This window comes from Micromonospora endolithica, from assembly GCF_003626595.1.
Taxonomy (GTDB): Bacteria; Actinomycetota; Actinomycetes; order Mycobacteriales; family Micromonosporaceae; genus Micromonospora; species Micromonospora endolithica.
In genome coordinates this window covers 57,672-113,272 of the sequence record NZ_RBAK01000015.1, presented here as the reverse complement: position 1 = coordinate 113,272, position 55,601 = coordinate 57,672, and the positions used below count along the sequence as shown (strand labels likewise).

At 73.6% G+C, this 55,601-nt stretch carries 55 protein-coding genes, 2 tRNA genes and 2 pseudogenes (2 of these 59 cut by a window edge); 28 read left to right on the top strand and 31 right to left on the bottom strand.

Annotated features, from left to right (window positions below):
- Window positions 1-319 carry the beginning of a GNAT family N-acetyltransferase gene (locus D7223_RS27875; RefSeq protein ID WP_120731755.1) on the bottom strand. Its footprint begins 461 nt before the window's first position, so only the first 319 of its 780 coding nucleotides appear in the window; it begins with the start codon at window positions 317-319; its stop codon lies off the left edge, out of view.
- Window positions 320-481: 162 nt separating this feature from the next.
- Between D7223_RS27875 and D7223_RS27870 the strand changes: the two genes are divergently transcribed.
- From D7223_RS27870 to D7223_RS27845, 7 genes are all read left to right on the top strand, one after another.
- Window positions 482-1,129: a hypothetical protein gene (locus tag D7223_RS27870; protein WP_120731753.1), complete on the top strand. Its 648-nt coding sequence runs from the start codon at window positions 482-484 to the stop codon at window positions 1,127-1,129.
- 192 nt (window positions 1,130-1,321) lie between these two features.
- Window positions 1,322-2,257 (top strand): ABC transporter ATP-binding protein, encoded by a 936-nt coding sequence (locus D7223_RS27865; RefSeq protein ID WP_120731750.1) that lies wholly within the window; start codon window positions 1,322-1,324, stop codon window positions 2,255-2,257.
- Window positions 2,254-3,078: an ABC transporter permease subunit gene (locus tag D7223_RS27860; RefSeq protein WP_120731748.1), complete on the top strand. Its 825-nt coding sequence runs from the start codon at window positions 2,254-2,256 to the stop codon at window positions 3,076-3,078. Before D7223_RS27865 ends, D7223_RS27860 begins: the two co-directional genes overlap by 4 nt.
- A 319-nt stretch (window positions 3,079-3,397) precedes the next feature.
- Complete coding sequence (locus tag D7223_RS27855; RefSeq protein WP_120731746.1) at window positions 3,398-7,186, top strand: multifunctional oxoglutarate decarboxylase/oxoglutarate dehydrogenase thiamine pyrophosphate-binding subunit/dihydrolipoyllysine-residue succinyltransferase subunit; 3,789 nt, start codon at window positions 3,398-3,400, stop codon at window positions 7,184-7,186.
- A gap of 88 nt (window positions 7,187-7,274) precedes the next feature.
- Window positions 7,275-7,451, top strand: coding sequence for a DUF6104 family protein (locus D7223_RS33115; protein ID WP_186832349.1), 177 nt, complete (start codon window positions 7,275-7,277; stop codon window positions 7,449-7,451).
- Window positions 7,452-7,622: 171 nt separating this feature from the next.
- On the top strand, window positions 7,623-9,704 hold the full coding sequence (gene pta / locus D7223_RS27850) for a phosphate acetyltransferase (protein ID WP_120731744.1): 2,082 nt from the start codon (window positions 7,623-7,625) through the stop codon (window positions 9,702-9,704).
- Entirely contained in the window at window positions 9,701-10,819 is a 1,119-nt protein-coding gene (locus D7223_RS27845; RefSeq protein ID WP_120731742.1) for an acetate/propionate family kinase, read from the top strand. The genes pta and D7223_RS27845 overlap by 4 nt, the downstream gene beginning before the upstream one ends.
- Window positions 10,820-10,841: 22 nt before the next feature.
- On the opposite strand, the gene D7223_RS33110 is transcribed toward D7223_RS27845, so the two are convergent.
- Window positions 10,842-11,012, bottom strand: coding sequence for a hypothetical protein (locus tag D7223_RS33110; RefSeq protein ID WP_186832348.1), 171 nt, complete (start codon window positions 11,010-11,012; stop codon window positions 10,842-10,844).
- A gap of 222 nt (window positions 11,013-11,234) precedes the next feature.
- On the opposite strand from D7223_RS33110, the gene D7223_RS27840 reads away from it, so the two are divergent.
- Complete coding sequence (locus D7223_RS27840; protein ID WP_120731859.1) at window positions 11,235-12,092, top strand: alpha/beta hydrolase family protein; 858 nt, start codon at window positions 11,235-11,237, stop codon at window positions 12,090-12,092.
- 74 nt (window positions 12,093-12,166) lie between these two features.
- On the top strand, window positions 12,167-13,132 hold the full coding sequence (locus D7223_RS27835) for an alpha/beta hydrolase family protein (RefSeq protein ID WP_120731740.1): 966 nt from the start codon (window positions 12,167-12,169) through the stop codon (window positions 13,130-13,132).
- A 61-nt stretch (window positions 13,133-13,193) separates the two neighbouring features.
- Here the strand turns inward: D7223_RS27835 and D7223_RS27830 are convergent, their stop codons facing one another.
- From D7223_RS27830 to D7223_RS27820, 3 genes are all read right to left on the bottom strand, one after another.
- Window positions 13,194-14,156, bottom strand: coding sequence for a zinc-binding dehydrogenase (locus D7223_RS27830; RefSeq protein WP_186832347.1), 963 nt, complete (start codon window positions 14,154-14,156; stop codon window positions 13,194-13,196).
- Between the two features lie 93 nt (window positions 14,157-14,249).
- The gene (locus tag D7223_RS27825; RefSeq protein ID WP_120731738.1) at window positions 14,250-15,425 is read right to left on the bottom strand and encodes an NAD(P)-dependent malic enzyme; all 1,176 of its coding nucleotides are present in this window, start codon (window positions 15,423-15,425) and stop codon (window positions 14,250-14,252) included.
- A 138-nt stretch (window positions 15,426-15,563) separates the two neighbouring features.
- A complete protein-coding gene (locus D7223_RS27820) occupies window positions 15,564-15,896 on the bottom strand; it encodes a S24 family peptidase (protein ID WP_120731737.1) in 333 nt (110 codons plus the stop codon).
- Window positions 15,897-15,979: 83 nt separating this feature from the next.
- Here D7223_RS27820 and sodN point away from each other — a divergent pair, with 83 nt between their 5' ends.
- The 3 genes from sodN to D7223_RS27805 all read left to right on the top strand — a co-directional run bounded on the left by sodN (window position 15,980) and on the right by D7223_RS27805 (window position 17,346).
- Window positions 15,980-16,384, top strand: a complete 405-nt coding sequence (gene sodN, locus D7223_RS27815; protein WP_120731734.1) for a superoxide dismutase, Ni — start codon at window positions 15,980-15,982, stop codon at window positions 16,382-16,384.
- Window positions 16,385-16,449: 65 nt separating this feature from the next.
- Window positions 16,450-16,914 carry a GNAT family N-acetyltransferase gene (locus tag D7223_RS27810; RefSeq protein WP_120731855.1) on the top strand — a complete coding sequence of 155 codons (465 nt, stop codon included), beginning with the start codon at window positions 16,450-16,452 and terminating at the stop codon, window positions 16,912-16,914.
- Between the two features lie 24 nt (window positions 16,915-16,938).
- On the top strand, window positions 16,939-17,346 hold the full coding sequence (locus D7223_RS27805; protein WP_120731732.1) for an ATP-binding protein: 408 nt from the start codon (window positions 16,939-16,941) through the stop codon (window positions 17,344-17,346).
- A gap of 43 nt (window positions 17,347-17,389) precedes the next feature.
- On the opposite strand, the gene D7223_RS27800 is transcribed toward D7223_RS27805, so the two are convergent.
- Complete coding sequence (locus D7223_RS27800) at window positions 17,390-17,824, bottom strand: hypothetical protein (protein ID WP_420330349.1); 435 nt, start codon at window positions 17,822-17,824, stop codon at window positions 17,390-17,392.
- On the opposite strand from D7223_RS27800, the gene D7223_RS27795 reads away from it, so the two are divergent.
- Entirely contained in the window at window positions 17,823-18,773 is a 951-nt protein-coding gene (locus D7223_RS27795) for a diacylglycerol/lipid kinase family protein (RefSeq protein ID WP_120731730.1), read from the top strand. The two genes, D7223_RS27800 and D7223_RS27795, sit on opposite strands and share 2 nt — an antisense overlap.
- Before the next feature lie 444 nt (window positions 18,774-19,217).
- Window positions 19,218-19,475, top strand: coding sequence for a WhiB family transcriptional regulator (locus D7223_RS27790; RefSeq protein ID WP_120731728.1), 258 nt, complete (start codon window positions 19,218-19,220; stop codon window positions 19,473-19,475).
- A 90-nt stretch (window positions 19,476-19,565) separates the two neighbouring features.
- On the opposite strand, the gene D7223_RS27785 is transcribed toward D7223_RS27790, so the two are convergent.
- Genes D7223_RS27785 through D7223_RS27775 form a run of 4 tightly spaced genes read right to left on the bottom strand, consistent with a single transcriptional unit; the run spans window position 19,566 to window position 22,985 of the window.
- Window positions 19,566-20,375, bottom strand: coding sequence for a sirohydrochlorin chelatase (locus tag D7223_RS27785; RefSeq protein ID WP_186832346.1), 810 nt, complete (start codon window positions 20,373-20,375; stop codon window positions 19,566-19,568).
- Window positions 20,357-21,121: a phosphoadenylyl-sulfate reductase gene (locus D7223_RS27780; protein ID WP_120731723.1), complete on the bottom strand. Its 765-nt coding sequence runs from the start codon at window positions 21,119-21,121 to the stop codon at window positions 20,357-20,359. Before D7223_RS27780 ends, D7223_RS27785 begins: the two co-directional genes overlap by 19 nt.
- Window positions 21,118-21,276, bottom strand: a complete 159-nt coding sequence (locus tag D7223_RS33105) for a hypothetical protein (protein WP_186832345.1) — start codon at window positions 21,274-21,276, stop codon at window positions 21,118-21,120. Before D7223_RS33105 ends, D7223_RS27780 begins: the two co-directional genes overlap by 4 nt.
- Complete coding sequence (locus D7223_RS27775) at window positions 21,273-22,985, bottom strand: nitrite/sulfite reductase (RefSeq protein WP_120731721.1); 1,713 nt, start codon at window positions 22,983-22,985, stop codon at window positions 21,273-21,275. Before D7223_RS27775 ends, D7223_RS33105 begins: the two co-directional genes overlap by 4 nt.
- 339 nt (window positions 22,986-23,324) lie before the next feature.
- Here D7223_RS27775 and D7223_RS27770 point away from each other — a divergent pair, with 339 nt between their 5' ends.
- Entirely contained in the window at window positions 23,325-24,749 is a 1,425-nt protein-coding gene (locus D7223_RS27770) for a glycosyltransferase family 39 protein (RefSeq protein ID WP_120731719.1), read from the top strand.
- A gap of 6 nt (window positions 24,750-24,755) precedes the next feature.
- Here the strand turns inward: D7223_RS27770 and D7223_RS27765 are convergent, their stop codons facing one another.
- Complete coding sequence (locus tag D7223_RS27765) at window positions 24,756-26,315, bottom strand: PAS domain-containing sensor histidine kinase (protein WP_120731717.1); 1,560 nt, start codon at window positions 26,313-26,315, stop codon at window positions 24,756-24,758.
- A gap of 52 nt (window positions 26,316-26,367) precedes the next feature.
- Window positions 26,368-27,399: an SIS domain-containing protein gene (locus D7223_RS27760; protein ID WP_120731715.1), complete on the bottom strand. Its 1,032-nt coding sequence runs from the start codon at window positions 27,397-27,399 to the stop codon at window positions 26,368-26,370.
- 188 nt (window positions 27,400-27,587) lie between these two features.
- Here D7223_RS27760 and D7223_RS27755 point away from each other — a divergent pair, with 188 nt between their 5' ends.
- The gene (locus tag D7223_RS27755) at window positions 27,588-29,417 is read left to right on the top strand and encodes a tetratricopeptide repeat protein (protein WP_120731712.1); all 1,830 of its coding nucleotides are present in this window, start codon (window positions 27,588-27,590) and stop codon (window positions 29,415-29,417) included.
- 58 nt (window positions 29,418-29,475) lie between these two features.
- Here D7223_RS27755 and D7223_RS27750 read toward each other — a convergent pair whose 3' ends face one another.
- Window positions 29,476-31,062 carry an MDR family MFS transporter gene (locus tag D7223_RS27750; protein ID WP_120731710.1) on the bottom strand — a complete coding sequence of 529 codons (1,587 nt, stop codon included), beginning with the start codon at window positions 31,060-31,062 and terminating at the stop codon, window positions 29,476-29,478.
- Between the two features lie 112 nt (window positions 31,063-31,174).
- On the opposite strand from D7223_RS27750, the pseudogene D7223_RS27745 reads away from it, so the two are divergent.
- A pseudogene (locus D7223_RS27745) lies at window positions 31,175-31,828 on the top strand (TetR/AcrR family transcriptional regulator); the annotation flags it as partial.
- On the opposite strand, the gene D7223_RS27740 reads toward D7223_RS27745, so the two are convergent.
- Window positions 31,782-32,291 (bottom strand): GNAT family N-acetyltransferase, encoded by a 510-nt coding sequence (locus tag D7223_RS27740; protein ID WP_120731849.1) that lies wholly within the window; start codon window positions 32,289-32,291, stop codon window positions 31,782-31,784. The pseudogene D7223_RS27745 and the gene D7223_RS27740 sit on opposite strands and share 47 nt — an antisense overlap.
- Before the next feature lie 44 nt (window positions 32,292-32,335).
- Complete coding sequence (locus tag D7223_RS27735) at window positions 32,336-32,551, bottom strand: biotin/lipoyl-binding carrier protein (protein WP_088973021.1); 216 nt, start codon at window positions 32,549-32,551, stop codon at window positions 32,336-32,338.
- A gap of 286 nt (window positions 32,552-32,837) precedes the next feature.
- Between D7223_RS27735 and D7223_RS34345 the strand changes: the two genes are divergently transcribed.
- Window positions 32,838-32,912, top strand: a complete 75-nt coding sequence (locus D7223_RS34345; RefSeq protein WP_370461611.1) for a 50S ribosomal protein bL37 — start codon at window positions 32,838-32,840, stop codon at window positions 32,910-32,912.
- A 93-nt stretch (window positions 32,913-33,005) separates the two neighbouring features.
- Here the strand turns inward: D7223_RS34345 and rsrA are convergent, their stop codons facing one another.
- The 5 genes from rsrA to D7223_RS27710 form a co-directional block, all read right to left on the bottom strand.
- The gene (rsrA, locus tag D7223_RS27730) at window positions 33,006-33,293 is read right to left on the bottom strand and encodes a mycothiol system anti-sigma-R factor (RefSeq protein ID WP_120731707.1); all 288 of its coding nucleotides are present in this window, start codon (window positions 33,291-33,293) and stop codon (window positions 33,006-33,008) included.
- Between the two features lies 1 nt (window position 33,294).
- On the bottom strand, window positions 33,295-34,137 hold the full coding sequence (locus D7223_RS27725) for a sigma-70 family RNA polymerase sigma factor (RefSeq protein WP_120731705.1): 843 nt from the start codon (window positions 34,135-34,137) through the stop codon (window positions 33,295-33,297).
- 346 nt (window positions 34,138-34,483) lie between these two features.
- Window positions 34,484-35,080 carry an alpha/beta hydrolase family protein gene (locus tag D7223_RS27720; RefSeq protein WP_120731847.1) on the bottom strand — a complete coding sequence of 199 codons (597 nt, stop codon included), beginning with the start codon at window positions 35,078-35,080 and terminating at the stop codon, window positions 34,484-34,486.
- Window positions 35,081-35,257: 177 nt separating this feature from the next.
- The gene (locus D7223_RS27715; protein WP_120731703.1) at window positions 35,258-35,653 is read right to left on the bottom strand and encodes a WhiB family transcriptional regulator; all 396 of its coding nucleotides are present in this window, start codon (window positions 35,651-35,653) and stop codon (window positions 35,258-35,260) included.
- 192 nt (window positions 35,654-35,845) lie between these two features.
- The gene (locus D7223_RS27710; RefSeq protein WP_120731701.1) at window positions 35,846-36,556 is read right to left on the bottom strand and encodes an SOS response-associated peptidase; all 711 of its coding nucleotides are present in this window, start codon (window positions 36,554-36,556) and stop codon (window positions 35,846-35,848) included.
- 102 nt (window positions 36,557-36,658) lie between these two features.
- Here D7223_RS27710 and aroA point away from each other — a divergent pair, with 102 nt between their 5' ends.
- From aroA to D7223_RS27690, 4 genes are all read left to right on the top strand, one after another.
- A complete protein-coding gene (gene aroA, locus D7223_RS27705; RefSeq protein ID WP_120731699.1) occupies window positions 36,659-37,960 on the top strand; it encodes a 3-phosphoshikimate 1-carboxyvinyltransferase in 1,302 nt (433 codons plus the stop codon).
- Between the two features lie 227 nt (window positions 37,961-38,187).
- A complete protein-coding gene (gene rsgA, locus D7223_RS27700) occupies window positions 38,188-39,087 on the top strand; it encodes a ribosome small subunit-dependent GTPase A (RefSeq protein ID WP_120731845.1) in 900 nt (299 codons plus the stop codon).
- A gap of 25 nt (window positions 39,088-39,112) precedes the next feature.
- Window positions 39,113-39,931 carry a histidinol-phosphatase gene (gene hisN / locus D7223_RS27695; protein ID WP_120731697.1) on the top strand — a complete coding sequence of 273 codons (819 nt, stop codon included), beginning with the start codon at window positions 39,113-39,115 and terminating at the stop codon, window positions 39,929-39,931.
- A 59-nt stretch (window positions 39,932-39,990) separates the two neighbouring features.
- Window positions 39,991-40,854, top strand: a complete 864-nt coding sequence (locus tag D7223_RS27690) for a hypothetical protein (RefSeq protein WP_238162261.1) — start codon at window positions 39,991-39,993, stop codon at window positions 40,852-40,854.
- Window positions 40,855-40,958: 104 nt separating this feature from the next.
- Here the strand turns inward: D7223_RS27690 and D7223_RS27685 are convergent, their stop codons facing one another.
- Window positions 40,959-42,230 carry a glycosyltransferase gene (locus tag D7223_RS27685; protein ID WP_120731691.1) on the bottom strand — a complete coding sequence of 424 codons (1,272 nt, stop codon included), beginning with the start codon at window positions 42,228-42,230 and terminating at the stop codon, window positions 40,959-40,961.
- Between the two features lie 219 nt (window positions 42,231-42,449).
- On the opposite strand from D7223_RS27685, the gene D7223_RS27680 reads away from it, so the two are divergent.
- From D7223_RS27680 to D7223_RS27670, 3 genes are all read left to right on the top strand, one after another.
- Window positions 42,450-43,445 (top strand): SDR family oxidoreductase, encoded by a 996-nt coding sequence (locus D7223_RS27680; protein WP_120731689.1) that lies wholly within the window; start codon window positions 42,450-42,452, stop codon window positions 43,443-43,445.
- Entirely contained in the window at window positions 43,445-44,221 is a 777-nt protein-coding gene (locus tag D7223_RS27675; protein WP_120731687.1) for an ATP-binding protein, read from the top strand. The genes D7223_RS27680 and D7223_RS27675 overlap by 1 nt, the downstream gene beginning before the upstream one ends.
- A 93-nt stretch (window positions 44,222-44,314) precedes the next feature.
- Window positions 44,315-44,887, top strand: coding sequence for a DUF5709 domain-containing protein (locus D7223_RS27670; protein WP_120731685.1), 573 nt, complete (start codon window positions 44,315-44,317; stop codon window positions 44,885-44,887).
- Window positions 44,888-44,924: 37 nt separating this feature from the next.
- Here the strand turns inward: D7223_RS27670 and D7223_RS27665 are convergent, their stop codons facing one another.
- Together D7223_RS27665 and macS are read right to left on the bottom strand one after the other, a co-directional pair.
- Complete coding sequence (locus tag D7223_RS27665; protein ID WP_120731683.1) at window positions 44,925-45,590, bottom strand: response regulator; 666 nt, start codon at window positions 45,588-45,590, stop codon at window positions 44,925-44,927.
- A complete protein-coding gene (gene macS / locus D7223_RS27660; RefSeq protein ID WP_238162257.1) occupies window positions 45,578-46,732 on the bottom strand; it encodes a MacS family sensor histidine kinase in 1,155 nt (384 codons plus the stop codon). The genes D7223_RS27665 and macS overlap by 13 nt, the downstream gene beginning before the upstream one ends.
- Window positions 46,733-46,853: 121 nt before the next feature.
- Between macS and D7223_RS27655 the strand changes: the two genes are divergently transcribed.
- Window positions 46,854-47,291 carry an ATP-binding protein gene (locus D7223_RS27655; protein WP_120731679.1) on the top strand — a complete coding sequence of 146 codons (438 nt, stop codon included), beginning with the start codon at window positions 46,854-46,856 and terminating at the stop codon, window positions 47,289-47,291.
- 18 nt (window positions 47,292-47,309) lie between these two features.
- Here the strand turns inward: D7223_RS27655 and D7223_RS27650 are convergent.
- Window positions 47,310-48,247: pseudogene (locus D7223_RS27650) on the bottom strand (ribose-phosphate diphosphokinase).
- A gap of 78 nt (window positions 48,248-48,325) precedes the next feature.
- Here D7223_RS27650 and glpK point away from each other — a divergent pair.
- Window positions 48,326-49,810 (top strand): glycerol kinase GlpK, encoded by a 1,485-nt coding sequence (gene glpK, locus D7223_RS27645; RefSeq protein WP_120731677.1) that lies wholly within the window; start codon window positions 48,326-48,328, stop codon window positions 49,808-49,810.
- Between the two features lie 4 nt (window positions 49,811-49,814).
- On the opposite strand, the gene D7223_RS27640 is transcribed toward glpK, so the two are convergent.
- A complete protein-coding gene (locus D7223_RS27640) occupies window positions 49,815-50,648 on the bottom strand; it encodes a phosphoribosylaminoimidazolesuccinocarboxamide synthase (protein ID WP_120731675.1) in 834 nt (277 codons plus the stop codon).
- 166 nt (window positions 50,649-50,814) lie between these two features.
- Between D7223_RS27640 and D7223_RS27635 the strand changes: the two genes are divergently transcribed.
- A complete protein-coding gene (locus tag D7223_RS27635; RefSeq protein WP_120731673.1) occupies window positions 50,815-52,137 on the top strand; it encodes an ABC transporter substrate-binding protein in 1,323 nt (440 codons plus the stop codon).
- 75 nt (window positions 52,138-52,212) lie between these two features.
- Here the strand turns inward: D7223_RS27635 and D7223_RS27630 are convergent, their stop codons facing one another.
- The 6 genes from D7223_RS27630 to D7223_RS27605 all read right to left on the bottom strand — a co-directional run.
- Window positions 52,213-52,464 carry a hypothetical protein gene (locus D7223_RS27630; protein ID WP_120731671.1) on the bottom strand — a complete coding sequence of 84 codons (252 nt, stop codon included), beginning with the start codon at window positions 52,462-52,464 and terminating at the stop codon, window positions 52,213-52,215.
- Between the two features lie 125 nt (window positions 52,465-52,589).
- Window positions 52,590-52,663: transfer RNA gene (locus D7223_RS27625), tRNA-Met, on the bottom strand.
- A 200-nt stretch (window positions 52,664-52,863) separates the two neighbouring features.
- A tRNA-Met gene (locus D7223_RS27620) sits at window positions 52,864-52,940 on the bottom strand.
- Window positions 52,941-53,037: 97 nt separating this feature from the next.
- Window positions 53,038-53,949, bottom strand: a complete 912-nt coding sequence (locus D7223_RS27615; protein WP_120731669.1) for a hypothetical protein — start codon at window positions 53,947-53,949, stop codon at window positions 53,038-53,040.
- Window positions 53,939-54,448 (bottom strand): SigE family RNA polymerase sigma factor, encoded by a 510-nt coding sequence (locus D7223_RS27610; RefSeq protein ID WP_120731667.1) that lies wholly within the window; start codon window positions 54,446-54,448, stop codon window positions 53,939-53,941. The genes D7223_RS27615 and D7223_RS27610 overlap by 11 nt, the downstream gene beginning before the upstream one ends.
- A gap of 140 nt (window positions 54,449-54,588) precedes the next feature.
- A protein-coding gene (locus D7223_RS27605; RefSeq protein ID WP_186832342.1) for a UPF0182 family membrane protein crosses the window boundary here: on the bottom strand, window positions 54,589-55,601 show its end. The gene runs 1,996 nt beyond the window's last position; the window shows 1,013 of its 3,009 coding nt (coding positions 1,997-3,009); its start codon lies off the right edge, out of view — the gene reads right to left on this strand; it ends in the stop codon at window positions 54,589-54,591.

Sequence of the window (55,601 nt, the reverse complement as noted above, 5' to 3'; positions counted from 1 at the left end):
CGTCGCGCAGGGCGTCCAGCGGGGTCAGGTCGAACTCGCCGGCCGAGTAGCGGCGCGCGGTGCGGCCCGGCGGCAGCAGCCGGTACGTGCCGACCACCTGCCCGGTGCTCTCCTGCCGCACCAGCAGGTGGTCGCAGTACGGATCGAAGTCGTCGACGTCCAGGCCGGCGGCTCCCGGCCGCAGGGTGGCGCCGAGTTCGGTGGCGAACACCTCGTGACGCAGGCGTTGCGCGGCCGCGACCTGGGTCGGGTCGTCGGCGATCAGCAGGGTGTATCCGCTGGTCGTCAGGGGTGTGCCAGCGGCGTGCAGAACGGCCATGGGATCTGTGTAGGTGCCCCGGGTTGCCGGCGGCCGGGGTGCCGGGTGTCGATCCGGTGAACGCCGGCCGGCACCCGTGGGGATCCGGTTCCGGCGGCGGCGTGCGAGGCTGCCGGCGGGCGTACCGGCGACCGGGCCGGGCGCGGCCGGCCGGAGGTAAACATGATCATCGGGTCCCGCCACAACGGGCCGCCGGGCTCGGGCAACGGCGGCTGGAGTGCGGGCGTGTTCGCCGCGGCGGCCGGCGGCACCGGCCCGGTCGAGGTGACGCTGCGCCGGCCCCCGCCGCTGGACACCCCGCTGACCCTGACCGACGGCGAGGTGCACGACCCGGACGGGGCGCTCGTCGCGCAGGTCCGCCCGGTGCCGGAGTTCCGGTCGGTGGTGCCGCCGGTGGACCCCGCCACCGCGCGGGCTGCCGCCAAGGCGTACCCCGGTCTGGTGGACCACCCGTTTCCCGGCTGCTTCGTCTGCGGACCGCTCCGGGACGACGGGTTGCGGATCTTTCCCGGGCCGCTGCCGGACGGGCGGACCGCCGCGCCGTTCGTGGTGCCGGCGCCGGTCACCGGCCCGACCGTGTGGGCCGCGCTGGACTGCCCGGGCGGCTGGGCGGTGATCGCGCCGGGCCGGCCGTACGTCCTGGGTCGGATGGCCGCGATGGTCGCGGCCCTGCCGGCGGCGGGCGACGAGTGCGTGGTGACCGGCGTCCAGGTCGGCGGCGAGGGCCGCCGGGCCGAGGTGCACACCAGCCTGTACGCGCCGGACGGCACCCTGCTGGCCTGGGCCCGCGCCACCTGGATCTCGGTGTGAGGAAGGGCCCCTTCTTATCGGAAAACGATGTGCAAGGGCCCCTTCCTAACGGAGAGTAGATCGTCCTCGGGTAGGAGAGCGTCGTGCCTGAGGTGGAGACACGCCTACGGACCGCGCCGGATTGACCGGGTTGCGGCCACCCGCCAGGCTGTCCGACGGCGCACCCCGACGCCACCCGAGAGAAGGAGAATGATGTCTGACGGGCAGCGAAGCCCCACCGACGACGGCCAGATCGTGGTCTCCGGCCTGACCAAGCAGTACCGCAACGTGCGGGCGGTGGACGACCTGTCGTTCACCGTCGCACCCGGCCGGGTCACCGGCTTCCTCGGCCCGAACGGCGCCGGCAAGACGACCACCCTGCGCATGCTGCTGAACCTGGTCACCCCGACGGCCGGCACGGCCACCATCGGTGGGCACCGGTACGCGGACCTGACCGATCCGCTGCGGCACGTGGGCGCGGTGCTGGAGGCGTCCAGCGCGCACAAGGGCCGCACCGGGATCAACCACCTGAAGGTGATCTGCGCGGCGGCCGGCCTGCCCAAGGAACGCGCCGCCGAGGCGCTGGCCCTGGTGGGTCTGACCCCGGCCGCGAAGCGCAAGTTCAAGGGTTACTCGCTCGGCATGAAGCAGCGGCTCGGCATCGCCGCGGCCATGCTCGGCGACCCCCGGGTGCTGATCCTGGACGAGCCGGCCAACGGCCTGGACCCGGAGGGCATCCGCTGGATGCGGGGCTTCCTCAAGAACCTCGCCCACGAGGGACGCACGGTGCTGGTCTCCAGCCACCTGCTCTCCGAGATGCAACTCCTCGCCGACGACGTGGTGATCATCGCCGGCGGGAAGCTGATCCGGCAGGGCCCGGTGCAGGAGGTGATGGGGTCGATGACGAAGGGCGCCCGGGTGCGGGTCCGCACCCCGCAGGCCGACCAGCTGACCGCCGCGCTGCGCGGGGCCTCGGCCACGGTGGACGTCGACGAGCAGGGGACCCTGCTGGTGGACGGCGTGGACGCGCCGGCCGTCGGCCGGGCCGCCCTGGCCGCCGGCGTGGAACTGCACGAACTCAGCACGGAACGACCCGACCTCGAAGGCGTCTTCCTGGAGCTCACGGCCGGAAAGGCGGGCATCCGATGAACCTCGTCCGATCCGAGCTGCTCAAGATCCGCAGCACCAGCATCTGGTGGATCCTGGCGCTGATCTACCTGCCGCTCTGGGGCATCACCCTGTTCTTCAACTACATCCAGTCCGACGCGCTGGTCAACGGGGACCTGGGCGAGGTGCCAGCGGACCAGGCCGACACCTTCGACGCGCTCAAGGACCCGGACGCACTGGCCGCGAACCTGTTCACCAACGGTCAGTTCTTCGGGCTGATGATGGTGATGCTGCTCGGCATCATCGTGGTGACCAGCGAGTTCTTCCACCAGACCGTGACCACCACGTTCCTCACCGTGCCGCACCGCAGCGCGGTGATGCTCGCCAAGCTGGTCGCCGCGGCCGGCCTCGGGGTGGTCTTCTGGCTGGTCACCACGGCCGCCAACCTGCTCAGCGGGGCGGCGGTGCTGGGGGCGATCGGCGTCGACGCGCGCTACACCGGCGCGGTCTGGGAGGCGGTCGGGCTCAACGGGCTGGCCTACCTGCTCTGGGCCATCCTCGGCGTCGGGCTGGGCGTGCTGATCCGCAGCCAGATCGGCGCGACCGTCACCGGCATCCTGCTCTACCTGGGCGGGTCGATCGGCGCGGTGATCCTGATCAGCACGCTGGCCGGCCGGTTCGGCGACTGGATCAACAACCTCCAGCTCCTGGTGCCGTCGCTGGCCTCGTCGCTGATGGTGAGCGGCACCGACGACCTGCCCGGCAACCCGCCCCAGTGGGCGGGCGCGGCGGTGCTCATCGGGTACGCCCTGGTGGCCGGAGTGGTCGGCACGCTCCTGGTCCGCAAGCGCGACATCTCCTGATCCACTCCGGCGGGGGCGGCGCACGGTGGGCCGCCCCCGCCGGCACGTCCGCGGACGGGCGTACGTGGCCGGCCGCCACCCCGCGGGCCGGCGGGGTGGGCAGCGGCCCCACCTCGGGCGTTACCAGCAGTTGACGGAACACGCAGCGTTTACCGAACTTCTGGCATCTTCTGTGAAACGGACCACGCGATGGAGGCGGAAATGCCGCCGGCTCCCGTACGGCGTAGCCTGGGATCCGACCCGTGCGCGCCGGCAGGTGCGGTGTCGTCCGGGGACCGCGTGACACACAAAACCCGCGTGAAAGAGGCGATTACCGGCCGTGTCGACCCAGCAGACTTCGCAGGAGAACCCACTGGCGGGTTTCGGCCCGAACGAGTGGATCGTCGAGGAGATGTACCAGCGCTACCTCGCGGATCCCACCAGCGTCGACCCGGCCTGGCACGACTTCTTCGCCGACTACCGACCGGCACCGGGCGCGGGCACACCGCGCGGCGCCGAGAAGAGCGCCGCCGAGCCGGCCGCACCCCAGCCCGACGGCCAGCCGGAGCCGACCGCCGCGGTCGCGCAGCCCGCGCCGAAGGCTGAGAAGCCCGCCGAGAAGCCCAGGGCCGCCGAGAAGAAGCCGGAGCCGAAGCCCGAGCCGACCGGCGCGAAGCCGGCCGCACCGGCCAAGGCCGCTCCCGCCAAGCCGGCGCCGGCCAAGGCGAAGGCCGCCCCGGCCAAGCAGACCGCGCAGACGGCGCCGACCGCCACCGGTCCGCAGACCACGCCCCTGCGCGGGGTCGCCGCGAAGATCGTCCAGAACATGGACGCCTCGCTCAGCGTGCCGACCGCGACCAGCGTGCGCGCCGTCCCGGCCAAGCTGCTGGTCGACAACCGCATCGTGATCAACAATCACCTCGCCCGTGGCCGTGGTGGCAAGGTCAGCTTCACCCACCTGATCGGTTACGCGCTGGTCCGGGCGCTGGTGGCGCACCGCGAGATGAACAACTCCTTCGCCGAGGTCGACGGCAAGCCGGTGATGGTCCGCCCGGAGCACGTCAACCTGGGCATCGCCATCGACCTGACCAAGCCCGACGGCTCCCGCAACCTGGTGGTCCCGTCCATCAAGGGCTGCGAGCAGATGGACTTCCGGCAGTTCTGGCAGGCGTACGAGGACGTGGTCCGGCGCGCCCGCCGTAACGAGCTGACCATGGACGACTACTCCGGCACCACCATCTCGCTGACCAACCCCGGCGGCATCGGCACCGTGCACTCGATGCCGCGCCTGATGCAGGGGCAGAGCGCGATCATCGGCGTCGGCGCGATGGAATACCCGGCCCCCTACCAGGGCATGTCCGAGGCCACCCTGGCCGACCTGGCGGTCAGCAAGGTCATCACGCTGACCAGCACGTACGACCACCGGATCATCCAGGGCGCGCAGTCCGGCGAGTTCCTGAAGGCCATGCACGAGCTGATGCTCGGCGAGCACGGCTTCTACGACCAGATCTTCACGTCGCTGCGCATCCCGTACGAGCCGGTGCGCTGGATGCGCGACGTCGCGATCAACAACGAGGGCCAGATCAACAAGACGGCCCGGGTGCACGAGCTGATCCACGCGTACCGGGTGCGCGGCCACCTGATGGCCGACACCGACCCGCTGGAGTTCAAGATCCGCAAGCACCCGGACCTGGACGTGCTCCAGCACGGGCTGACCCTGTGGGACCTGGACCGCGAGTTCCCGGTGAACGGCTTCGCCGGCAGGCAGCGGATGAAGCTGCGCGAGATCCTCGGCGTGCTGCGCGACTCGTACTGCCGCCGGGTCGGCATCGAGTACATGCACATCCAGGACCCGGAGGAGCGGCGCTGGATCCAGGAGCGGATCGAGCGCAAGTACGAGAAGCCGGCCGCCGACGAGCAGAAGCACGTGCTCAACCGGCTCAACGCCGCCGAGGCGTTCGAGACCTTCCTGCAGACCAAGTACGTCGGGCAGAAGCGGTTCTCGCTGGAGGGCGGCGAGTCGCTGATCCCGCTGCTCGGTGAGGTGCTGGAGGCCTCCGCCGAGGGCGGGCTGGACGAGGTCGTCATCGGCATGGCCCACCGGGGCCGGCTCAACGTGCTGGCCAACATCGTCGGCAAGCCGTACGAGAAGATCTTCTCCGAGTTCGAGGGGCACCTGGACCCGCGCTCCACCCAGGGCTCCGGCGACGTGAAATACCACCTCGGCCAGAACGGCAAGTTCACCACCCCGGACGGGGAGCACGCGGTCAAGGTCTCGGTGGTGGCGAACCCGTCGCACCTGGAGGCCGTCGACCCGGTGCTGGAGGGCATCGTCCGGGCCAAGCAGGACCGGATCGACCTCAAGCTGGAGGGCTACACCGTGCTGCCGCTGGCGGTGCACGGTGACGCGGCGTTCGCCGGCCAGGGCGTGGTCGCCGAGACGCTGAACCTGTCCCAGCTGCGCGGTTACCGCACCGGCGGCACCGTGCACGTGGTGGTCAACAACCAGGTCGGTTTCACCACCGCCCCGGAGTACAGCCGGTCCAGCCTCTACAGCACCGACGTGGCCCGGATGATCCAGGCCCCGATCTTCCACGTCAACGGCGACGACCCCGAGGCCGTGGTCCGGGTCGCCCGGCTGGCCTTCGAGTACCGGCAGACGTTCAACAAGGACGTCGTGATCGACATGGTCTGCTACCGCCGGCGGGGGCACAACGAGGGCGACGACCCGTCGATGTCCAACCCCCAGATGTACAAGATCATCGACTCGAAGCGCTCGGTGCGCAAGCTCTACACCGAGGAGCTGATCGGTCGCGGCGACATCACCGTGGAGGACGCGGAGGAGCTGCTGCGCGACTACCAGTCGCAACTGGAGCGGGTCTTCAAGGCCACCCGGGACGCCGCCACCACGCCGCGCCAGCTCAGCCGCCCGAAGCGGCAGGACGAGCCGGAGCCGCGGGTGGAGACCGCCACCGACGCGGCGGTGGTCAAGGCCGTCGGCGACGCGCACGTCAACCTGCCGGAGGGCTTCACGCCGCACAAGCGGATCCAGCAGTTGCTCGACCGCCGGGCGAAGATGTCCGTCGAGGGCAACATCGACTGGGGCTTCGGCGAGATCATCGCGTTGGGTTCCCTGCTGCACGACGGGGTGACCGTCCGGCTCGCCGGTCAGGACTCCCGCCGCGGCACCTTCGTGCAGCGGCACGCCTCGGTGGTGGACGCGAAGACCGGCGACGACTACCTGCCGCTGGCGTCGCTGACCGCCGACGGCGACCGGTCCCGGTTCTTCGTGCACGACTCGCTGCTCTCCGAGTACGCGGCGATGGGCTTCGAGTACGGCTACTCGGTGGAGAACATCGACGCCCTGGTCTGCTGGGAGGCGCAGTTCGGCGACTTCGTCAACGGCTCCCAGTCGGTGATCGACGAGTTCATCTCCTCCGGCGAGGTGAAGTGGGGCCAGCGCTCCGCCGTCACCCTGCTGCTGCCGCACGGCCACGAGGGCCAGGGCCCGGACCACACCTCCGGCCGCCCGGAGCGGTTCCTCCAGATGTGCGCCGAGGACAACATGCGGGTGGCCATCCCGACCACCCCGGCGAACTACTTCCACCTGCTGCGCCGCCAGGCCCTGTCGCCGAAGCGCAAGCCGCTGGTGGTGTTCACGCCGAAGTCGCTGCTGCGGCACAAGCTCTGCGTCTCCTCGGTCGAGGACTTCACCACCGGGACCTTCGCCCCGGTGCTGGGCGACTCGGCCGCTCCGGCGCCGGAGCAGGTGAAGCGGGTGCTGCTCTGCTCGGGCAAGATCTACTACGACCTGCTCCAGGCCCGCGCCGACCGCGGCATCACGGACACCGCGATCATCCGGATGGAGCAGCTCTACCCGTTGCCGGTGGAGGAGATCCGGGCCGCCCTGGCCGAGTACCCGAACGCCGAGGACTACGCCTGGGTGCAGGAGGAGCCGGCCAACCAGGGCGCCTGGTCGTTCGTCGCGCTCAACCTGCTGGAGCACCTGGACGAGGTCCGGCTGCGCCGCATCTCCCGCCCGGCGGCGGCCGCCCCGGCGGTCGGCTCGGCCAAGATGCACGAGGTGGAGCAGACCGCGCTGCTCGAGGCGGCGCTGCCCCGCCCGTGACCTGAGCACACCCGGAGTCGGGGCAGGAACCGCGAGCCGGTCCCTGCCCCGACTGCGTGCCGGCAGCCGAACCCGAGAGGACGTACGCGTGTACTTCACCGACCGTGGCATCGAGGAACTGGTCGAGCGGCGGGGTCAGGAGCAGGTCAGCATCGAGTGGCTGGCCGAGCGCCTGCGTGACTTCGTCGACCTGAACCCGGAGTTCGAGACCCCCATCGAGCGCCTCGCCGTCCACCTGGCCCGCCTCGACGACGAAGAAGACTGACCCCACCCCATTGTGTTGATCATGGGGTTGGCCGGGAGCCAACGGGCACAAAGAGGGCATCCCTCTCGGTCAACCCCATGATCAACGGGGAGGGGCGGGTGGGGTGGGGTGGGAGCTGGGTGGGGTCGGAGGACCCGGGCGGGGCGGGGCTTGATCTCCTAGGGTGGGTGGGTGGCCCGGAGTGTGTATCTGACCAGTGTGGGGTCCGGCGGGGGCAAGTCGACGATCGCCCTGGGCCTGGCGGAGCTGCTGTCCCGGCAGGTCGAGCGGATCGGAGTGTTCCGGCCGCTGGTCGCCGGACACCGCCCCGATCCGATCCTCGCCCTGCTCAGTGACCGCTACCGGATCGACCTGCCGCCGGCCGACCTGTCCGGCACGACCTACGCCGAGGCCACCGACCTCGTCGCGGACGGCCGCCGGGAGGAGCTGATCTCCGGGATCGTGGCCCGCTACCGGGAGATCGAACGGCAGTGCCCGGCGGTGGTCGTGGTGGGCAGCGACTTCGCCGACGGCGGGGACGGTGCCGGTCCCCGGGAACTGGCCTTCAACGCCCGGCTGGCCACCGAGTTCGGCAGCGTGGTGGTGCCGGTGGTCGACGGGCTCGGGCAGGAGCCGGCGGCGATCGCGGCGGCGGCGCGCGGGGCGTACCACGACCTGGAGGACCTGGGCGCGACGGTGCTGGCGGTGATCGCCAACCGGGTTCCGGGCCCGATGACGCTGCCCGACCTGCCGGTGCCCGCGTACGCCATCCCGGAGGTCCCGACCGTGTCGGCGCCGACGGTGGCCGAGGTGGCGGCGGCGCTCGGCGCCACCCTGCTGGCCGGTGACGACGCCGCCCTCGGCCGGGACGTGCTGGACTACGTGGTGGGCGCGGCGCACGTGCCCACCCTGCTCGGGCACCTCACCGAGGGGGCCCTGGTGATCACCCCGGGCGACCGGGCGGACCTGCTGGTGGCTGCCAGCGCCGCGCACGTCGCCGGCCAGGTGTCGGTGGCCGGGCTGGTGCTCACCCTCGGGGTGCAGCCCGACCCGCGGGTGATGAGCCTGGTGGAGGGGTTGAACACCGGGCTGGCGGTGCTGTCGGTGGGCAGCGACAGCTACGACACGGTGGCCGCGTCCAGCCGGATCGAGGGCCGCCCGAGCGCCGCCAACCCGCGCAAGGTGGAGGCCGCGCTGGGGGTGTTCGAACGCTGTGTGGACACCGACGACCTGGCCCGCCGGCTGCGGGTCAGCCGGTCGGAGCGGGTCACCCCGCTGATGTTCGAGTACGACCTGATCGACCGCGCCCGGGCGCAGCGCCGGCACCTGGTGCTGCCCGAGGGCGGTGACGAGCGGATCCTGCGGGCCACCGAGATCCTGCTGCGCCGCGGCGTCGCCGACCTGACCCTGCTCGGCCGGCCGGACGACATCGCCCGCCGCACCCGGGAGCTGGGCATCGACATCGGCGGGGCCCGGGTGGTCGACCCGGCCGCGAGCGAGTGGCGCGACGAGTTCGCCGGCGCGTACGCGCAACTGCGCGCCCACCGGGGCGTGACCCTCGACCTGGCGCACGACATCGTGGCGCAGCCGAACTACTTCGGCACGATGATGGTGCAGCGTGGGTACGCCGACGGGATGGTCTCCGGCGCCACGCACACCACCGCCGCCACCATCCGGCCCGCCTTCGAGATCATCCGGACGGTGCCGGAGGTCTCCATCGCCTCCAGCGTCTTCTTCATGCTGCTCGCCGACCGGGTGCTGGTGTACGGCGACTGCGCGGTCAACCCCGACCCGGACGCCGCCCAGCTCGCCGACATCGCGATCTCCTCGGCGGACACCGCCGCCCGCTTCGGGATCACGCCCCGGATCGCCATGCTGTCGTACTCGACCGGCAGCTCCGGGACCGGCGCGGACGTGGAGAAGGTCGCCGCCGCCACCCTGCTGGTGCGGGAACGCCGGCCGGAACTGCTGGTCGAGGGCCCGATCCAGTACGACGCCGCGATCGACCCGGCGGTGGCGGCCACGAAGCTGCCGGGCAGCGAGGTCGCCGGGCGGGCGACGGTCTTCATCTTTCCGGACCTGAACACCGGCAACAACACCTACAAGGCGGTGCAGCGCTCGGCCGGCGCGGTCGCCGTGGGGCCGGTGATGCAGGGCCTGCGTCGCCCGGTGAACGACCTGTCCCGGGGCGCGACGGTGCCGGACATCGTCAACACGGTGGCGATCACCGCCATCCAGTCCGCCGCGTCGGCGGAGGAGGAGGGGGACGCGTGACCGCCGAGCGGGTGCTGGTGCTCAACTGCGGGTCGTCGTCGGTGAAGTGGCGGCTCTACGACGGCGACGACGTGATGGACAAGGGCACCGTGGAACGGATCGGCGAGGCCGGCGGCGGGCCGGCGGACCACGCCACGGCGGTCCGCGAGGTGATCGGAAAGGTCGACCTGACCGGACTCACCGCCGTCGGGCACCGGGTGGTGCACGGCGGGCAGGAGTTCGGCGAGCCGGTCCTGGTCGACGACGCGGTGCTGGCCGCCATCCGTGACCTGGCGCCGTTGGCGCCGCTGCACAACCCGGCCAACCTGGCCGGCATCGAGGTCGCCCGGCAGGCACTGCCGGACGTTCCGCAGGTCGCCGTCTTCGACACGGCGTTCCACACCACGCTGCCGGAGGCCGCCGCGACCTACGCGATCGACCGGGACACCGCCCGGCGGTACGGCATCCGCCGGTACGGCTTCCACGGCACCTCGCACGCGTACGTCTCCCGGCGGACCGCCGACCTGCTCGGCCGGCCGTACGACGAGGTCAACACCATCACCCTGCACCTGGGCAACGGGGCGAGCGCCTGCGCGGTCGCCGGTGGCCGCAGCGTGGCCACCTCGATGGGCATGTCCCCGTTGGAGGGCCTGGTGATGGGCACCCGCAGCGGTGACCTGGATCCGACGATCGTCTTCCACCTGCGCCGGGAGGCCGGGATGGGCGTCGACGACATCGACGACCTGCTCAACCACCGCAGCGGACTGCTCGGGCTGACCGGGGCCAACGACATGCGCGAGGTGCTCACCCGGCGGGCCGACGGCGATCCGGCCGCGACGCTCGCCTTCGACGTCTACTGCCGGCGGATCACCGGCTACGTCGGGGCCTACTACGCGCTGCTGGGCCGGGTGGACGCGGTGACGTTCACCGCCGGGGTGGGCGAGCACGCGGCGCCGGTCCGGGCGGCGGCGCTGGCCGGCCTGGACCGGCTCGGGATCGCCGTCGACCCGGCGCGCAACGCCGGCAGCGGCGACCGGGTGATCTCACCGGACGGCGCGGAGGTCACCGTGTGCGTGGTCGGCACCGACGAGGAGCGCGAGATCGCCCGCGCGGCGCGGGCGGTGGCCACCGCCTGACGGCGTCGGGCGTCGGGCCGGCTCAGCCGAGGGCCACCCAGACGGCGAGCACGATCAGCACGGCCGCGACCACGGCCGCGCCGACGTACAGCGGGGTCCGGGACGCGGCGGCGGGGGCCGCCGGCTCGGCGGGGTTCGCGAAGGCGCGGAACGCCTCGGTGTTACCGCTCGGGTCGGTGTAGTTCTCAGGCATGCGGTGACGATAGCGAAGCTCGTCGAGGTGTGCCCCATCGTGTCCGCGGCGTGGCGTGAGGTCCGGCCGGGCGGTCGGTGGGATCCGGCCGGGTGGCGCGTACGGCCGGCCCGGAAGGCGGGCCACGGCGGCCCGGCGGAGCCCTACCGTGTACCTGTGGGGGGCGGGGGCTTTCGCGCGGGTCGTGAGCGCAGGAAACGGCTGGTGACGGCGCTGGTCACGATGCTGCTGGTGACCGGCTGCGGGCCGGCGACCGCGGCGACCGGGCAGCCGGCGCCGGCCCGGGTCGCGCCCACCGGGGCGTACGCGGTGGGCGTCCGGACGTTCACCGTTGACGCCCGTTCGGCGCGACCGCTGCCGGTGACCGTCTGGTATCCGACCCGGGGTGGTGCGGCGGTGGCGGACGGGCGGTTCCCGGTGGTCCTCTACAGCCACGGGCTGCACAGCCTGCCGGAGTCGCACGCCGGGCTGACCACCCGCTGGGCCGCCGCCGGCTTCGTGGTGGCCGCGCCGGCCTACCCGCACACCCGGCGCGGAGCGGCCCGGTTCAGCCGCGCCGACGTGCGCCACCAGCCCGCCGACGCCTGGCGGGTGATCCGGCACCTGGTCCGGCTGGACGCCCGGGGCGCGGACCCGCTGGCCGGGCACCTGGACGTCGGCCGGATGGCCGCCGCCGGGCACTCGGCCGGGGGTTTCACCACCGCCGGCATGTTCACCTCCGGGCGCTCGGCCCGGCTGCGGGCCGGCATCGTGCTGGCCGGCGGCGGGATGGCGGGCAGCTTCGCCGGGCCGGCCGCCCCGGTGCTGTTCGTGCACGGCACCGACGACCGGATCGTGCCGCCGTCCGTCGGCCGGGCCGGCTACGACCGGACCACCGGCCCGGCGGCCTTCCTCAGCGTCCTCGGGCAGGGCCACGGCGAGTACCTGATCCCCGGCCGCCGCGGCTTCGACCCGGTGCTCGCCACCACCGTCGACTTCCTCCGCTGGACCCTGTACGGCGACCCCGCCGCCGCCCGCCGCCTCCCGGACAGCGCCCGCTCCCCCGGCGTGACGCGCTACGAGTCCCGGCTGACCTCCTGACGCTCCGCACGGGGTCGCCAACGGTGCGTCGAACCCGGTCGGGTGGGCCCGGCGGGCGAGGCACAATCGGATGCATGCCCCGTCGCGTCGCCCCTGCCCTGCTCGCCGCCCTGGTCACGGCCGGTCTGGTCGGCTGCTCCACGGACCGCCCCCCGGCCGCCCGCCCGGCGGTGCCGGTCGAACCGCCGCCGGCCGCCACTCCGGCACCGCGCGTCCCCGCCGGCTCCGCCCCGGAGCGGGCCTTCGCGGTCGGCGTACGCCAGTTGAAGGTGAACCGCGGCGGCGACCGTCCCCTGCCGGTGACCCTCTGGTACCCGGCGACCGGGGAGGCGGGCGGCGAGCCGCGGCGGTCGGCGGGCGCCGCCCGGGGCGCGTTCCCGGTCGTCATGTTCAGCCACGGCCTGGGCGGGCGCCCCGCCGACTACGAGACGTTGCTGAGCCGGTGGGCGGCGGCCGGGTTCGTGGTGGCCGCGCCGACCTTCCCGCGCACCTCCTCCGGCGGCGACGGCAACGTCCTGGACGTGCTGAACCAGCCGGCCGACGTGTCGTACGCGCTGACCCAGGTGCTCGCCCTCGACACGAAGGCCGGTGACCCGCTGCGCGGCCGGCTGGCCACCGACCGGGTCGCGGCGGCCGGGCACTCGGCCGGCGGGGTGACCACGATCGGGCTGTTCACGGCCGCCCGGGACGAGCGGCTCGACGCGGGGGTGGTCTTCGCCGGCACCGCGCTGGGGGTGGGCACCGCCTTCGCCGGTGCCGCCGCGCCGCAGTTGTTCGTGCACGGCGAGGCCGACGAGGTCGTCGAGTACGCCGCCGGCCGGGCCGCGTACGACAAGGTGCCCTGGCCGAAGGCCATGCTCAGCCTGCCCGACGGTGACCACGGCCGGGCCCTGCTGCGTGACGGGGCGGCGCTGCGCGTCGTCTCGGACACGACGGTGGAGTTCCTGCGCTGGTCGCTGTACGGCGACGCGGCCGCCAAGCGCCGCATCCCCACCGACGCCGCCCGGGACGACATCGCCACCCTCGACAACCGCCTCTGAGGGGTGAGGAAGGGCCCCCGGTCAACGCCTGGCGTTGTACAAGGGTCCCTTCCTCACGCGCTCAGGCGTGGTGGTCGACCACGACCTTGCCGAAGACGTCGCCGGAGTGCAGGCGGGCGAAGGCGTCCTCGACCCGGCTGAACGGCACCACGCTGTCCACCACCGGGCGGACCCCCCGCTCGGCGCAGAACGCGAGCAGGGCGGCCAGTTCGTCCGGGGTGCCCATCGAGGTGCCCAGGATCTCCAGCTGCATCGCGAACACCCGGCGCAGGTTGACCTTCGGCTCGTGCCCGGCGGTGGCGCCGGAGACCACGATCCGGGCCATCGGCGCGGCGGACTTCAACGAGTGGTCGAAGGTGGCCGCGCCGACCGTCTCGATCACCACGTCGACCCGCTCCGGAAGCCGGGCCCCCGGCTCCACGGCGGTCGCGCCCAGCGCGGTGATCCGCTCGCGCTTGGCGGCGTCGCGGCTGGTCGCGTACACCCGCTTGCCCATCGCGGCGGCCAGGGCGACGGCCGCGGTGGCCACGCCGCCCCCGGCGCCCTGGACCAGCACCGCGTCGGCGTCGTCGACGCGACCCTTGGTGGTCAGCATCCGCCACGCGGTGAGCCAGGCCGTCGGCAGGCACGCCGCGTCCGTCGCCGCCAGGCCCGCGGGCAGGACGACCAGGTTCGACCGGGGTACGGCCACCCGCTCGGCGAGCGTGCCGGGGAAGTGCTCGGAGAGGATGGAGACGCCGCGCGGGTCGCCCGGGGTGGCGACCACCGGGTAGACGACCACCTCGTTGCCGTCCGGGTCCACCCCGGCGGCGTCGCAGCCGAGGATCATCGGCAACTGGTCCTCGCGCAGCCCGACCCCGCGCAGCGACCAGAGGTCGTGGTGGTTGAGCGAACTGGCGGTGATCTGGACGGTCACCCAGTCGTCGTCCGGGTGCACCGGCTCGGGCCGGTCGCCGACGGCGAGCGCGGCGAGTGGGTCGGCGTCGTCGAAGCGGGTGGCGAAGGCGGCACGCATGATCGGCACGGTAACAAGCTGAGCGCTCGTTAAGAAGGGCCCCTTCCTATGCGAAACGCGATAGGAAGGGGCCCTTGCAAACGTGCGAACGTGCGAACAACCTCAGCGGGTGACGCCGTCGCGGCGGGCGGCCTCGGCGACCGCCTCGGCCACCGCCGGGGCGACCCGCGGGTCCAGCGGTGACGGCACGATGGCGTCGGCGGTGAGCGACTCGGCCACCACCCCGGCGATCGCGTCGGCGGCGGCCACCTTCATGCCCTCGGTGATCCGGGTCGCCCGGGCGTCCAGCGCGCCCCGGAAGACGCCCGGGAAGGCCAGCACGTTGTTGATCTGGTTGGGGTAGTCGCTGCGGCCGGTGGCGACCACCGCGACGTGTCGGGCGGCCACCTCGGGGTGCACCTCGGGGGTGGGGTTGGCCAGCGCGAAGACGATCCCGCCGGGGGCCATGCCGGCCACCGCCGCCTCGGGGATCTGCCCGCCGGAGACGCCGACCAGGACGTCCGCGTCGCGCAGCGCCTCGGTGATGTCGCCCTGCCGGCCGTCGGCGTTGGTCAACCCGGCCAGTTCGGCCTTGGTGCCGGTCAGGCCGTCGCGGTGCCGGCCGATGATCCCCCTGGAGTCGCAGACGACCACCCGCTCGGCTGCCACCCCGCCGGCGATCAGCATCTTGGTCACCGCGACCCCGGCGGCACCCGCGCCGCTGACCGCGACCCGCAGGTCGCCGAGCTTGCGGTCGAGCAGGGTGGCCGCGTTGCGCAGCGCGGCGAGCACCACGATCGCGGTGCCGTGCTGGTCGTCGTGGAAGACCGGGATGTCCAGCGCCTCGTCGAGGCGGCGCTCCACCTCGAAGCAGCGCGGCGCGCTGATGTCCTCCAGGTTGATCCCACCGAACGACGGCGCGAGGGCCCTCACCACCGCCACGATCTCGTCCACGTCCTGGGTGTCCAGGCAGACCGGTACCGCGTCCACGCCGCCGAACTGCTTGAACAGCACGGCCTTGCCCTCCATCACCGGCAGCGCGGCGCGGGCGCCGATGTTGCCGAGCCCGAGCACGGCCGAGCCGTCGGTGACGACGGCGACGGTGTGCCCGGCCCAGGTGTAGTCGTCGGCGAGGCGAGGATCGGCGGCGATCGCCTCACAGACCCGGGCCACCCCGGGGGTGTACGCGAGGGAGAGGTCCTCCCGGCTGGTCAGCGGAACGGTCGAGGCGACGGCCATCTTGCCGCCCCGGTGCAGCCGGAAGACGGGATCAGCGGGGTCCACGGTGGACGGTGACATGGTGACTCCAGAATCTGTCGAGCAGACGGAGCGGCCGGTCGGGACGCGTGGTGAGGCGCCGAGCGGCGGCGTGGTGCGGGGGGTCACCCGGACACCTGCGAGCATAGTGTCGCCCGCCGCCATGGTATGTGAGTAGGGTCATACTCCGCGGCGACCGAAGATCCGGGGGCCCGGCCAGTAGCGGGCCACCACCCGCCCCCGCACGTCCGCCACCCCGTACGCCCGGGAGTCGTCGGTCACCAGGTCGTTGTCGCCGCGCAGCCACCAGCCGCCGTCCCGCGCCCGGACGGCGCGCTTGACCACCAGCAGGTCGGGCCGGCTGCGGAAGACCGCGACCACCAGGTCACCGGGGCGGACGGCGCGGTCGCCGCGGCGCACCAGCACCGCGTCGCCGTGCCGCAGCGTCGGGGACATCGAGGGCCCTGTCACGAGTACGGCGGTGAGTGGCCACCGGAGCCGGGGGACGGTCATCGGTTTCACCTCCAGCCGCCTCGGGGACCTCCTCCAGGAGTAATGTCGTCTTGGATCATCGCAAACTTCCCAGGAGGATCCTGATGCGACTTCCGCGCATCCTTTCGCCCCGCGTGACCGCCAGCGCCCACTGCGACCTGCCGTGCGGCGTCTACGACCCGGCGCAGGCCCGGATCGAGGCCGAGTCGGTCAAAATGATCTGCGAGAAATACCAGGCGAACACCGACCCGGAGTTCCGTACCCGCGCCATCCTGATCAAGGAGCAGCGCGCGGACCTGGTGAAGCACCACCTGTGGGTGCTGTGGACCGACTACTTCAAGCCGGCCCACTTCGAGAAGTACCCGCACCTGCACCAGCTCTTCAACGAGGCCACCAAGGCGGCCGGCGCCGCCGGCGCCAAGGGTGCGACCGACCCGGCCAAGGCCGACGAACTGCTGCAGAAGATCGACGAGATCTCGAAGATCTTCTGGGAGACCAAGAAGGCGTGACCTTCGGTCCCCCGGCACCGACGATCCGGCCGGCACGTCCTGAGGACGTGCCGGCCGTCGTCGCCATGGTGCACGAGCTGGCCGACTTCGAGCGCGCCCCGGAACGGTGCCACCTCACCACCGCCCAGCTCGACACCGCGCTGTTCGGCCCGGCACCGGCGCTGTACGGGCACGTGGCCGTCGACGCCGCCGACCGGCCGGTCGGCTTCGCGCTCTGGTTCCTCAGCTTCTCCACCTGGGAGGGCGGGCACGGGATCCACCTGGAGGATCTGTACGTCCGCCCGGAGGCGCGCGGCACCGGCGCCGGCCGGCTGCTGCTGGCCGCCCTCGCCGCGATCTGCGTGGAGCGCGGCTACCGCCGGCTGGAGTGGGTGATGCTCGACTGGAACCCGGCTGCCGCCTTCTACGCGGCGATCGGCGCCCGGACGGTGGACGACTGGCTGTCGTACCGCCTCACCGGGGACGCGCTCGCCGGTCTCGCCGGGCAGGCACGTGGCGCCGCCCACACGTCCGACCGGCCGACCGGGTAGAGTCCCCGACCGGGGGGATGAGCCGTGACTCAACTGACCGGGCAGCTCAGGACCGACGACGACATCGTGCACCTCACCGTGCCCGCCGACGGCGGTTACCTCGGCGTGCTCCGCACCGCGACCGCCGGTCTCGCCGCGCGACTGCAGTTCGCGCTCGACGAGATCGAGGATCTGCGGATCGCCGTCGACGAGGCCTGCGCGATGCTGCTCGCCATCGCCACCCGCGACGCCGAGTTGGACTGCCGCTTCGCGGTCACCGACGACGCGCTCACCGTCGAGGTCACCGTGCCGACGGTTCGCGGCGCGCAGCTGCCGGCCGAGTCGTCGTTCGCGTGGAAGGTGCTCACCGCGCTGACCACCTCCGCGTCGGCGCACGCCGCCGACGGCCGGGCCAGCATCTCCCTGCTCACCCGGCGCGGCTCCGGCTACTGACCCGTCCCGCCGGGCCAGCCACCGACCAGGGGCCGGCGCGCGGTCACTCGAAACCCAGGGCCCGGTTGGTGGGGGAACTGACCAGCAGCCCGGTCACGCCCAGCCCGAGCGCGATCAGCGGCACACCGAGCCAGCCCAGCCCGCCCTGGATCATGAACCAGCCGATCGGCAGCAGCATGAGCTGGAGCACGATCGCCGGCGCACGGGCACCGGCCCTCCGCCGGACCAGCGCGCCGCCCAGCGCCCACAGGGCCACCGCCGCACCGACGGCGAACGCGGTCACCAGCAACGCCGACGGCAGGTCGGTGGTGGTGGCGGTGAGATCGGACCAGACCAACCAGGCGGCGACGAGCCCGACGGCGACCGCCTCGGCCCGCAGGATGTGCACCGCCCAGCGGAGCGTCACGGGAATCGGGTCGGGGTCGATGGTCACGGCCGCCACGATACCGGTGCCGGCGCGCGGTACAGTGCCGCCCATGCGGGCCGTCCTGGTGGTCAATCCCAAGGCCACCACCACCAGTGAGCGCAGCCGGGACGTGCTGGTCCGGGCGCTGCGCAGCGAGGTGGACCTCTCCGTTCGGTACACCCGGCGGCGGGGCCACGCCACCGTGCTCGCCCGTGAGGCGGCCGAGGAGGGCGTCGACGTGGTCGTCACCCTGGGTGGCGACGGCACGGTCAACGAGGTGGTCAACGGCCTGATGACCGCGAAGCCCGCCACCGTCCCGCTGGGCGTCACGCCGGCCGAACGGCTGCCCGCGCTGGCCACCGTGCCGGGGGGATCCACGAACGTCTTCGCCCGCGCTCTCGGCCTGCCCCGCGAGTGGCCGGACGGGACCAGCATGATCCTGGAGGCGCTGCGGCTGGGCCGGCACCGGACGATCGGGCTGGGCCGGGCCGACGACCGTTACTTCACCTTCTGCGCCGGCTTCGGCCTGGACGCCGCGGTGATCCATCGCGTGGAGCAGGCCCGCCGGCGGGGTCGGGTCTCCACGCCCGCGCTCTACTTCCGCTCCACGGCCGCGCAGTACTTCTTCCGCTCGGACCGCCGGCATCCGGCGATCGCCCTGGAGCGGCCCGGTGAGGTGGCCGAGGAGGAACTGGCCACGGTGATCATTCAGAACACCGCCCCGTGGACGTATCTCGGGGACCGGGAGGTCAATCCCAACCCGGACGCGTCGTTCGACCTCGGGCTCGACGTGCTCGCACTACGTCAGCTCCGCGTCGCCAGTACGACACGCACAGTCACCCAGTTCTTCTCCGCGAAGCCCGACCCGCACGGCAAGCAGGTGCTCCGGCTGCACGACGTGGACGAGTTCACGCTGGTCTCCAGCCGCCCGCAGGCGTTCCAGCTGGACGGCGACTATCTGGGCGACCGGGAGAAAGTCAGATTCACCTCCATTCCGGCCGCACTGAGAGTAATCTGCTAGGTCTCGGGTACTGCCCTAGGTCGACGCGCCGGCGAGCTCGTCACGTACGCCACACGCCACGCCGAGGGACAGGTGCCGGAAATGTCAGCAATGTCACGAGGACCGTACTATATTGATCCTCGACTGTGGTACTCCGGGTAACCGGATCCCCGGCAAAAGCGGACAAAGGGGTTGTGGGCTTGCTCACCGCCCGGAGTTTTTCCCCGCGCCACCCTTGACATCACGACTGTTCGTGAAAGTATTCACAAGCGAACTTGAGTTACCGGGACATTGCCTGGATATGCTCGTCAGGTTGAGCTGTTCCAGCAGGTCCACGGGGCCGACAGCCTGCTCACGCTACGCCGAATAGTTGGACGCGAACCGTAACCTTCGGCGTGCGGATGCATATAGAAAAAGCACCACTGCAATATCTGCCACCCATCCAGAATGAGGAGTGTTGCCGCCATGGACTGGCGCCACGATGCCGTCTGCCGCGACGAGGACCCGGAGCTGTTCTTCCCGATCGGGACGTCCGGTCCGGCCCTCTTGCAGGTGGAGCAGGCGAAGGCCGTCTGCCGGCGCTGCCCCGTGACCGACCAGTGCCTCCAGTGGGCGCTCGAGTCGGGACAGGACGCCGGTGTCTGGGGCGGGATGAGCGAGGAGGAGCGCCGCGCCGTCAAGCGTCGCGGTGGCATCCGAGTGCTGCGCGCTCACTCCGCCTGATCCAACGCAGAGTCCGGAAAGCCCCGGTCGGGTCCACCCGGCCGGGGCTTTCCGCTGTCCACACTCGGTCGTGGTGATCCGGGGGCCCGGTCAGCCGGCCGCCTCGTCGACCCGCCGCCGGACCAGGTCGGCCAGTTCCGGCACGTCGGTCAACGGCGCGGACACCGCCACCGCGCCGGCCGTCCGCGCCCCGGCGGCCACCGCGTCGTGGAAGAGGCCCGGCGCCAGGAAGTACGCCGACACGGCCACCCGGCGGGCACCCCGGGACCGCAGATGCGCCACCGCGGCATCCACGCCCGGCGGGGCGGCCGACGCGTACGAGACCCGGGTCGGCACGCGCAGCGCGTCGCTCAGGGCCGCCGCGACCCGGCCCACCGAGGCCCGCGCCCGGGCGTCCCGGGTGCCCGCCGCCGCCAGTACCAGCCCGTCGAACGCCTCCGGCCCGGTCCCGCCCCGCCCCGCCCGACCGTCCGCCCGGTCCACGCCGGCCTGGTCCAGGCCGGCCTCCACCAACCTGCGCCGCAGGCCGGCCAGCAGCCCGGCGTCCACCGTGGCGCCGGTGGGGCCGAGCACGTCGGTGACCCGTACCGCGATCGTCGCGCCGGCCGCGCGGGCGGCGTCGACCGCCGCCGGGATGTCGACCCGCCGGTGGTACGCGGCGGTCAGCAGCAACGGCACCAGCACCGCCCGGGCGTGCCCGGCCTTCGCCAGCTCCCGCAGGACGGCCGTGGGCCCCGGCTCGGTGTGGTCCAACCAACTGGCCACCACGGGCGCGCCGGGCCGGACGACCGCCACCGCACGGGCCAGCGCCCGGGTCGCCTCGGCCGCCCGCGGGTCCCGGCTCCCGTGGGCGACCAGCACCACCGGATCCGGCGTCGGAGTCAGGCGTGCAGACCGCACTCGGTCTTCTCGAACATGGCCCAGCGGCCGGCCCGGGGGTCCTCCCCCGCCTTGGTGCGCCGCGTGCACGGCCAGCAGCCGATCGAGCCGTAGCCCCGCTTGAACAACTCGTTGACCGGCACGTTCCACCGGGCGATGTACGCGTCCACGTCCGACTGCTTCCAGGCCGCGATCGGGTTGACCTTCACCCGGCCACGCCCGGCGTCGAAGGTCACCACCGGGGTGTTCGCGCGGGTCGGTGACTCGTCGCGGCGCAGCCCGGCGGCCCAGGCGTCGTAGCCGGACAGGGCCCGCTCCAGCGGCTCCACCTTGCGCAGCTGGCAGCAGTCGTCCGGCGACCTGTTGAACAGCCGGGGCCCGTACTCGCCGTCCTGCTGGCCGACGGTGAGCCGGGAGCGGATCGACCGTACGTTCACCGGCAGGGTCCGGGCCACCTCGTCGCGCACCCGCAGCGTCTCCGGGAAGTGCAGGCCGGTGTCGAGGAACACCACGTCCACGCCGGGCGCCACCCGGGAGACCAGGTGGGCCAGCACCGCGTCGGCCATCGAACTGGTCACGCAGAAGCGCTCGCCGAACGTCTCGGCGGCCCAGCGGGCGATCTCCAGCGCGGGAGCGCCCTCCAGGTCGCGGCCGGCCGCCTCGGCCAGCGCGCGCAACTCCTCGGGGCCGCGCCGGCCCGGGTCGGCCGGCTTCGAGCCACCGATCCCGACCAGGCCCAGGTCGGCGACGGACCGCAGGCCGCTCATCGGGTGACCCCCCGGCCCAGCAGACCACTGAACTTCACGCTGAAGACCCGGGCGCAGCCGTGGCACTCCCACGCGCCATGGCCGCTCTCGTTCGGCCGCAGGTCCTCCTCGCCGCAGTAGGGGCAGTAGAGCGGCACGGAACGGGTCTCGCTCATCGGAGTTCCTCCTCGTCGACCCTGATCACCCAGTTGGCGAACGTCTCGCCGTCGGTGCGGCCGGCCAGGTAGCGGCGGGCCAGCCGTTCCACGTACTCCGGAAGCTCGTCGGCGGTGGTCTTCAGGCCGCGCAGCTTGCGGCCGAAACCGGCGGTCTGCCCCTGCGCCATGCCGAGGCCGCCGCCCAGGTGCACCTGGAAGCCCTCCACCTGCTGGCCGTCCGGACCGACCACCAGTTGACCCTTGAGGCCGATGTCGGCGACCTGGGTGCGGGCGCAGGCGTTCGGGCAGCCGTTGATGTGGATGGAGATGTCCGCGTCGAACTCCCGCAGCCGCTCCTCCAGCCGGGCCACCAACTCCTCGCCGCGCGCCTTGGTCTCCACGATCGCGAGCTTGCAGTACTCGATGCCGGTGCAGGCCATCGTGCCGCGCCGCCAGGCCGACGGCTGCGCCTCCAGACCGATCCGGCGCAGCGCCGCCACCAGCGAGTCGGTCCGCTCCGGCGCCACGTCCAGGACCAGCAGCTTCTGGTACGGCGTGAGCCGCACCCGGTCGCTGCCGTGCGCCTCGACGACGTCGGCCAGCTCGGCGAGCTGCCCACCGGACACCCGCCCCACCACCGGGGCGGCGCCGACGTAGTTGCGCCCGTCGCGCTGCCGGCGTACGCCGATGTGGTCGATCGGCTTCGCCGGCAGCTCCGGGGCGGGACCGTCCAGCAGGGTGCGACCCAGGTATTCCTTCTCCAGCACCTCGCGGAACTTCGCCACGCCCCAGTCGGCCACCAGGAACTTCAACCGGGCCCGGTTGCGCAGCCGCCGGTAGCCGTAGTCGCGGAAGATGCCCACCACGCCGGCCCAGACGTCCGGTACCTCGTGCAGCGGCACCCAGGCACCCAGTCGCTTGGCCAGCATCGGGTTTGTGGACAGGCCGCCGCCGACCCACAGGTCGAAGCCGGGGCCGTGCTCCGGGTGGTCGACGCCGAGGAAGGCGATGTCGTTCGCCTCGTGCGGGGTGTCCGGCAGCCAGGAGATGGTGGTCTTGAACTTGCGCGGCAGGTTGGAGTACGCCTTGTCGCCGACGTAACGGCTGACGATCTCGTCGATCGCCGGCGTCGGGTCGAGCAGCTCGTCCTCGGCCACCCCGGCGACCGGGCTGCCGAGCACGATCCGCGGGCAGTCACCGCACGCCTCGGTGGTCTGCAGACCGACCGACTCCAGGCGTCGCCAGATCTCCGGCATGTCCTCGACGCGGATCCAGTGGTACTGGATGTTCTGCCGGTCGGTGATGTCGGCGGTGTCCCGGGCGAACTCACGGGAGATGTCGGCGATCACCCGGAGCTGCGCCAGGCTGAGCTGACCGCCGTCGATCCGCACCCGGAGCATGAAGAACTCGTCCTCCAGCTCGTGCGGCTCCAGCACGGCGGTGCGACCGCCGTCGATCCCGGCCTTGCGCTGCGTGTAGAGCCCCCACCAGCGGAAACGGCCGCGAAGATCCTGCGGGTCGATGGAGGCGAAACCCCGATGGGCGTAGATGTTCTCGATCCGGGCCCGCACGTTCAGCGGGTCGTCGTCCTTCTTGATCCGCTCGTTGGGGTTGAGTGGCTCGCGGTGGCCGAGCGCCCACTGACCCTCGCCGCGCGGACGCCGGGGAGCCCGGACGGGACGTGCCGTCGGGTCCTCGGACCGAGCCGAGCTGGTGCTGACCGCCATCGCGGCGTCCTCCGTTGTCTGCGGTGCCTCGTGGAAGCGCGGAGCGCGGCGGCCGGCCCGTCAGAACGGGCGGGGGACAACGGTGTCGGAACAGCCGGCGCGGGGCGCGCCCGAGACAGATGGGTCGGGCGTCGTCAGTCGGCCGGACAGATCGCGCTGCGCACGCGGCCGTAGTCGACGTGGCGACGGGCCACGAAGCGGCGGACGACAGCGGCGGTCATGTACGCCATGCTGCCACACGCTCACAGGGCGAGCCAATATACGCGTGCGGCATCCCACATCACGGGCCGACCGCAGGGTTTCGTGTGGGACGCTCCTCAGGTGGGCGATTTGTCCAGGATGCGAGTGCGGGCGTGGCCCGTCTGGGTGGCACCGGTCCTGCTGACCCTGGCGGTCACCCTCACCGGCCTCGGCCGGGCGCAGCTCTGGCGCGACGAACTCGCCACCTGGAGCGCGGCCACCCGCCCGGTCGGCGACCTGGTCCGGCTCGCCGGGACCATCGACGCGGCGAGCGGCCCCTACTACCTGCTGGTGCACGGCTGGGTGGAGCTGGCCGGCGACTCGACGACCGCGCTGCGGCTGCCGTCCGCGCTCGCCATGACCGGGGCGGCCGGGCTGACCGCGGTCCTCGGTGCCCGCCTCGCCGGTTTCCGGGCCGGGTTGCTCGCCGGGCTGCTGTTCGCGGTGCTCCCCGGCACCTCGCGGTACGGCCAGGAGGCCCGCCCCTACGCCCTGGCCACCCTGCTCGCGGTGGCCGCGACCCTGCTGCTGGTCGCCGCGTCGCGCCGGCCGGGGGCGGCACGCTGGGTCGCGTACGCCCTCGTCGTCGCGGCCCTGGGCCTGGTCCACCTGGTCGCGCTCACGCTGCTCGCCGCGCACGCGGTGTGGGTGCTGGCGGACCGGCCCGGCGGGGCGGCCGAGCGGGCACGGCGACTGGGCCGGTGGGCGCTCGCGGTACTGCCGGCGGCACTGGTCGTGGCGCCGCTGGTGGTGCTCGCGCGCGGCCAGCGCGGCCGGCAGCTCGACTGGGTGGACGCCGCCCGGCCCGGTGACCTGGCGGCGCTGGCCGGTGGGGTCACGCAGAGCGGTGTGGTGGGCGGCCTGCTGGTCGGGCTGGCCGCGCTGGGGGCGGCACGACTGGGCCGCCGTGCGCTGCTGCCCGGCGGCGCGGTGCTGCTGCCGATGGTGATGCTGTTCGTCGCCGGTTCGCTCGTGCCGCTCTGGGTGCCCCGCTACCTGGTCTTCGTGGTGCCGTTCGGCTGCGTACTGGCCGGGGTGGCGCTGACCGTGGCGCCGCTGCCGCCCGCGGTGGCCGTGGTGGTCCTGGCCGGGTTGCTCGGCCTGCCCGACCAGGCCGCGCTGCGTCGTACGCACGAGTGGCCACGCGGTGCGACGGTCGACTACCGGGGTGCCGCGCGGATCGTGGCGGACGAGCGGCGGCCGGGGGACGCGATCGTGTACGAGCCCCGGGACAGCTGGCTCTTCCTCGATCTGGGTCTCGCCTACCACCTGGGCGACCGGCTGCCGCGCGACGTGCTGGCCAGCGAGGACCCGGTACGCCGGGGCGACCTGTGGGCCGCCGAGTGCGCCCGGCCGGCGGCGTGCCTGGCCGGGGTGGACCGGGTCTGGCTGGTGGTGGCCGGCCGGCGCGCCGATCCGGTGGCCGCCGTGCCCGGCGCGAAGGGCGACGCGCTGCGGACGTTCCGGGTGCAGCGGGTACGGCAGCCGCACGGCCTCACCGTCGCCCTGCTCAGCCGGCGGTGAGCCGGATCAGGACCCGGAACGGCCGTCCGGGGCGGTCCGGGCCAGCGGCACCACCAGGACGGCCTCGGTGCCCCCGTGGGCACCGGCGCGCAGCTCGATGGTGCCGCGCAGCTCGCCGGTGATCAGCGCCCGGACGATCTGCAGGCCGAGGTTGCCGCCCCGTTCGGCGTCGAAGTCCGGCGGCAGGCCCTGCCCGTTGTCCACCACGGAGACGTGCAGCATCTTGCGGAACCGGTGCGCGGACACCACCACCTCCGGTCGCGGTGCCTCGACGGCGGGCGCCGGCGTCCCGTCGGACGGTTCCGGCTCCCCCGGGAAACCGTGTTCGACGGCGTTGAGCAACAACTCGTTGAGGACCATCACCAGCGAGGTGGCGATCTCCGCCGGCAGGACGCCGAAGCTGCCCTTGCGGCGCATGCCCACCGTCGACTCGGTCGCCGCCACCTCGGTCGCGGCGCTGGCCACCCGGTCCACGATCCCGTCGAACTCGACCGCCTCGTCGCTGGACATGGAGAGCGTCTCGTGCACCAGGGCGATGGAGGCGACCCGGCGTACCGATTCCTCCAGGGCGATCCTCGCCTCCGGCATGGACACCCGGCGGGCCTGGAGGCGGAGCAGCGCGGCCACCGTCTGGAGGTTGTTCTTCACCCGGTGGTGGATCTCCCGGATGGTGGCGTCCTTGGTGATCAGGGCGCGGTCCCGGCGGCGTACCTCGGTGATGTCCCGGACCAGCACCAGCGCGCCGATCGGGACCCCGGCCGGCATCAGCGGCAGTGCCCGGGTCAGCATGGTCGCGCCCCGCGCGTCGATCTCGCGGCGCGGTGGCGCCTCGCCGCGCAGCGCGGCGAGGATGCCGTTCGCCGCGTCGGTGCCCTCCAGCGGGTCGGCGGCCAGCCGGCGGTGCAGCGCGGCGAGATCCTCACCCACCAGGTGGGAGGCGTAGCCCAGCCGTCGGTACGCGGACTGCGCGTTCGGGCTGGCGTAGGTGACCTTCCCGCCGGCGTCCAACCGGACCAGCCCGTCGCCGACCCGGGGCGCCGAGGTGGTCTCCCCCGGGTGCCGGGGTGGTGGGAAGGTGCCGTCGGCGATCATCTGGGCCAGGTCGTCGGCCGTGGTGAGGTAGTTCAGCTCCAGCTGGCTGGGGGTACGCGCGGTGGACAGGTTGGTGTCCCGCCCGACCACCGCGATCACCTCGCCCGCCTCCCCGTCGGCGGTCCGCAGCCGCACCGGGATGGCCTCGTGCCGGGCGGGCACGTCGCCGTACCAGACCGGGTCGCCCTCCCGCCAGATCCGGCCCTGCCGGTGGGCCACCTCCAGGTGCGCCACCTCCGGCCCGCCGACGATCCGGCCGACCTGGTCGTCCTGGTACGCGGTGGGCGCGGTCGTCGGCCGGACCTGGGCGACGCAGAGGTAGGTGCCCTCGCCGTCCACCGGAACCCAGAGCAACAGGTCGGCGAAGGACAGGTCGGAGAGCAACTGCCAGTCGCCGGCGATCCGGTGCAGGTGGTCGATGTCGGCCGGGCGGAGCTGGGTGTGCTCCTCGGCGAGGTCGCGCAGCGTGGACACGGTGAACAGCGTGCCACGCCGGGTGGCGCCCGGCGCGCCGGGCGTACCGGCGTCACATCGTCGCGGTCACCTTCTTCAGCCCGCGCGGCGCGTCCGGATCCTCGCCCCGGGCCAGCGCCAGCGCCAGCGCCAGTCGCTGCAACGGAAGGATGTCCAGCAGCGGGGCGTACCGCTCGTCGACGTCCGGCACCACCATCCGGGTCGCGCCCGGCACGTCGGCCGAGCCGACCACCACGACGTCGGCGCGGCGCTCCCCGAGGCGGGGCAGCACCTCCCCCATCGACCGGCCGCCCGGGCCGGAGCCGACCACGGCGAGGACCGGCACGTCGGGGTCGGTCATGGCGAGCGGGCCGTGCAGCAGGTCGGCGCCGGAGAAGGCCAGCGCCGGCAGGTACGACGTCTCCATCAGCTTCAGCGCGGCCTCGCGGGCCGTCGGGTACGCGTAGCCACGGCCGGTGGTGACCAGTTGGCCGGCGAACCGGTAACGCGGGGCGAGCTGGGTCGGGGTGGGGTCGTCCAGGGTGCGGGCGGCCAGCTCGGGAAGGCCGGCGAGCGCCCGGTGCTCGTCGGCCGGCAGCGCCCCGTCGCCGGCCCGGACGCCCTCGACGAGCATCAGCAGGGCCAGCAGCTCGGCGGTGTACGTCTTGGTGGCGGCGACGGCACGCTCGTGGCCGGCGGCGATGTCGATGCTCAGCTCCGCCGTGTCGACCAGCGGGGAGTCCGGCGCGTTGGTGACCGCCAGGGTGAGCGCGCCGGAGGCGCGGGCGCTGCGCAGCACCTCGGCGAGATCCGGCGAGCCACCGCTCTGGCTGACCCCGACGACCAGCGCGTCGGAGAGGTCGGGCCGGCCGCCGTAGAGGGTGACCACGCTGGGCGAGGCGAGCCCGGCGGGCAGGCCGAGCCGGATCTCGGTGAGGTACGCCCCGTAGAGCGCCGCGTGGTCGGACGTGCCCCGGGCGGTGAAGACCACGTGCCGTGGCCGGCGCTCGGCGACCACGGCGGCCACCCGGGCGATCGCGCCGGCGTGCTCGGCGGAGAGCAGCCGCTCGTAGCCGGCGGCCTGTTCGGTGATGTCGGCCGCCATGCCGGCCCCTGGACGCGTCACGGACTCTCCCTCCAGTGCGCGATAGCCGCGCGTTTCGTGCTCAGTCTTGCACCTTTGATCTGGCCTGAGCAATCCAACGATCAAGACTGCGCAGGTGATCACCTTCTCGGCCCAACATCACCTAGGCTGTCCCGACCTCACCGAGCAGCGACGAGCGAGAGGACCACGTGGCCGAGGACGACCGGGTGCCACCCGCGGCGGAAGAGCTGGCCCTGGCACGACGCGCACTCGACGCCGGCGACCTGGAACACGCCGCCGGCCACGTCGCCGCCGCGCTGGCCCAGGCCCCGACGCTGCCCGAGGTGCACGAGACCCTGGCCCGGCTCGGTGCCGCCGGCGGCGCCTCGGCGGTCGATCTCTTCCCGTTGCACCACCGCGTATTCGTCGGCACCGTGGTTGCCCGGGCCCACCTGCTCGCCGCCGCCGGGCACCCGGCCGAGGGGCTGGACCTGCTGGTCGCGGCCACTCACCACGCGCCCGGCACGGACTGGGCCGCGGTGCCCTGGGTGACCACGCCGGACCTGGCCGAACGTCTCGACCCGGAGCGGACCGCCCGGATCCTCATGCAGGTCTGCGCCGGCGCGGCGGACCCGGTGCCCCGGGCCGGCCGCGCGTCGCTGACGCCGTACCTGACGCTGGCCCGCAACGCGGTCACCGTGCACCCCGAGCACGGCCTGCTGCTGGGGGCGGCCTCCGCGCTGGCCCGGCGGCTCGGCGAGGTTCCGCTGGCCATCCGCTGGGCCGACCGGGGCGTACGGGCGGCACCGTCGAAGATCGGCGAGGTCTGGCTCGGCTACGCGTACCGCAGCGGCGGCCGCAACCGGGAGGCGCTGGCCGCCCTCCGCCGCGCCGTCGCGCACGATCCGGACGACCTGGCCGTGTACGCCGACATCGCCGGCACGCTCGCCGACGACGGCCACCTGGACGAGGCACTGGAGTGGATCGACCGGGCGCTGGCCCGGGACCCGTCCTTCGACTGCGCGGTGCACACCGCCCACCGGCTGCGCCACCAGCGCGACGGCGACGTCGCCCACCTGGTCGCCCTCGCCGACTTCGTCCGGGACCACCCGGACGACACCCACGAGCACGGTGACCTCGCCGAGTGCTGCCGGGGCCGACCGTGGCTGGGCCAGGTCACGCCGGCCGGCGGGCCGGCGGTCGACGTGATGCGGCAGGTCCTCGCCGACGACCACCACCGCCCGGGCGGGCCGGTGCGGTTGGCCGAGCCGGCGCCGCCGAGCGCGCTGCGCACCCTGGTGACCACCGCACCCGGCCTGCGGGTGGACATGGCCGAGGTGGGTGACCCGGATCCGCGCGAACCCCGCCGACCGACCACCCGGCAACTCTGGCGCTGGACCGGCACGACCGTCGAGCCGGCCGTGCCGGCGCCGTCGCCGCAGGCGTGCGAGCGGCTGCGGCAGCTCGCCCACCCGGCGTGGCCGCACCCGCCGGCGGCGTACGACGCGGCGGTCGGCCTCGCCACCGTGGACCTGACCGACCTGCTCGGCCTGCTGGTGCACCCGCCGGACGCGCCGCCCACCGCGCTGGGCCGGGTGCTCGGCGGACAGGATCCGGTGCTCTGGGTACGCAGCGTGCAGGTCTGGGCCTGCCTCGGTCTGCTGCACCACCGCACCGACGAACCGTGGGCCACCTCGACCCGCCGCCGGGTGCTGCTCGACCTGGTCTGGGGCATCGAGGACTGGATCACCGAGGCGGCCCTGTTCGCCCTGGTCACGGCCGCCTGGGTGCACCCCGCCGTACGCCCCGATGTGGCCGGTGTGATGGCCGAGCGACTGGCCGACGTGGCCGAGGTGGGCCGTCGCCGCCCGGTACCGATCGCGGTCTCGGTGGCCCACCTGGCGCTGGCCACCCCCGACCTGGCCGCCGAGAGCCGGGCCCTGGCCGCCGGGCTGGCCGGCGTACGCCCGGGTGACCCGGCCGGACGCGGCCCGCGCGCCCTCGTCCGCCGGCTGCTCCGCTTTCTGCGCCGTCGCTGAACGCCCGCGCCGCGCCTCCCCCGGCGGGGGCGGCGCGGCGCGTGGGTGGTGCGACCGGTCAGGGGGTCGGTGCCTTGGCGAGCGCGGTCTCCGCCTGCTCCTCCGGGGTCTGCGCGGGGGGTTCGTTGGCGGTACGCAGCGGGATCTCCCGGATGAACCAGGCCAGCACCGGCAGCGCGACGGTGAAGACCACCGCCCAGACGAACACGTGCGAGATCGCGTCGGCCAGACCACCGAGGACCAGTTCCCGGGCCTGCCCGGGAAGCTGCTGGAGCCGCTCCAGGTCCATCGCGGAGCCCGCCTCACCGCCGCCCCCGCCGAACGCGGCGCCGGCCGGGGAGTCGGCCAGCCGGTTGGCGAAGATCGCGCCGAACAGCGAGATGCCGAACGAACCGCCGATCGACCGGAAGAAGGTGGCGGCACCGCTGGCCGCGCCGAGGTCGCGCTGCTCCACGCTGTTCTGCGCGATGAGCATGGTGGTCTGCATCAGGAAGCCCATGCCGACGCCGAGCACGATCATGTAGAGCGAGGACTCCAGCTTGCCGGTGTGCACGTCCAGCCGGCTCAGCAACGCCATGCCGGCGGCCATGACCGCACCACCGATGATCGGAAACGCGCGGTAGCGCCCGGTCCTGGTGATCGCCCGGCCGACGACGAGGGACACCACGAGCATGCCGAACATCAGCGGGAGCAGCAGCAGGCCGGAGTTGGTGGCCGAGGCCCCCTGCACGGTCTGCTGGTAGAGCGGGAGGAAGTTCATCGCGCCGAACATGGCGAAGCCGAGCAGGAAGCCGATCACCGAGATCAGCGCGAAGTTGCGGTTGGCGAACAGGCCCAGCGGCAGGATCGGCTCGGGCACCCGGCGCTCCACCAGGGCGAACGCCACCAGGGAGAGCACGGCGAGCACGGCGAGGCCGAGGATCTGTGCGGAGATCCAGTCGTAGGAGCTCCCGCCCCAGGTGGTGATCAGCACGACCGCGGTGATCCCGATCGACAGCAGGGCCGCGCCCAGCCAGTCGATCCGGTGTTCGGTGCGGCGCCGGGGCAGGTGGAGGGTCGCGATCAGCAGGACCAGGGCCACCCCGCCGAGCGGCAGGTTGACGTAGAACGCCCAGCGCCAGGAGAGGTTGTCGGTGATGAAGCCGCCGACCAGCGGGCCGGCCACCATGGCGATCGCCATGATGCCGGCGATCATGCCCTGGTAGCGGCCCCGTTCCCGGGGCGGCACCAGGTCACCGATGATGGCCATCACGCCGACCATCAGGCCGCCGGCGCCGAGTCCCTGGACCGCCCGGAAGGCGATCAGCTCGACCATGCCGTCGTTCGGGCCACCGAGCAGGGCGGAGCCGGCCATGCCGCAGAGCGCCGAGCCGATGAGGAAGACGACCACCGAGGTCAGGAAGACCGACTTGCGCCCGTAGAGGTCGCCGAGCTTGCCCCAGATCGGGGTGGAGACCGTGGTGCCGAGCACGTACGCGGTCACCACCCAGGTGAAGTGGTCCAGCCCGCCGAACTCGCCCACGATCCGGGGGAGCGCCGTGCTGACGATCATGTTGTCGAGCATCGCCAGCATCATGGCGATCATCAGTCCGAACAGCACCAGCCGGACGTTGGGTTTGGGCACGGTCGGTGGTGCCTGTGTCATCGGTATGCTCCCCGCGAGAGTTGTCGTACTTACTTGCCGCCCGGCTAGTGACCTTACTAGCCGCACGGTAAGTTGGACACCGCAGACAGGTCAAGCGGATGGGGTGGGCGTGGTGAGAGAGAGCACAGGCGGCACGCGCGAGCGCATCCAGGCCGTCGCGTTGGAACTCTTCACCGAACAGGGGTACGAGGCGACCTCGCTACGCGAGATCGCCGAGCGGTTGAACGTGACGAAGGCCGCGCTCTACTACCACTTCAAGAGCAAGGACGAGATCGTCACCAGCCTCGTCGAGGACCGGCTGGACCGGATGGACGCGCTCATCGCCTGGGCCCGTACGCAGCCGGCCGGCCTGGACACCCGCCGCGCGGTACTCGCCCGGTACGCGGACACCATGTTCACCGGCGCGCAGCCCTCGGTGATGCGCTTCTTCGAGCAGAACCAGACGGTGCTCAAGAGCCTCGCCGCCGGCCGGGACATCCGCGACCGGATGCTCCAGCTCGCCGCCGTGCTCGCCCAGGGCGACGACTCCCCCGCCGCGCAACTGCGGGCCGCACTGGCGCTGTTCGCCGTGCACAGCAGCTGGTTCGCCGTCCGAGCGCCCGGCATCACCGACGCGGAGCGCCGGCGGCTCGCCCTGGAGGTGGCCGACGAACTGCTCGCCGCCATCGGCCGGGCACCGGCCGGGGACGCCACGGCCTGAGCGCCCGGCCGGAGGCCGCTCAGGCCGGCCCGGCCGCGCCGAGGTCCAGCCGCAGCCCGAGCAGGTCCACGCCGGGCAGCGGGGACCAGTCCTTGGCGGGTACGCGGACGAAACCGCGCCGCTCGTACAACCGCCGGGCGGGCACCGCGAACCCGTCACGGACGCAGATCACCACCGCCGCGCAGCCCAGCCCGGCGGCGCGGGCGAGGCACGCGTCGACGAGGGCGGCACCGACGCCACGCCCCTGCGCGGCCGGGTCGACGGCGAGCATCCGGAACTCGGCCTCACCCGGCCCGGACATCTCGGCGTACCGGGTGCCGGGCAGCACGAACGTCACCGAGCCGAGCACCTGACCGTGGTCGGCGTCCACCGCCACCAGCACCTCGCCGTGCGCCGCCCGGGTGGCCACGTCGGCCAGCGTGACCGCGTACCCGTTCTCGCCCTTGAGCTGCCCGTCGGCCTCGTACGCGGCCACCGTCAGCCGGGCCACCGCCGGGAAGTCGGCCGGTCCGGCCGGCCGGACCACCAGCCCGGTGGGCCGGGAGGTGCCGGCGGGCCCGGAGCGGGGGCCGGTCAATCGATCACCGCGATCAGGTCACCGTCCTGCACGACGTCGCCCTCGTTGACCGCGAGCTGCTTGACGACACCGTCGGACTCGGCGACGACCGGGATCTCCATCTTCATCGACTCCAGGATCACCAGCGTGTCCCCCTCGGACACGGTGTCCCCGGCCGACGCGACGACCTTCCAGACGTTCGCCACCATCTCGGCGCGGATCTCCTCGGCCATCTCCCGGCCCTCCCTCTCGCGACTGCCTGCCGACGTATCCAATCATGCGACCGGCCCACGTGGGCGTGGAGCGGGCACCGGAGGACGATCATCGTGCACCCGACGCCCGCGGGCCACCCGCCGTACGGCGTGTCGCCCGGTGCGGCGTACCTCCGGGCCGCCCCGGCGCACGACGTCCGGTGCCGGCGGCACTAGCATCATCGGGTCGGACCCGGGCGCCCGGAGGACCGCCGTCCCCGGCGCCGGGACCGTGTGCAGCGGATCCGACCATCACGAGGAGGTCACCATGGCGAAGAAGGCCCGCAAGAAGAAGGCCCGGAAGAAGAGCGCCGCCAACCACGGCAAGCGCCCCAACTCCTGAGTCGCCGCGCCGGCCGTGGGCCGGCCGGACGAGGACACGACGGTGGCCCGGGTCGAAGATCGACCCGGGCCACCCGTGTGTCCGGTCTCCCGCTCAGTCGGCCAGTTCGCGGGACTCGGTGCTCTCGAACACCACCAGCTCGGTCAGCCGCACCCGGAGCCGCTCGCGCAACTGGTCGGGTGCCGTCTCGTTGCCGCAGCACCGGGCGACCAGCGCCTTGACCTCCTGCTCGATGCCGTACTCACGCAGACACGGGCCACACTCGTCGAGGTGGTGCCGGATCAGCGAGCGCCGTTCCTCGGCGCACTCCAGGTCCAGGTAGAGGTAGACCTCCGCGAGCACCTCACGGCAGTCCGTCTCGTGCGGGTTCCCACAGCTCACGTCACACCTCCCGGCCGGCAGCGGCGGTCGAGCCCTTCGGCGACGACGCACCGGAGAAGCCGCGCTCGGAGGCGTAGCCCTCGAGCAGCTTGCGCAGATTACGACGGCCCCGGTGCAGGCGCGACATCACCGTGCCGATCGGCGTGCCCATGATGTCGGCGACCTCCTTGTAGGAGAAGCCCTCGACATCGGTGAGGTAGACGGCGAGGCGGAACTCCTCCGGCAACTGCTGGAGGGCGTCCTTCACGTCGCTGTCCGGCAGCCGGTCCAGCGCCTCGGTCTCGGCCGAGCGCAGACCACTGGAGGTGTGCGACTCCGCCTCGGCGAGCTGCCAGTCGGTGATCTCGTCGGTGGGCGCCTGGATGGGCTGGCGCTGCCGCTTGCGGTAGGAGTTGATGTAGGTGTTGGTCAGGATCCGGTACAGCCAGGCCTTCAGGTTCGTGCCCTGCTCGAACTGGTGGAAGGCCGCGTACGCCTTCAGGTAGGTCTCCTGGACCAGGTCCTCGGCATCCGCCGGGTTGCGCGTCATCCGCAGCCCGGCAGCGTAGAGCTGGTCGACGAAGGGCATCGCGTCCCGCTCGAAGCGGGCCCTGCGCTCGTCCGTCTTCTCCGTGGTCAACCGCACATCCCCTCGCGTCGGATGCTTTCCCGCCGAGGATACGCGTACCGACCTGGCCGCAGATTCACTTCCGCCGGGTGTGCCCGTGCTCACCACGGCCGCGCCCGCCCCGACCGTCACGCCGACCGGCGGCACCACCGCGGGCCAGTCCGGACCGTCGAGCAGTTGCCGCAGCTGCCGTGCTCCCCGTTCGTCCCGTTCCCGGGCGTGCGTCTCGGTCGGCACCGGTCTCCCCCCTCGCCAGAAATGTCGTCCGGGGGTTGTAACGCGATCGGACGGGCGGGACATTCCGCGCCGTTGCCGTAACGGCGATGAGACGACTCAAGCCCCAGCGACCTCCCGGTCCCCATCCTGGCCCCGGGTCGACCTCGGCGGAGACCGACGCTGGGACCAGGAAGGGCCTGGGAGGACCGGTACCGCCGCCCGAACCGGACGGACGGCACCATCCGATGCAACGACCCTGCGCCGCCCCCGGACACGGCCGGCCCGTCCCGCCCGGTGGTCGCCCGGCAGCCGTGCGCACCGGCCGTTCCGGCCGGATCCGGCGTCCCCCGGCGGATCGGGCCGGTGGTCAGCGCTGGGTCCAGCCCTGGCCACGCAGCCAGTCCCGCACCACCGCCGCCGTACCGGCCGGATCCCCCCGCAGGTCGTGCCGCTCGCCGGGCCGGATCGCCACCCGCACGTGCGGACCGCCCGCCGGCACCCCGAACGGGTCCCGGTCGCCGTTGACCACCAGCGTGGGCACTCCGGACGCCAGTTCCCCGGCCCGCGACCGCTCCGGACGCCCGGGCGGGTGCAGCGGGAACGCGAGCGCCACCACTCCGGCGGCCCCCACGGCGGTCGCCGTGCGGCAGGCCACCCGCGCGCCGCTGGACCGCCCGCCCACCACCAGGGGTACGTCCGGATGCCGCCCGCGGAGAACGCCGAGCACCGCCGTCCACGCCTCGTCGAGGTGTCCCGCCGGGGCGGGAGCGCGCCGGCCGGCCACCCGGTACGGCTGGGTCACCCGGACCACCACCAGCCCGGCGGCGACGGCGGCGTCCCGGAGTGCCAGCAGGTCCGGAGCGTCGACGGCACCACCGGCGCCGTGACCCAGCACCAGCAGGGCGGCCGGCGCACCGGCCGGAACGTCGGTGTCGACGCGGGCGGGGCCGCGCGGGGTCGGGATCTCGTCGTCCGGGCCGTCCCGGCCGGGGGCCCCGTCCTTCGGGCCGTCCCGGCCGGGGGCCCCGTCGTCGCTCGACACCCGCCCATTGTGCGGCCCGAACCCGGACGGCCCGGCCGGTACCACCCGACCCCGCCCCGATCGACTCGCGGAACCGACGCGGCGCACCCGGGACGGGCGTCAGCGGCCGAGTGGCACCAGGGTGAGCAGGCGGTCGCGGACCGGTGGACCCGCCTCGTCGACGGCGTCCGGATCGGGCTGCACCTCACTGCGCCAGGCGACGAGCATCGCCCGTCTCTCGCGCGGGGTCGTGCCACCCCAGACGCCGTGGCAGTCGCCGACCTCCAGCGCCCAGGCGAGGCAGGAGCCCTGCACGTCGCAGCTTCGACAGAGCGCGATGGCCGCGTCGGCCGGTTCGTTCGGCGCCGGAAAGAACGTTTCCGGGTCGACACTCTGACAGGTTCCTCTGGTCCGCCACGCATCGTCGTGTCGGCGCTCGCGCAGGGCCCGCAGTAGTCGCGGATCGCGTCGTGCGGCGGCAACCTCGTGCGGGCGGGGCATGCGTGCCCGTGTCATCCACCCACCTCCCCCGTGGGACCGGCAAGATCGGTGGACGTCGTTCGCCCCGTGCGAACGGGCCCACTGCCGGCGCTGTGTTCTATCGCATTTGGGCGCACGGAGACAAGGCTCTGCGGGGAATACGGCGGAAAGTGCGAGTGACGTTTCACCCGCAACTCTGGCAAATCACACTCGACTATGTGACGGCGGTCAGAAGAGCGGCACCTCCTCGGCCACGGCGGGACGGGGCACCGGCACCCGCGCGGTGAGGTGCGGCCCGTCGTTGCGGACATCGCCGACAGCGGGGCCCACCGGCCGGATCTCCAGACCGGCGAGCCAGTCGGGCGGCGGCGGGTCGAGCAGTGTCTCCGGGCGGTCGTTCGGCGCCAGCCACCCGGCCCAGCGCCCGGCCGGGAGCAGCAGCGGCATCCGGTCGTGCACCTCGGCCAACTCGCCGAGGGCGGCCGTGGTAAGCACGCTGACCGTGGTCACCGGGCCGGCCGGGCCCTCCCAGACCGACCAGATGCCGGCGAAGGCGAGCACCGAGCCGTCCCGCGGGGTCAGGTAGTAGGCCTGCTTGCCGCCACCGGTCGAGCGGACCCACTCGTACCAGCCGTCGGCCGGGACCAGACAGCGCCGGCGGGCGAAGGACGGCGCGTACGCCCGGCTGGTGGCGACCGTCTCGGCGCGGGCGTTGATCATGCGGGCGGCGCCGGCGGCCGACCGGGACCACGGCGGCAGCAGGCCCCAGCGCCCGAGGCAGAGCGCGCGGTGCCCCTCGGCGGAGATCCGGACCAGCGGGACGGGGTCGGTCGGCGCGACGTTGTGGTCGGCGGCGAGCCGGCCTCCGGTGTCGTCGAAGGACTCGAAGAGCGCGCTCAGGTCGCCGGCGCTCCGGGTCGTCGCGTACCTCCCGCACATGGTGCACAACCTAACGCGCCGGAGTGGGTTCGGCTGTCCCGCTCACCGGGAGTCGGGACGGCGGTTGGCGCCACCGGTCGGTGGGCACGGCAGAATGTCACCGTGGGGAACCTGACGGCGACCCGGCCGCCGCAGCCGTGGACCGCTCCGACCGCATCCGATCCGGTCAGGGCCGTGTTGCGCCTGCCCGGCTCGAAGTCGCTGACCGCGCGGGCCCTGGTGCTCAGCGCACTGGCCAGCGGCCCGTCGACACTGGCCGGGCCGCTGCGCGCCCGGGACACCGAGCTGATGGCCGCCGGCCTGCGGGCGCTGGGCGCGCACATGTCGACCAGCGACGACGAGCGGTGGCTGGTCCGACCGCACCCGCTGGTCGGTCCGGCGCACGTCGACGTCGGCCTGGCCGGCACGATCATGCGGTTCGTGCCGCCGGTGGCCGGTCTCGCCGACGGGCGGATCACCTTCGACGGCGACCCGCAGGCCCGCGTCCGGCCGCTGGGCCCGCTGATCGGGGCGCTGCGGTCGCTGGGCGTACGGGTGGACGTGCCCGGCCCGGACAGCCTGCCGCTGGCCGTGCTCGGCGCCGGCCGGGTGACCGGCGGTGAGGTGGTGATCGACGCGTCCGCCTCCAGTCAGCTCGTCTCCGGTCTGCTGCTGGCCGCGCCCCGGTTCGACCGGGGTGTCGTGGTCCGGCACGTCGGCGCGCCGGTGCCGTCCGCGCCGCACCTGCGGATGACCGTGCAGATGCTCCGGGCCGCCGGGGCGGCCGTCGACGACTCCACGCCCGACGTGTGGGCGGTCGAGCCGGGTCCGGTGACCGGACGGGGCTGGGAGATCGAGCCGGACCTGTCCGGCGCGGTGCCGTTCTTCGCCGCCGCCCTGGTCACCGGCGGCGAGGTGACCGTGGGGGGTTGGCCGCGCGGCAGCATGCAGCCGGTCGACCAGCTCCGCTCGCTGTTGACCCGGATGGGCGGCGCGGTGACCCTCTCGACGGCCGGGCTGACCGTGCGGGGCACCGGCACCGTGCACGGCCTGACCGCCGACCTGTCCGACGTCAGCGAGCTGACACCGGCGCTGACGGCGCTCGCCCTGCTCGCCGACTCGCCGTCGGTGTTCACCGGCGTCGGTCACATCCGCGGGCACGAGACCGACCGCCTGGGCGCGCTGTACCGGGAGTTCACCGCCCTCGGCGCGGACATCACCGAGCTGCCGGACGGGCTGGCGGTCCGGCCCCGGCCGCTGCGCGGCGGGATGTTCGGCACCTACCACGACCACCGGATGGCGCACGCCGCCGCGGTGGCCGGCCTGGCCGTGCCGGGCATCGAGCTGGACGACGTGTCCTGCACCTCGAAGACCATGCCGGAGTTCCCGGCACTATGGTCGGCGATGGTGACCGGCAAGAGTTGACGGCGACCGGCGAGAGCTGACGCGACGGGGGGCGGGTCCTGGCGACCAGGCGACGCGAGTACGACGAGGACGATGTCCGGGTACGACCGGGCAAGTCGTCGCGCCCCCGTACCCGGACCCGGCCCCGGCACTCCGACGCGGTGGACGGTTTCGTTATCGCCGTGGACCGGGGGCGTTACACGTGCGTACTGGTCGAGGCCGGCCCCGACGCACCCCTGGTGACCGCGATGCGGGCCCGCGAGCTGGGCCGCAAGTCGGTGGTGGTGGGTGACCGGGTGGGCCTGGTCGGCGACGTCTCCGGCGCGGACGGGGCGCTGGCCCGGATCGTCCGGATCGCCGAGCGCAGGTCGGTGCTGCGGCGGACCGCCGACGACGACGAGACCACCGCCGAGGGTCGGTTGGAGCGGGTGGTGGTGGCCAACGCCGACCAGCTCGTGATCGTCAGCGCGCTGGCCGACCCGCCGCCCCGGGCCGGGTTCGTCGACCGGTGCCTGGTGGCCGCGTACGACGCCGGCATCGAGCCGCTGCTGTGCCTGACCAAGGCCGACCTGGCCGGCCCGGAGGCGGTGCTCGACTACTACGCCGAGCTGGAGCTGCCGTACGTGCTGATCCGCCCGGACTCGGACCTGGCGGCCCTGCGCGACCTGCTCGAAGGCCGGGTGTCGGTCATGGTCGGGCACTCCGGGGTGGGCAAGTCGACGCTGGTCAACCGCCTGGTGCCGGACGCGGCGCGGGCGGTCGGCACGGTCAGCGCGATCGGCCGCGGCCGGCACACCTCCACCAGCGCGGTGGCGCTGCCACTGCCGGCCGTGCGGGGCCGCGACGAGGTGCCGGGGTGGATCGTCGACACACCCGGGGTGCGCAGCTTCGGGCTGGCCCACGTCTCCGCCGACAGCCTGCTGCACGGTTTCCCGGACCTGGTCGAGGGCACGGTGGACTGCCCGGCGAACTGCCCGCACACCGCCGACGAGGCGGACTGCGGGTTGGACGCCTGGGTGGCCGCCGGCAAGGCCGACGCGCGCCGGCTGGCCTCGTACCGTCGGCTGCTGGCCTCCCGGGCCGGCGAGGGCGACGGCCGCGCGGAGCCCGAGCAACGGAATCCGGGCGACCCGCTCGCCGGTAGCTGACCCGGCCGCGACTACCGTCGGGACCATGACCGGGTACGCCGACGACCTCACCCTCGCCCACCTGCTCGCGGACGCCGCGGACGCCATCTCGACGGCCCGGTTCCGGGCTCTCGACCTGCGCGTCGAGGCCAAGCCGGACCTCACCCCGGTCTCCGACGCGGACACCGCGGTGGAGCGGGAGATCCGTGCGCTGCTGGCGACCCACCGGCCGGGTGACGGGCTGCTCGGCGAGGAGTACGGCGAGCAGCCGGCGACCGGTCCGGACGGCCGGCGGTGGGTGGTCGACCCGATCGACGGGACCAAGAACTTCGTCCGTGGCGTGCCGGTCTGGGCCACCCTGATCGCGTTGCTGGAGGGCGACCGGCCGGTCGCCGGACTGGTGTCCGCGCCGGCGCTGGGCCGCCGCTGGTGGGCGGCGCGCGGCGCGGGGGCGTACGCGGGCCCGGACGCCGGGCACGGCACCCCGATCCGGGTCTCCGGCGTACGCGACCTGGCCGACGCGAGCTTCTGCTACTCGTCCCTGGAGGGCTGGGAGCAGGCCGGCCGGCTGGACGCGATGCTCCAGGTGATGCGGGACACCTGGCGCAGCCGGGCGTACGGCGACTTCTACGGTTACATGCTGCTGGCCGAGGGCGCACTGGACGTCATGGTGGAGCCGGAGCTGTCGCTGTGGGACGTGGCCGCGCTGGTGCCCATCGTCACCGAGGCGGGTGGCACGTTCACCACCCTCGACGGTGCTCCCGCCCCTGGTGACCCCGTTTCCGGCGACATCAGCGCCGTCGCCACGAACGGTCCGCTGCACGCCGACATCCTCGGCCGGCTGGGTCGGGCAACCGCGCGCTGACCGTCGACAGCCTCTATCCTCGCCAGGTGGTCTCCTCCGGCTGGTGCTTCCTCGCGGCGATGATCGTCGCGTACGGCGTCGCCAACCTGCTCCAGTCGGTCGCCGCCGCCCGGACGACGGTGCACCACACGTTCGACCCGGCACTGCTGCTGCGGCTGGCCGGGCACCGCACCTATCTGATCGGGCTGGGCTGCCAGGTGGCCGGTTTCGTGCTGGCGTTCCTGGCCCGTCGGGACCTGCCGCTGTTCCTCGTGCAGGCCAGCGTCGCCGCCGGCCTGGGGGTCACCGCCGTGCTCGGCGTGGTGGTGCTGAAGTGGCGACTGCCGGCCGCCGAGGTGGCGCTGCTGGTGCTGCTGTTCGCCGGGATCAGCGCCCTGGTGCTGTCCGCCCGGCCGGCACCGTCCAAACAGCTCGGTACGGCGGGACTGGTGGCGCTGGGGGCGGCGCTCGCCGTGATCGGTGTCCTGGGATTCTTCGCCGTACGCCTGCACGGCTCGCCCGGCTCGGTGGCACTCGGCTCGCTGGCGGGCATGGCGTTCTCCGCGGCGGCCGTGGCCGCCCGCCCGCTGGCGTCGGCGCCGTCGGTGGAGGCGTTCGCCCGTGATCCGTTGCTCTATCTGCTGATCGCCCACTCGCTGGTCGGCCAGTTGCTGCTCGGCCTGGCCATGCAGCGGGGGTCGACCACGGCGGCGGTGGCCGCGATGGACGCCGCCGGCGCGGTGCCCGCCGCGATCGTCGGCCTGCTCCTGCTCGACGACAAGATCTGGCCGGGCCGGGAGTGGCTGGCGGCGGCCGGCTTCCTGGTCACCCTGGCCGCCGTCATCGGCCTGACCCGGTACGCCGAGCCACAGCACCACCACAAGGTCGCGCCGGAACTGGACCGCCCGATGGTGGGCGTCGGCTCGCCGGTCCGGCCGGGCTGATCCCGGCCCCGGTCGGCCCGGTCCCGACGCGGCCGGGCGGCGGGGCGGGAAAGGCCGGGCCACGTGGCGCGGCCCGGCCCTTTCTCCGATCGGATCGATCCCGCTCAGGCGGCCTCGACCGGGGTGGTGGTGACCGTCTCCGGCACCGTGTCGGTCTCCGGCACGGTCACCGGCGCGGTGGCCTCGATCGGGTGGCGGCGCCCGATCACCCGCTCGTAGAGCCGCTCCAGGGCACCCGCCGTCCGTTCCCACGTGTAGCTGCACCGCACCCGGTCCACCGCCGCGTGCCCGTACGCGAACCGGCTGGCGTTGTCGGCGAGGAGCCGGCGCAGCGTCACGCCGAGCGAACGGACGTCACCCGGTGGTACCAGCCGCCCGGTCACCTCGTCCACCACCGCGTCGGCGATGCCGCCCATCGCGTACCCGACGACCGGCACGCCGCACGCCATCGCCTCCAGCGACACCCGGCCGGCGGTGGAGTAGTGCGGGGTGCAGGCGACCACGTCGGCCGAGCGGTACCAGGTGGCCATCTGCTCGTGCGGGACCGCGCCGACCAGCTTCACCTGCTCGGCCACCCCGTTGCGTTCGGCGACCGCTCGCAGGTGACGCGCCTCCGCGTGGTCGGCGAGCTGCTCGGCCGGCGGACCACCGGCGATGACTAGTTCGGCGTCCCCGACCAGGCGCATGGCCCGGATCAGGTCCTCCGCGCCGTGGCCGGGGGTGAGACCGCCGACGGACAGGATGCGGGGCCGCCGGTCACGCGGGGCCGCCTCCCCGTCGGGATGGAACCGGGCGGTGTCGACGCCGGGTGGGACCATCGCCACCGACGCGCGTTGCAGCCCCATCCGGGTCAGCTCGTCGACCTCGTCGTTGCTCTGCGCGACCGCGATGTCCACCGCCCGGGTCAACGCCCGCTCCAGCGGGATGCGCTCGCCCGGCCCGTCGTAGCGTCCGCCGAGGTGGCGCAGCTGTTCGACGCCGAGGGAGTGGAACGTCTGCACCACCGGGATGTCCGTGGCGCGGACCGCGTGCGCGGCGGCCAGCCCGCCGATCCAGTAGTGCCCGTGCACGACCTCCGGCGCCCAGTCGCCCGACCAGCGGTCGAGCAACCAGCGCCCGTACTCGGCGACGTACGGCACCAGCTCGCGGGTGCCGACCGGGGTGGCCGGCCCGACCGGGGCGCGTTCCACCCGGTAGCCGTCGACCGTGACGGTCTCCGGCAGGTCGGGGTCGTCCCGGCGTTCGTACACCCGGACGTCGTGGCCGCGCGCGGCCAGTTCGGCGGCGACCTTGGCGATGTGCTGGTGCGTACCGACGGCAGATCCGTCGACGCGCCTGGTCGAATCGGCGTGCGCGCAGACGAGGCCGACGCGCATGGGTCACCTCCAAGCGATCTTCTCAGCGGTGGTCCTCCCGGTCAGAGCGTCCCATTAACCTGGGGCCGGGGAGCCGAAACCTGGCAGATCGGAAAGAGGCTGACGGGTGCCGCACAAAGTTGCGGTGCGACAAGCACCGATCGGGCACCCGGACACGCCGGTGACCAATCACCACCACCGGGTCCGCATGACCCCCGCCGACGGGGGTACCGGCGAAGAATGCCTCTGACCCGCAGTCTCACCGACGCCGTCGTGGTCGTCACCGGTGCCTCCAGCGGGATCGGCACCGCCACCGCGTACGCGCTCGCCCGCCGGGGCACCGCGGTGGTGCTCGCCGCGCGCAGCGAACCGGCCCTGCACGAGGTGGCCCAGCGGTGCCGGGAACTGGGTGGGCGCGCGCTGGTGGTCCCCACCGACGTGACCGACCCGACCGCCGTGGAGCGGCTGGCCGACCGGGCGGTGGCGGAGTTCGGCCGCATCGACGCCTGGGTCAACAACGCCGCGGTCAGCGCGGTCGGGCTCTTCGACGAGATCCCGGTCGCGGAGTTCCGCCGGGTGCTGGAGGTCAACCTGCTCGGCACCGCGTACGGCACCCGGGCGGCCCTGCCACACCTCGGCGCGGCCGGCGGCGGGGTGGTGGTCAACAACGCCTCGGTGCTGGCCGAGGTGGCGATGCCGTACCAGTCGGCGTACAACGCCACCAAGCACGGCATCCGGGGCCTGTCCGACACGGTCCGTCAGGAGTTGCGGCTCACCGGTCGCGGCGCCGTGTCGATCTGCACCGTGCTGCCGGCGACCATCGACACCCCGTTCTTCCGGCACGCCGCCAACCACACCGGCCGGGAACTCGTGCCGCCGCCTCCGGTGTACCCGCCCGAGGTGGTGGCCCGGACCATCGTCCGGCTGCTGCGCCGGCCGCGCCGCGAGGCGTACGCCGGTGGCGCCGCCCGCCTGATCGGACTGCAGTGGCGGGTCGCCCCGGCGGTGGCCGAGCGGGTGCTCGGCTGGTACGTGCACCGCACCCAGTTCGGGCCCGCGGCCCGGGCGGACGCCACCGGCAACGTGTTCCACCCGGACGCGGCGGCCGAACCCGACGGTGGCTGGCACGGCCGGCGCCGGCGCATCGTCCGGGTGGGCGCCGCCTTCGGGCTGGCCGCGGCCGGCACCGCGGTCGGCACCATGGCGGCGATGACCCGACGGGCCCGGGACCGCTGATGGAACACGCCGACCGGCGGACCGCTCTCGGAGTGCCGGACCGGCGCGACAGGACGGTCCTGCCGGCTGACGTGCGGTGCCGGGTGGAGGTGGACGACTCGTCCGGCGTGGTCCGGCTGACCGGGGTGCTCGACCGCCCGGGTGCCGGGGTGGTCCGGGACGCGCTGCTGGCCCGGCTCGCCGACCGGCCGGGCCCGGTCGTGGTGGACCTCACCGGCCTGCGGGTGACCGAGCCGGCCGCCGGCGCCGTCTTCGCCGAGGTGCGGGGTGCGGTCGTCCAGTGGCCGGCGGCGGACCTGCTGGTCTGCGACCCGTCCGGAACGGTCACCGGCCTGCCGACCTGGCCGACCCTGGACGGGGCACTGGCCGCGCTGGCCCTGGCGCCGATGGCCGCGGTGTTGACCGCCGACCTGCCGCCGGAGGTGGACGCCGCGCGGCAGGCCCGGGAACTGGTCACCGACGGCTGCCGCCGGTGGGGCGTGGCCACGCTGGCCGAGCCGGCCTGCATCGCGGTCACCGAGATGGTCAACAACGTGGTGGCGCACGCGCGGACACCGATGACCGTCCGGCTGGCCCCTCGGGACAGCAGCCTGCACCTGGCCGTCCGGGACCACTCCGACCGGCAGCCGGCCTTCCGCGGCCGGGCGCCGATCGACTCGGCCGGGGGGCGGGGCCTGCTGCTCATCGACACCGTCACCCGGCTCTGGGGCAGTACGCCGTTGCCGGACGGCAAGGTGGTGTGGTGCGTGCTGCACACCGCCGACGAGGCGAGCTGATTCGACCGGTCGTGAGCCTGTTCGTCCCGCTTGCGCCCGAATGGCCACCGGCGGTACCGGTTACGCCGGGAGGGCAGTGGGTAGTGATCGGACATGCGCGACGACGAGTTCCCGACCCCCGTTTCCGATCCCGAGGCGGAGGGCCTGCCCGACACCGCCGACGACGACTCGACCGCCCACGACGACGTCCGCACCGGACGCGAGGCGGACGGTCCGGAGCCGGCCCAGTTGCCCGGCGACCGGACCCCGGTCGCGGTGGACCGCTTCGGGACCACCGCCGAGGAGCAGCTCGACGGCGAGTCGCTCGACTACAAGCTGGACCGGGAGCGGTACGAGATCCCCGCCGACGACCCGCTGGCCGGCCCGGTCGACCCGGACATCGCCGCCGAGGCGGACAGCCGCGAGCAGGCGGCCCAGGCGCAGCTCGACGCGGACGTGATCGACCCGGGGCCCACCTCGGACCCGAACTCGCCGGTCTCCCTCTACGACCACGGCCAGCTCGGCAGCGTCGCCGACGCGAAGGTCGGGCGGCTGGTGGAACCGGACGAGGGCGCGCACACCGACCAGGAGACCGACAGCGTGGCGTACGACGCCGGGTCGGCCGGCGGTGGCGCGACCGCCGAGGAACTGGCCATCCACGAGACCCGCCCGCCGCACTCGGTCTGACACCGGCCGGGGACGGTCGCCCTCCCGGCGGCCGTCCTCAGCCGTCGGCGTCCAGGCCCTGCGCGATCGCGTACCGGGTCAGCTCGACCCGGTTGTGCAGCTGGAGCTTGCCCAGCGTGTTCTGCACGTGGTTCTGCACGGTGCGGTGGGACAGCCCGAGCCGCTCGGCGATCTGCCGGTACGACATCCCCTTCGCCACCAGGCGCAGCACCTCGGTCTCCCGGTCGGTCAGCCGGGGTGTCCCGGCGGATCCCGGCGCGCCCACCCGGCCGCCCGGTTCGGCCGCCAGCCGGCGGTACTCGCCGAGCACCAGACCGGCCAGACCCGGCGTGAAGACCGGTTCCCCCGCCGCCGTCCGGCGTACCGCGTCCAGGAACTCGGCCGGGGCGGCGGACTTCAGCAGGTAGCCGGTCGCCCCGGCCTTCACCGCGTCCAGCACGTCCTGCTGCTCACCGCTGGCCGACAGCATCAGCACCCGGACCTGCGGCAACGCGGCGCGCAGCCCGTGGATCACCGTCACGCCGGACACGTCCGGCAGTTGCAGGTCCAGCACCACCACGTCCGGCCGGGCGGCGGGCGCGACGCGTACCGCCTGGCGTCCCTCACCGCTGGTGGCCACCACCAGATGACCGGCCTCGGTGAGGTCCCGGGCCACCCCCTCCCGCCACATCGGGTGGTCGTCGACCACCATCACCCGCGCCATGGCTCCTCCTCGTCCCTGGTCGCCTGCCGGGGCACGGCGAGTTCCAGTTCGGTGCCGGCGCCGGGGGTGGACGCGATGCGTACCGTGCCGCCGAGGTCGGCGAGGCGACCCCGGATCGACCGGGAGACGCCCATCCGCCCCTGCGCCGCCGCCTCGGCCAGCCGGCCCTCGGGGATCCCCGGTCCGTCGTCGCGTACCGACACGGTCACCGTGTGCCCCTCGTCCTCGACCAGCACCCAGGCCCGGCCACCGGCGTGCCGGGCCACGTTGTCCAGGGCCGCGCCGGTGGCGGCGGCCAGTTCCTGGGCGACCGGGCCGGGCAGCGGCACCGGGCCGGCCGGCGCGGACACCGAGACGACGCCGGAGGCGTACCGGGACAGCAGCTCGCCGAGGTCGACCTCGCCGGCGGCGTCGGCGGCCGGGCCGGTCGGCGCGGCGCCGATCAACGCGCGCAGCGCCGCCTCCTGTTCGCCGGCGAGCCGGGCCAGCTCGCCGGCCTCGCCGTCGAGGTGCGCGCCGCGGCGCTGCACCAGCGCGAGGACCTGGAGCACCGAGTCGTGGATTCCCCGGGCGAGCCGCTCGCGTTCCCGGGTCGCGGCCTCCAGCTCGACCGCGCGTTGCAGTCGCTCCCGGGCGGTCACGGCCAGCCGGGCCACGTGCCCCACCACCACCCCGGCGAGCAGCATCAGGATGGCGCCGTTGAACGCCGACGGGGTCACCGTCCCCCGGGTGGCCAGGTCCGCCACGGCCAGCACCAGGGCGGCGACCGTTCCCCGGCGGCGACCGCCGGAGACCGCCCACGCCAGCACCGGGCCCGCCAGCCAGGCCACCGCCAGGGTGGGGGCCCCGGCGTCCAGGGCGGCGCGCCCGACCACCCACGGGGTGGCCAGCACGATGCCGAGGACCACGCCGAGGTCGGCCAGGAGCAGCGGCCAGCGCCGCCCAGCCGGGCGGGCGTAGCCGATCACCGTGACGACGGTCCAGGTCGCCATCAGCAGGACCAGGCCGGCGGCGGCGAACGGGTGCGCGTACCGGTCGGCGTCGCGCACCGCCAGCATCACGACGTACGCGAGGGAGGCGATCCGGTAGACCGCGATGGCCCGCCAGAGCGGGACCTCGAACCCTCCGGGCGACGTCGGCACGCCTGACACCATGCCACAGCCGGGTGGGTGCGCCGGGAACCGGCGGATGCGGCCCGGGAAACCCTGACGTACGGTGGAAAAGCCGCGAATAAGCCGAGTATCCACCGCCGGGGACGGGGCCATGACGAACGCAGAGCCGGACGCACCGCGTACGGTTGTGCCCATCGAATCCGCCGTCCTGATCGCCCAGGCCTTCGACCAGGCCCAGGTGACCGAACTACGACACTCGGTCACCTCCTGCGCGTACGCCTCCGGGCTGCGGGGCCAGCGACTGGACGACTTCGTGCTGGCGGTCAACGAGTTGATCACCAATGCGGTCCGGCACGGCGGCGGCCGGGGCTCGCTGCGGCTCTGGCGGCAGCCGGGACGGCTGGTCTGCGAGGTCGCCGACCACGGGCACGGCATCAGCGCGCACCGGCTGCGCGACCGCAGCCGCCCGGCGCCGGAGACCGCCGGTGGCTGGGGTCTCTGGCTGGCCCGCGAACTCAGCGACACGATGGACGTGGACACCGGCGACGCCGGCACCCTGGTCCGCATCACCGCCACCGTCGATCGCTGACGCCCGCCCCGCCGGGCTTCAGGCGAAGAGGGCGCTGACGGACTCGCCGTCGTGGATGCGGCGCATCGCCTCGGCCAGGGCCGGCGCCACCGAGAGCACCTTCAGCTTCGGAACCCGCTTCTCCACCGGGATCGGCACCGTGTTGGTGCAGACGATCTCCAGCACCCCCTCCTGCTCGCTGAGCCGGGTCAGCGCCCCGCTGGAGAACAGGCCGTGCGTGCAGGCCAGCCGGATCGAGCGGACCTTCAGGTCACGCAGGTGCTCCATCAGCTCCACCACCGTGCTGCCCTTGGCGATCTCGTCGTCCAGCACGATCACGTCCCGGTCGGCCACGTCGCCGATCACCGCACTGATCGTGACCCGGTCGTCGCTGAAGCGCTGCTTCGCGCCGGCCGCGACCGGGTGCCGAGCCGGCGGGCGAACGCCGCGGCCTCCTTGGCGTTGCCCAGGTCGGGCGAGACCACCACGGTGTCGGACAGGTCGTACCCGGCGAAGTGGGCGGCCAGCTCGCGCAGCGCGTGCAGGTGGTCGACGGGGACGCTGAAGAAGCCGTGCACCTGCGGCGAGTGCAGGGTCATCGCGAGCACGCGGTCGGCACCGGCCGAGGTGAGCAGGTCGGCCACCAGACGCCCGCCGATCGAGATGCGCGGCGCGTCCTTCTTGTCGGAGCGGGCGTACGCGTAGTGCGGCAGCACCACCGTGATCCGCGCGGCCGACGCGCCCCGGGCGGCATCGATCATGAGCAGCAGCTCTACCAGGTTCTCCTGCACCGGAGGGACCAGCGGCTGGATCAGGAAGACGTCCCGCTCCCGGCAGTTGGCCTGCAACTGCACTTCCAGGCAGTCGTTGGCGAACCGGGACACCCGCACGGGGTGCAGCGGCACCCCGAGGTGGGCGCAGATCTCGGCGGCCAGGTCGGGATGGGCGGTTCCACTGAAGACGGCGATGTCGCGCACGTTCGCACATCGTAGGCGACGTGACCCCCCGGCGTGACGGCGGTCGCACCGCGCCGCCGTGTCGGTTACGGTGCTGCGGTGACCGGAGAGTACGTCGCCGCCATCGACCAGGGCACCACCTCCTCGCGGTGCATCCTCTTCGACCGGGCCGGGGACATCGTCTCCGTCGCCCAGCGGGAGCACCGGCAGATCTTCCCCCGGCCGGGCTGGGTGGAGCACGACGCCGAGGAGATCTGGCGCAACGTGGAGCTGGTGGTCCGGGAGGCGCTGCGGTCCGCCGGCACGGACGCCGCCGGACTGGCCGCGGTCGGGATCACCAACCAGCGGGAGACCACCCTCGTGTGGGACCGGGCCACCGGCCGGCCGGTGGCCAACGCCGTGGTCTGGCAGGACACCCGGACCGGGCCGCTGCTGCGCGAGCTGGAGCGGGCGTACGGCGAGGAGCGCTTCCGGGAACGCACCGGCCTGCCGCTGGCCACCTACTTCGCCGGCCCGAAGCTGCGCTGGCTGCTGGACGAGGTTCCCGGGCTGCGGGAGCGGGCCGCGCGGGGCGAGGTGCTGTTCGGCACGATGGACAGCTGGCTGATCTGGAAGCTGACCGGCCGGCACGTCACCGACGTGACCAACGCCAGCCGCACCATGCTGATGGACCTGACCACCCTGGACTGGGCGCCGGACCTGCTCGACGCGATGGGCGTGCCGGCCGCGATGCTGCCGGAGATCCGCTGCTCCGCCGAGGTCTACGGGGAGGCCACCGGCGTGCTGGCCGGGGTCCCGGTGGCCAGCGCGCTGGGCGACCAGCAGGCGGCCCTGTTCGGCCAGACCTGCTTCCAGCCGGGTGAGGCCAAGTGCACCTACGGCACCGGCAGCTTCCTGCTGCTCAACACCGGTGCCAGCCCGGTCCCGTCCGGGCACGGCCTGCTCACCACGGTCGCCTACCGGATCGAGGGACAACCCGCCGCGTACGCGCTGGAGGGCGCCATCGCGGTCACCGGCTCGCTGGTCCAGTGGCTGCGGGACAACCTCGGCCTGATCTCGACCGCCCCCGAGGTGGAGGAGCTGGCCCGGACCGTCGACGACAACGGCGGCTGTTACGTCGTACCGGCGTTCTCCGGGCTGTTCGCCCCGCACTGGCGCAGTGACGCCCGGGGAGTGATCGCCGGACTGACCGGCTACATCACCAAGGGGCATCTGGCGCGGGCGGTGCTGGAGGCGTCGGCGTGGCAGACCCGCGAGGTGGTCGACGCGATGAACGCCGACTCCGACGTCGCCCTGCGCCGGCTGCGGGTGGACGGCGGGATGACCGCCAACGGGCTGCTCATGCAGTTCCTCGCGGACGTCCTCGACGTGCCGGTGGTCCGCTCCCGGATCACCGAGACCACCTGCCTCGGCGCCGCGTACGCCGCCGGCCTGGCGGTCGGCTTCTGGCCGGACCTGGCCACCCTGCGGGAGCAGTGGCGCTCGGACGCGCAGTGGGAACCGGCGATGGACCCCCAGCTGCGGGAGCGGGAGCTGCGCCAGTGGCGCAAGGCCGTGCGACGCACCCTCGACTGGGTCGACTGAGCGGTCAGCCCCAGCGGTTGCCGGTCAGCTTCTCGTAGACGTCGACGTAGCGGGCCCGGGTCGCGTCGACCACCTCCGCCGGCACCTCCGGCGCGGGCGCCTGCCGGTCCCAGCCGCTCTCGGTGGCCCAGTCCCGGACGTACTGCTTGTCGTAGGAGAACTGCGCCCGCCCCGGCTGGTACGACTCGGCCGGCCAGAACCGGGACGAGTCGGAGGTGAGCAGCTCGTCGCCGATGGTCAGCGTCCCGTCCGGCGCCCAGCCCAGCTCGATCTTGGTGTCGGCGATCAGGATCCCCCGGTCGGCGGCCAGCTCGGCGCCCCGCCGGTAGACGTCCAGGGTGACCCGGCGCAGCCGCTCGGCGGTCTCCGCGCCGACCTTGTCCACCACGTCGGCGAAGGTGATCGGCTCGTCGTGCTCCCCCACCGGCGCCTTGGTCGACGGGGTGAAGATCGGCTCGGGCAGGATCGACGCCTCGACCAGGCCGCGCGGCAGCTCGACGCCGGAGACCGCGCCGGTGGCCTGGTATTCCTTGAGACCACCGCCGGTCAGGTAGCCCCGGGCCACACACTCCACCGGCACCATGTCCAGCCGCCGGCAGCGGATCGCCCGCCCGGCGAACTCCGCGGGCACCTCGGTCGCCGAGACCACGTGATGCGGAGCGATGTCCGCGAGCTGCTCGAACCACCACAGCGACAGGGCGGTGAGCAGCTTCCCCTTGTCCGGGATCGGCGTCGGCAGCACCACGTCGTAGATCGAGATCCGGTCGCTGGCGACCAGGATCAGGTCCTCGCCGTCGGCGTAGACGTCCCGGACCTTGCCCGAGTGCAGAAGTTCCACGCGCCCTAGTACACCACGCGCCCGGTGGCGGGCCTGCGGCGGTGGCGGGCGTCGATGCGTACGCCCGCCGGGTCGCGGCGCTGTGGCCGGGCGGACGTTGACACCTTCCGGCGTCGCCTGCGTGAATGGTCCGACCTTGCCCCCGCCCCGCCTGCCAGGAGTCCGCGTGCCCGTTCCCCGACCGCCGCTGCCCCGACCCGGAGCGGAACCGGGCCGCCGTCGGGTGCTCGCCGCGTTGCTCGGCGCGCCGCTGCTCGGGCTGACCGCGTGCAGCGACAGGTCCGCCGGCCCGGCCGAGGACGGGCCGGTGGAGCTGTCGGTCTTCTGGTACGGCGACGAGGGGCGGGCCGCGATCACCGAGAAGGCGCTGCGGTTGTACTCCGAGCGCAACCCCCGGGTCACCTTCCGGGTCACCTGGCAGGGTGCCGCCGGCTACCACGACCGGCTCGCCACCCAGGCCGCCGGCGGCAACGTACCGGATTTGATCCAGCTCGACGACAGCGTGCTCACCGAGTACGCGCTGCGCGACATCGTCCTGGACCTCAGCCGGCACGTCGCCGACAACCGGCTCGACCTGCGTACCCTGCCCGACGGGCTGGTCCGCTACGGCCAGGTCGACGGCCGGACCGTCGGGGTCGCCGCCGGGCAGACCGCCGCCGCGGTCGTCTTCAACCGCACCCTGCTGCGCCGGCTCGACCTGCCCGCACCGACCACCGGGATGACCTGGTCCGAGTACGTCGAGTGGGCGCGACGGGTGACCCGGGCCGGCGGCGGGCGGGTGGCCGGGACGATGGATCCCTCCGGCGACTACCGGGCGCTGTGGCTGTGGCTGCGCGGCCGGGGGTCGGAGTTCTACCAGGGACGCGGCCTGGCGTTCGACCGGGAGCGACTGCTCCAGTGGTTCGACCTGTGGCAGGAGGCCCGGCGGCGGCGGGCCACCCCCAGCGCCGCCCTGATCGAGCAGGCGGACAGCGGGGACGCCACCCGTCAACTGGTGGTCACCGGGGCGGCCGCGGCGTCCTTCGCCTGGGCGCACCAGCTGCCGACCCTGCAGAGCCTCACCGAGGACGAACTCGACCTGGCCGGCGTGCCGGGGCCACCGGCCGCCCAGTGGGCCCGTGCTTCGATGTACTGGACCGTCTTCCGGGGCACCCGCCACCCCGACGTCGCCGTCGACGTGATCAACTTCCTCACCTCGAACGGCGAGGCCGGCGTGATCCTCGGCCACGAGCGGGGCGTCAACCCCAGCCTCGCGGTCCGCCGCTACACCGAGGGCAGCATCGGCGACCCGGCGCAGCAACGCGCCGCGGTCCTCGGGAACGCCCTGGCGAACCAGCTCGGTCCGGCTCCCGCCCCGCCACCCAGGGGCCACTCCGAGGTGCGCAACCTGCTCCTCGCCGCCGCCGAGAGCGTCCGCTCCGGCGACGTGGGCACGCGGGCGGCGGTGGACCGTTTCCTCGGCCGGGCCGAGGCCGCGCTGACCGCCTGATGCCGCCCGTCGGGTCCCGTCCCGGCCGGCGGTCCCTGCCCGCGTGGGCGGGGGACCGCCCCGGCCGGGGCCGGCTCAGCGGGGCGGGCCGCCGCGACGGTTGCGCATCATCCGCAGGATGACGAAGACGATCACCCCGACCACGACCAGGCAGCACAGCAGGCCGAGGAAACCGAAGCCGCCGCCCCGCGAGCGTCGCCGCGCGGCCTCCACGACGATCTCACCGGCACCGGTCGACGCCCACGCCGCCACGGGCACGAACACCGACAGCACGACCGCACCGAGGACCGCGCTCAGGCGGCCCCACCACTTCCCGAAAGATGACATGCGCCCATCCTCGCTGAGAAGCGCAAGTCAGGCACGTCGGTTGGCACGTCGGCCCTCGTTCCGAACCGCGGCGTCGGGTCGACCACGACGAAGGCCCCGAGGAATCCTCGGGGCCTTCGGGTCAGTAGCGGGGACAGGATTTGAACCTGCGACCTCTGGGTTATGAGCCCAGCGAGCTACCGAGCTGCTCCACCCCGCGTCGGCTCCACAAGCTTAGCGCATCGCGTACGGCCATGATCGCCGGCCCCTCATCGCGCGCCCGCCGATGCCGCCACCTGCACCGATGCCGCTCCCGCGTCCCGCCGCACCGAGTCGCGAAGCGGCCGCGCCCGACGGGGTGTGCCACCGGACCGGCACCGCGAAAAGACCCCCGAGGATGTCCTCGGGGGTCTTTCGTCGTGGTAGCGGGGACAGGATTTGAACCTGCGACCTCTGGGTTATGAGCCCAGCGAGCTACCGAGCTGCTCCACCCCGCGTCGGTAGGACAACCCTAGCCCACCCGGGGCGCTCACCGCAAAACGACGCCCGGACCGGGCGGAACCCCCTGGTCAGGGGCCCGCCCGGGGCGGTCGATCAGTCCAGCCACGCCTCGACGGCGCGTTCCGCCCGCCGGCTGTAGTCGTCGAACTGGCTCCGGACGGTGCTGGTGCTCTCCCAACCGCGCTCCCACAGCACGGTCACCACGTCACCGACCCGGACCGCGCGGACCAGCCGCACCGTCTCCCCGGCGGCCGGCTCACCCGAGTCGGTGCGGGCGGGCGTCCGCATCTCGAACAGCACCGTCTCCTCGCCGTACGCGCCGCCGTCCAGGAGACGCTGGCGGGACACCACGCCCTGCCCCATGTCCTGCCGGGGGCAGTCCCGCACCAACTGGCGCAGGTCGTCCATCCAGTCGTCCGCGGTGCCGGGGCGGTGGATCGTGACGGAGTGGGTGTAGCTGCCGTCCGGCACGTACTCGTCCGGCTGGTTCGGCTTGAGGTGATACATGATCACCCGGGACCGGCGCTGGACGATCTGGTCGTCGGGCTGCTCGCCACACGGGTCCGGCAGGTGCTCACCGTCGGTGAAGGTCGGTTCGCCCTTGAGGTAGGCGGCCGGTGGGACGAAGAATGCCCGGTCCGGGATCGACGTCGGCGTCCGCGGCGGCCGGGTCGACGCCGTGGTCGCCGGGGCGGACGGCGTGCCGGAGGGAACGGACCGGGACGGCGTGGGCGTGGCCGTGGGCGGCGGGGGCGTGGACGGCGTGGGCGTCACCGCCGGGGTCGGTGTGGTGGCCGGCAGCGTCGAGGTGCGCCCACCGGGCAGGCCGAGCTGGATGCCGGCGGCCACGCCACCGACCAGCAGGGCCACGACGAGCGCGCCACCGGCCGCACGGACCCGGGCCCGGCGGTCGGCGTACCGGCGGATCGTCTCGGGCACCGCCAGGCCGCCCTCGTCGGCGTCGGCGGCGAGCGAGCGGTACAGATCGGGCAGATCACGCGACATCGGTGGCCTCCAGTCGCTCGGTCCTGAGGTCGGGCAGGAGTTCCGCGAGTCGCGCCCGGCCCCGGGAGAGCCAGGACTTGACCGTGCCGGTCGCCGTGCCGGTCTCGCGGGCGATGTCCTCCACGGACATGTCGAACAGGTAGTGCAGGGCAAGTGCCTGCCGGTGGTTGGCCGGTAGTTGACGCAGCGCGGCGACCAGCAGCACGGTGTCCTCACCGGGCGGCGGCACCGGCGCCGGCGGGCCGGTCCGGCTGAGCGCGGTCCGCCACCCGGTCAGCCGGCGCCACCGGTCGGTGGCCAGGCGGGCGATCACCAGCCGCAGCCACGCCTCCGGCGCGGGGTGGGTGGTCAGTCGCCCCCACTGCCGCCAGGCGCGGGCGTACGCCTCCTGCACCAGGTCCTGCGCCTCGGTGTAGTCGCCGGCGACCGCGTAGCCGTACCGGAGCATCCGTCGGCTGGTGCCACGGTAGAAGTCGTCGAAGCTCGTCGTGTCCCTCATGTCCCCACCGCGTGTCCCCCAGGGTTCGCTCGCTCTGTCGGAGGAAGGACGGGCCGGCCGGCCGGTGGGTTGCACCCCGGACGTCCGGAAGACGACAGTGCCCCCGTACCGGTCCGGTACGGGGGCACTGTCGTGATGGATCAGCCGCCCGGTGTCGGTGCGGCGCTGCCGCTCGCCGCCGGGGAGGCGGGTGGGCGGGCGCTGCCGGAGGGAGCGGGGGCGGTCCCCTGCGCGGCCTGAAACGCGGCCATCGCCTCGTCCAGGGCCTTGAGCGCCCGGCCGTACCGTTCGAAGTCGCCGGAGGTCTGCGCGGCCCGGACCTCCGCGATGGCGGCCTGGACCCGGTCGGCGGCCTGGGCCAGCTCCCCGGTGGGGGCGGGAGCGCTGGGGGTGGGCGACGGGGTCTGCCCCGGCGGCGGCGGGTTGTCGTCGGCCGGCGGTGGCGTGGCCGGCGCGCCGGCATTCTTGCCCTGTTCGACGAGCTGCTTGATGCCCTCGGTCAGGTTGTTGGCGAGCACCACGTACGAGCCGCCGTCGCCGTAGGACAGGAGCACCTTCTGCAGCAGCGGGTACGCGTTCTGCTGGTTGCTCTTCACGTAGACCGGCTCGACGTAGAGCATGCCGTTGCCGAACGGCAGGGACAGCAGGTTGCCGTACTGGACCTGCGCCTGGTTGGAGGAGAGCAGGTTCAGCTCGGTACGGATCGTCGCGTTGTTGGTCATCTGCTGGTGCACCTGCACCGGACCGGAGACCCGGGTCTGGTCCGGCAGTTCCAGGACCTTCAGCTCCGGCTTCCCGTCGACGTACGAGCCGGAGATCAGCGCGGCGAGGTTCTGCCGCCCGTTCGGGGTGACCGCCGCGGTGAGCTGGAAGCGCGGCTCACTCTGGCCGGGGAACTGGGTGAACAGGTAGTAAGGAGGCTGCTTCTGGCCGGTGTCCGGGGCGTCCGGAACGTTCGGCACCTCCCAGAAGTCCTGGCCGGAGTAGAAGTCGCCGGGGTCGGTGACGTGGAACCGGGTGAGCAGGTTGCGCTGCACCTTGAACAGGTCGGCCGGGTAGCGGAAGTGCTCGGCCAGCTCGGCGGGGATCTCCCGCTTCGGGGTGACCAGGTCACCGCCGAACGCCTTGTTCCACGCCTTGAGCACCGGGTCCT

What these genes read in the sequence shown, in the direction of transcription:
- D7223_RS27710 (WP_120731701.1), bottom strand. Translation starts at nt 36,556, where the DNA reads ATGTGCGGGAGGTACGCGACGACCCGGAGCGCCGGCGACCTGAGCGCG.
- D7223_RS27800 (WP_420330349.1), bottom strand. Translation starts at nt 17,824, where the DNA reads ATGGGCGGCACTGTACCGCGCGCCGGCACCGGTATCGTGGCGGCCGTG.
- D7223_RS27615 (WP_120731669.1), bottom strand. Translation starts at nt 53,949, where the DNA reads ATGTCGCGTGATCTGCCCGATCTGTACCGCTCGCTCGCCGCCGACGCC.
- D7223_RS33110 (WP_186832348.1), bottom strand. Translation starts at nt 11,012, where the DNA reads ATGCCTGAGAACTACACCGACCCGAGCGGTAACACCGAGGCGTTCCGC.
- D7223_RS27825 (WP_120731738.1), bottom strand. Translation starts at nt 15,425, where the DNA reads ATGTCACCGTCCACCGTGGACCCCGCTGATCCCGTCTTCCGGCTGCAC.
- D7223_RS27715 (WP_120731703.1), bottom strand. Translation starts at nt 35,653, where the DNA reads ATGACACGGGCACGCATGCCCCGCCCGCACGAGGTTGCCGCCGCACGA.
- D7223_RS27690 (WP_238162261.1), top strand. Translation starts at nt 39,991, where the DNA reads ATGATCGTCGCGTACGGCGTCGCCAACCTGCTCCAGTCGGTCGCCGCC.
- sodN (WP_120731734.1), top strand. Translation starts at nt 15,980, where the DNA reads ATGCGACTTCCGCGCATCCTTTCGCCCCGCGTGACCGCCAGCGCCCAC.
- D7223_RS27665 (WP_120731683.1), bottom strand. Translation starts at nt 45,590, where the DNA reads ATGGCGCGGGTGATGGTGGTCGACGACCACCCGATGTGGCGGGAGGGG.
- D7223_RS27655 (WP_120731679.1), top strand. Translation starts at nt 46,854, where the DNA reads ATGACGAACGCAGAGCCGGACGCACCGCGTACGGTTGTGCCCATCGAA.
- D7223_RS27670 (WP_120731685.1), top strand. Translation starts at nt 44,315, where the DNA reads ATGCGCGACGACGAGTTCCCGACCCCCGTTTCCGATCCCGAGGCGGAG.
- D7223_RS27870 (WP_120731753.1), top strand. Translation starts at nt 482, where the DNA reads ATGATCATCGGGTCCCGCCACAACGGGCCGCCGGGCTCGGGCAACGGC.
- hisN (WP_120731697.1), top strand. Translation starts at nt 39,113, where the DNA reads ATGACCGGGTACGCCGACGACCTCACCCTCGCCCACCTGCTCGCGGAC.
- D7223_RS27675 (WP_120731687.1), top strand. Translation starts at nt 43,445, where the DNA reads ATGGAACACGCCGACCGGCGGACCGCTCTCGGAGTGCCGGACCGGCGC.
- D7223_RS27770 (WP_120731719.1), top strand. Translation starts at nt 23,325, where the DNA reads ATGCGAGTGCGGGCGTGGCCCGTCTGGGTGGCACCGGTCCTGCTGACC.
- D7223_RS33105 (WP_186832345.1), bottom strand. Translation starts at nt 21,276, where the DNA reads ATGAGCGAGACCCGTTCCGTGCCGCTCTACTGCCCCTACTGCGGCGAG.
- D7223_RS27680 (WP_120731689.1), top strand. Translation starts at nt 42,450, where the DNA reads ATGCCTCTGACCCGCAGTCTCACCGACGCCGTCGTGGTCGTCACCGGT.
- D7223_RS27780 (WP_120731723.1), bottom strand. Translation starts at nt 21,121, where the DNA reads ATGAGCGGCCTGCGGTCCGTCGCCGACCTGGGCCTGGTCGGGATCGGT.
- D7223_RS27865 (WP_120731750.1), top strand. Translation starts at nt 1,322, where the DNA reads ATGTCTGACGGGCAGCGAAGCCCCACCGACGACGGCCAGATCGTGGTC.
- D7223_RS27685 (WP_120731691.1), bottom strand. Translation starts at nt 42,230, where the DNA reads ATGCGCGTCGGCCTCGTCTGCGCGCACGCCGATTCGACCAGGCGCGTC.
- D7223_RS27840 (WP_120731859.1), top strand. Translation starts at nt 11,235, where the DNA reads ATGCTGCTGGTGACCGGCTGCGGGCCGGCGACCGCGGCGACCGGGCAG.
- D7223_RS27790 (WP_120731728.1), top strand. Translation starts at nt 19,218, where the DNA reads ATGGACTGGCGCCACGATGCCGTCTGCCGCGACGAGGACCCGGAGCTG.
- D7223_RS27775 (WP_120731721.1), bottom strand. Translation starts at nt 22,985, where the DNA reads ATGGCGGTCAGCACCAGCTCGGCTCGGTCCGAGGACCCGACGGCACGT.
- D7223_RS27735 (WP_088973021.1), bottom strand. Translation starts at nt 32,551, where the DNA reads ATGGCCGAGGAGATCCGCGCCGAGATGGTGGCGAACGTCTGGAAGGTC.
- D7223_RS27835 (WP_120731740.1), top strand. Translation starts at nt 12,167, where the DNA reads ATGCCCCGTCGCGTCGCCCCTGCCCTGCTCGCCGCCCTGGTCACGGCC.
- D7223_RS27795 (WP_120731730.1), top strand. Translation starts at nt 17,823, where the DNA reads ATGCGGGCCGTCCTGGTGGTCAATCCCAAGGCCACCACCACCAGTGAG.
- D7223_RS27630 (WP_120731671.1), bottom strand. Translation starts at nt 52,464, where the DNA reads ATGTCATCTTTCGGGAAGTGGTGGGGCCGCCTGAGCGCGGTCCTCGGT.
- D7223_RS27860 (WP_120731748.1), top strand. Translation starts at nt 2,254, where the DNA reads ATGAACCTCGTCCGATCCGAGCTGCTCAAGATCCGCAGCACCAGCATC.
- D7223_RS27810 (WP_120731855.1), top strand. Translation starts at nt 16,450, where the DNA reads ATGGTGCACGAGCTGGCCGACTTCGAGCGCGCCCCGGAACGGTGCCAC.
- D7223_RS27750 (WP_120731710.1), bottom strand. Translation starts at nt 31,062, where the DNA reads ATGACACAGGCACCACCGACCGTGCCCAAACCCAACGTCCGGCTGGTG.
- rsgA (WP_120731845.1), top strand. Translation starts at nt 38,188, where the DNA reads ATGCGGGCCCGCGAGCTGGGCCGCAAGTCGGTGGTGGTGGGTGACCGG.
- D7223_RS27760 (WP_120731715.1), bottom strand. Translation starts at nt 27,399, where the DNA reads ATGGCGGCCGACATCACCGAACAGGCCGCCGGCTACGAGCGGCTGCTC.
- D7223_RS27820 (WP_120731737.1), bottom strand. Translation starts at nt 15,896, where the DNA reads ATGACCGTCCCCCGGCTCCGGTGGCCACTCACCGCCGTACTCGTGACA.
- D7223_RS27610 (WP_120731667.1), bottom strand. Translation starts at nt 54,448, where the DNA reads ATGAGGGACACGACGAGCTTCGACGACTTCTACCGTGGCACCAGCCGA.